The following is a 57671-nucleotide window of genomic DNA, read 5'->3' as shown; positions in this document are numbered from 1 at the left end:
CCCCTAAAACTTTTTATGACCCCCTTAAAACTTTTTTACGACCCCCTTAAAACTTTTTTAGCCCCCCCCTGGAACATTCCAAAACCCACCTGTGATTTACAGATTCATAGTTTTGAAATAAAAACTACCGCTAGGAAGCCCGGAAACCACTGATATATAACCGAAAAAGAAAAATCTCATTTATTTAATTGCCTTTCAAAATCAATTTTTTACATTCGTAAAGATTTTAGACCACACGGTCTGCAATGTGAAATGTATTAACCGACAACGAATGCTAATATATGGATATGTATTTTAATATAAATCATTTAAACAAAAAACATCAATTAACCTTAATAATGATATAGACGCAATTGGGCTATTGAATTGGATCTATACTAATGTTAGCATCAATTTTATGAAACGACAACTAATAATCAACATAGGACTAATTTTTACAATGACAAGTTGTGCTGTGTTCAATGCTGATTTACGATATAAGCCGAACTCAACAAATGAATATTATTATCCATTGTTAAGTGCAGAATTTACAAAAAGACGAAATGACTGTATTGAGAAAAAGGAATTTCCGTGTAATTTTCCTGAACCAAATGACACTTTAAATGAATTTGTAAACCAATGGTATTCAAAACATTTAAAAAGTATGAAAGAACCAATACTTTACAAATTACAGAATGACAACAAAAAAATAATCAGGTTTACACATTTAGGAACTTGGTCAAATCCTTTTTCATACAGAATAGAAAATAGTAATGGACAAATTACTTTGACTTACAGTAAAACAAAAGGACTTGGTGGTTATGACGCTGGACGGAGAATTAAACACGAACAGAAAATTATAAAATCAGAAACTTGGGAGAACATAATGGCGAAAATAGATAGTGTAAATTTTTGGAATATTGAAACTCACGACCCAAATATGATACTTGATGGAGAAGAATGGATTTTAGAGGTATTGATAAATGGAAAGTATCATTTTGTTACACGGAATAGTCCAGAAAATTACGGTGGAAAGGAATATGCCGAATTGTGTAAACTTGTAACGAATGCTGACAAACAATAAAAAAATGGTGCTAACAGCCGTTTTGCAAAAGCGGGGGTTTCGTGCTTCTATGACAGTGAAGTGCTAAATTCAAGCTTTGTGCATCTAATGAAGTTTAGTGCTAAAAATCCCCGCCTTCGCAAAGCGGCAAAACGTTATAATCAAACCGACGGCGACACGTTAAAATAGAAGCCATGAAAACAATAGATTACAATTCTATTTCTGAAGCCATTACCGAATTATCAAAGATTGGACAAATAGAAATTGTTACCAAGCTTGAAAATATTTTGGAGAATAATGAAGTGGAAAAGCCAAAGTTACATAACAGAAAGGAAGATAAAACAACAAGTTATTACAGAGTAAATTTAGCAGAAGAAGAGTTAGAAGTAATCACAAATCTTTTTTTTGATTTAGAAGTTGGAAGTTTAACCGCAGAATATGAAGCTGGAAACTCAACAGAAAAATATGTAACGCTTTTAAATAATTGGTCAAATATTAGTGGAGAAACGGCCAGCTTATAACATTTAGCAAAGTAGAAGAAAGCCCTCGGTCCAAAGGTTCCCGCCTTCGTACGTGCGAATACCGGCCTTTGACAGGAGAAAAAGAATGTTACTCACCAATCATTAATTTCAATGATACTTCAAGGTTTAGTAAAATCAATTATTGGCCATTTTGGATTGTTTTAATATTTCTTTTGCGGTAAAAACTTTAAAATCTCTTACCAAATCAAATAAACCCCCTTTTCCGCCGTCAATTTATTAAACGATGCACTTTTGAGAATTCAACAAAAAAATATACTTTTCTCAGTGGTTACTTTTCTTAAAAAAGAGACAATCATTCCTCTCAATTACACCCACTAATTTCTGCTTTAAAAACAGTATTGGATAGTGTTTCAAAGCCATTTTCTAACAAAATACTTTTGCCTGCCTGAAATGTAGTGTTAGTTGGGTTAATAAGATTATTTGCTTTAATTTGTTCGGTAGCTTTTTCGGTTTGGGTAGCTACTGATGGAACATTTATCGTCAAATGGGTTGGGCAAGGTGTTTTTTCTACAAATTTCGATAACATACGAATATAGCTGGCCTGGGTGTAAATACCATTTTCGGTAAGCTCCCACGAATTTTGAGGATAACTGGTGTTCCAATCTTTATATGATTTTTGAGCAGGATTATTCTGTGGGGGGAAATGGTGCCACCATAACTTGCATCAGGTGCATAATTGGGGTTTGCTCCTCCGGGGACAATGCCGGGGGGTGGGCCATACAATGAGGTAAAAACATTATCATACGCTGTGCCATCACCAAACCAACCATGATAAAATTCGTTTACCGAAGAGTCGGCTCCACTGCTGTACATATTTGTCAAATACACTTTGCCGATAGGATTTACCCCATGAAAATAATGAACAAAACCTCGTGAGGCATTTTCATAATTGGTAGCGTTGGCAGCATTTAAGCCATATTGTAGCATGGCATAATACATCGAGCCTTTTCGGCCCTTGGTGGTGTTTGATCCCCATTGATAATCCTGAGTTTTTAAATAGGCCCGGTACGCATCGGTATTACCGGTAAAACTTGGTAAATTCTCATTAGTGTTTTGCATCGAACTTGTAAAAGCGTTTTTGATGGCATTCGAAACGCCTTCCGTTGCTCCGCTCGTAAAAGCATAATAAAGCAAGGCATCCTGGTAAGCGGCTTCAAAAGGATAGGCAAATGTCCACTGCAAAAGGTGCATATTGGCATAATTGGCATCAAAAGTAGTTTTATAAGTGCTATTTCCTGTCAATGCAAAAAGATACGCCGTTGCCGAGCACTTTAATGCCGTTTGGTACTCATAATTGCTTACTTCAGGGTTGGCACTCTGAAAACCCGCATTCGTAAAAACTATATTGGGATTGGCACTTGCCCATGCGTAGGCATTGATCGCAGCTGTTTCTAAACCCGCTCCATAAATAGCCAAAGCAGGTATGGCTTTGTAAATAATAGCGGCATGGGCAAAAACCGAAGCCGCCGTTAGTGTGGAAGAAGTAGAAGCAGCTCCATAACGATGCGGGGCAGTATCGGCACTGGGAGGCGATGCCGAATCAAAACCGGTGCCACTAACTTTACTCAAAACCGAGCCATCGCTATTTTGCATTTTCAGGAGCCAGTCTAATTCATATTTTATTTCATCCAAAATATCAGGAATCCCATTACCTGTTTCGGGAATCCCAAAATCATCTGTCCAGATACCGGGTTTTTCCTGGTAAGCAAAAAGCAAATCGTGCAGGGGCGAATAGGTAAAATTGGTGTATTTGTTATAATCGCCGGCATCATGCCATCCACCCGAAAGATTTTTTGAGGTAGCAGCATTGCCGGGGTCGCTTACCAACCGGCAATCTAAATCTTGATTGGCATGAAGATGACATGCTGCTTCATCATTCCATTTTCGTCCACCATAAGCTATGGCTTTGGGCATTCCGCAGCGTTGATAAAAAAATGCACGAGTAGCGTGTTTTAACACATTTCGATACACATCTTGCCGAATTTCAAAACTAAACGAACGCTTGTTTTGCGTAACGTCATAAATATAATAGTCGCCATCAGTAACCAATGCCGAAAAATCAAACCACCAAATTTTATCTCCCGATTGGTCATGTGTAGCTCCACTGTTCCAAACCGAAATTGTTCCGGAATAGACCATTGCATCATCAATAACTTTCCGCACCTCAAGCGTATTGGAAGGTGTAAAAGCATTATTTATTGCATTATAACCAATCACAGGATTACTGATAACACAAATTTTTTGTGCATTGGTCTGATAGCCAAATTGGTCAATCTTGAAATGTGTATCAATACTTGGTGAACCTCCACCTCCCGAAGTACCAACAGTAATCACCGAACTTGCTGCTGCACTTCCTGCACAATCAAAACACTTTACGGTGTAAGTAGTTGTTGCGGAGGGTGTTACAGTAATAGCAATAGCTCTTTCTCCTGTTGACCAAAGGGGTGTAGCATTGGCAGGACAACCACTTGCCGAAATATTTTGGCTTTGACCCTGGCTTATAGTTGCCGAAGTTGGCGATACCATTGGAGCTGTGAGCGTAGCTGCAGCAAACGTGCTTAGATTAAAATCTTTGAGAAAATTCCAGATTTCGCCGGGTGTATCAAAACCGCCACTGTTGCTGCTTGCCCAGCCATGCCCCCAGCCTTTGATGGCAGCCAACACAACCTTCTTATTGCTTGGGCAAAAAGTCAGGTAATCAACATTGGTATTGAAAGCAGAGGTGGTATAATCGTAAATGCCGCAATTCAAATTTGCATAACTTGCCTCAGGCCACACCCATGAAGGATGTGTGGCAGGCGGATAATTTGGAATCGGAAAAGCTACGGTGTTATCGGCTGTGCCATGCACATGAAAAATAGGTACTTTAATTGAACTTGTATTTCCAAAATAAGCGTTTTGGTAAGCAGTTTCGCCCCACAAACTTGCTGCCACAGGTGCTATGGCTGTAACTTTATTGCCAAGAGCGATAGCCAGGAAATAACAAAAAAATCCACCGCCAGAATGCCCGGTGGCATAAACACGGTTTTTGTTGATGGCATATCTATTGGCAAAAAAATCTATCAGGTCGCTTGTAAACTGAATATCGTCAGCAGCATTTGTTTCACCAGATGGGGCAAAACCCGCCACATTATCGGCATATTTGTTCCATTGTTTCGTTCCCCAAATGGTTGTTGCATCAGGATACACTACAATGAAATTCTGACTATTGGCCAAAGCATCAAAACCTGCATAATTTTGAAAACTTGCACCTGTACCCCCATCGCCATGATAGGCAATCAGAACAGGTAAATCACAGTCAGGATTATTGGCTGGTAAATGATAAGTAAATGTGCGGCTTACCCCTCCGGAAGTTATAGTACCAGTAAGGTTGATTTGGGCATTTAGCTTAATAATACTCAACGCAAATACAAGTAATTTGAGGAGTTTCATTTGATGCGTTTTTTATCAAGTAAAGATGCAATCTTACTTTAATTATTGCTACATCATTTTATTTAATGGATTATTAGCGTATTGACATTTTATTTTTAACCTGCTAAACGGGTAATAATGAGTTAACATTTACGAATAATACAAAAAGGTAACTAAGTAAACCTTTTTAACCCAGCTGTGCAAAGGCTCCAGCCTTAGTGCGTGTGAATACCGGTCTTTGACCAGAGAAAGTAATTCACCATTCATTAATTTCAATGATACTTCCAGGTTTAGTAAAATCAATAATTGGCACTGAAGAAACGGCAACATCGACGATTTCTTCATTTCTTGCGTAATTTGATGCACTGGAATATAAATACACTGATACGCTACAATGAGAAACCTTAAACTGATAATTTCCTTTTACTCCTGCTACGAAGCCCGGAAACCACTGATTGATAACCGAAAAAGAAAAATCACATTTATTTATTTGCCTTTCAAAATCAATTTTTTACATTCGTTATGATTTTAGACCACACGGTCTGCAATGTGAAATGTATTAACCGACAACGAATGATTACCAACAGATATATGTTTGAAAATAAAGTAATTAAACAAGAAATGTCGATTACAATTAATAGCGATATAGACGCAATTGGCGACGTAATTGGATCTATACTAATGTTATGTAGAATTTAAAGAGAATGTTTAAACCTTATCATTTACTATTCGTTTTCCTCCTCAATATTTCTTGTAGAGATAATTCGGATCGACATTACATGTTCGATGATTATGATTATGAAATAAGAACTTTATCGGACTTAAATATATTTGAATCTTCCGAATTCTATAAAAACGACATTTTAATTCGTCGGATTGAGGATGAAAGTTGTATGACTTACTATTACAACAAGGGCCAACTTATCGAAACCAAATGGGGACGAATTTGTCCAGGTTTTGTTAGAAACTTACTAATTCATGATTTAGAAGGTAATTATATAGCGGACTATATAACCCGAGATTCGGTTGTAAATTTGGACACAATTAAATATGAACAAACTAAATTTTACAACATTCACAATCAAATTATAAGAGAATTAATCCATGAGTTTAACGCAGAAGATGGTGAGAGAATTAGGTATTGGAGAGAATATACTTACAAGCAAAATAAGGTTGATAAGGAATTTACTTACATTAACAAAGTCCTTAATTGGAAAGGTCAATATTACTACGATTCCCGCGGAAATTTAATAAGAATAGAACGCTTTAGAAACGGACTTTATGAGAAAGAATTTTTCACTTATAACAATAAAAATAAACTTATAAAAGAAGAGATTAAAAGCACCGACAACCCGATTACATCAGATGTAACACATAGTGCTGGAAATAACTATAAAACGTACAAGTATGACTCCAAAGGATTCTTAATTGAAAAAGACTTCTTTAATCATAAAAATGAAATTTATCATATAGAAAAGTACCAAAGAATACCTTTGAGGATTAAATAAAAAACTCTACATAACACTAAAATTTACAAGATCTTTTGCATCCACACAAGGCCAAAGCACAGAAAAGCCCCGCCGTGCAAAGGTTCCAGCCTTCGAATGTGCGAATTCCAGTCTTTGACCGGAGAATGGGAATACCACTCACCATTCATTAATTTCAATGATACTTCCAGGTTTAGTAAAATCAATAATTAAAAGAAAGGAAATTACAAGAAACTAAACAGCACCACAAAAAAATGGCCTCCCTTTTTCAAAGAAGACCATTCTATATAGTTTTTAGTTTGTATCAATGAAAGAAGTCTTTCATTTTGTCGAATATGCTCTTATTGTCGCTTCCGGCTTTGGGCTGGAAGTTTGGCGACTCTCTTAGCTTTTCCAATATTGCCTTTTCTTCTGTACTAACTGTTTTGGGCGTATAAATGTTTACATATATCAGCTGATCGCCTGTGCCGTAACCGTTCAGGTCTTTTAAGCCTTTGCCTTTTAACCTCAAAACCTCTCCTGCCTGCGTTCCTGCCTTGATATGTATTTTAACTTTCCCAGTCACCACCGGAATCTCCACTTCACGGCCCAATACGGCATCTACAAAGTTGAGGGGCAGGTCATAAATCAGGTTGTTGCCGTCTCTCTTCAGTTGCGGATGCTCCTCTTCTTCAATCTGAATCAACAAATCACCGGCCACACCACCACGACTAGGCACGTTTCCTTTGCCCGACATCGAAAGCTGCATTCCTTCGGCAACACCGGCAGGTATTTTGATGGTAATCATGTCTTCCTCGAGCACCCGGCCTTCTCCAAAACAAACATCACAACGATCGAGTACTACTTTTCCTTCTCCGTTACACACATGACAGGTGTTGGTGGTTACCATTTGCCCTAACATGGTTTGTTGTACCCGTCTGATTTGGCCAGAGCCATTACAAGTACCGCAAGTTTGGAGTGAGTTTCCGTGTTTGGAGCCGTTACCGCTACAAGATTTACAGGAAACGTATCTTTTTACCTTGATTTTTTTCTCTACGCCATTGGCAATTTCTTCCAGGTTGAGCTTAAGTTTGATTCTGAGGTCAGAACCTTTCCTCACTGCCCTTCTGGAGCCACCGCTACTCCGGCCACCGCCGAAAAAGCTGCCGAATGGGCTGCCATCACCAAAAATATCACCAAACTGGCTAAAAATATCTTCCATGTTTACGCCACCGGCACCGCCAAAGCCTCCGCCACCCAGACCTTCATGTCCGAATCTGTCATACTTTGCCTTTTTGTCAGGGTCAGAAAGCACGCCATAGGCCTCGGCTATCTCCTTAAACTTGTCTTCTGCCTCTTTGTCACCGGGGTTTTTGTCAGGGTGATATTTGATGGCAAGTTTCCGGTAAGCTTTTTTCAGCTCCTCAGCCGTAACCGACTTTGACACTCCCAGTACTTCGTAATAATCTTTTTTAGCCATTAATATTTTGCTTTGGGCCGTCAGCTATAAGCTTTCAGCTATTTAATATTTTTGAACGGATAATCAGCTACCTACCACCACTTTGGCGTATCTGATTACCTTATCGTTGAGATAATAACCTTTTTCTACTTCATCAATCACCAGGCCTTTTTTGTCATCGCCGGCAGCAAACTGCGTGATACATTCATGCAGTTCCACATCAAAAGTCTGATCTTTTGATTCCATGACTTTGAGGCCTTTGGCTTGTAAGGTCTTTTGTAATTTATTAAAAATCAAATCAATACCTTCTTTGATCGCCTTGATATCCTCAGTGGTCTCCATTGATTTCTGAGCTCTTTCAAAATCATCCATGATAGGCAACAGCTCTTTCATGAGGCCTTCGGTGGCATGCATCACGGTTTCGATTTTTTCTTTTGCAGTTCTGCGTCTGAAATTGTCGAATTCAGAATATAACCTGATATACTTATCTTTTGCCTCAGCGATTTCAGATTCCAGTTTTTGGGACTCGCTCAACATTTCCTCAAACATCGGAGTGTCATTAGAAGGTTCTGTGGCTTCTATATTTTCATCATTTTTCACAATTTCCTCCTCTTTCTTTGCCTTTTTCATACAAAACAGATTAAAATTTCTTATCAGGTTTTCAATAATTATTCCATAAATGATTTTTCTGCCAAAGTGTCAGATATTGATATTATTTGACAATAAAAAAATTCATAATCCTATTGACTTAAAACTTTTTAACTTCAAAATTAAATCAAGTATGATTTTTGTATATTTTTATAATATTTATTGTCCAACTAAATTCTATTTATCCAATATTATGGCCTTAAAATACTGCCAGGAAAGTTTTTTTTCATTACAAAAAGTACCTTTCTTTAAATTTTCTTTGCGTCGCCTTTCCGGCTGGGACTTACTTTTTTTTGAAAAAAAGTAAGCAAAAAAACCTTCATAAAACAATGATCCTCTCTAAAAATTTGATTTTCAAATTCTTATTAAGATTAATGTTTGTATGAATCAAATTTTTAGAACGGACTGTTTTATGATTTAAAGGAACATTTTTTTTATTTATATTTGTCGGACATCAGAAATATTCTTAAAAGACTTTTTACCGCAATTTTATTTATTTTTTAATTTATTAAAACACAAAAAAAATGGAAAATTTTGATTACCAACTTGTTGCAAACGCCTCTGATACTGAGAGAGTTAATTTTTACAAAAAGACTTATCTCCATGTGGCGATGGCAATTTTAGCATTCATCTTAGTTGAGACTATTTTATTGATTTTTACCCCTCCAGCCGTTATTGAGTTCATGTTAGGCGGCCGACTTACCTGGCTGGCCATAATCGGGATTTTCTGGTTGGCATCAATGCTGGCCAATGGTTTCGTAATGTCAGAGAGCCGCAACGTTCAGTATGCCGGGCTGGGACTTTATGTTTTGATAGAAGCCCTCATATTTCTGCCTATGATGTACATTGTGGTGGGTCTTGCCGATTCAGCCGATGTATTGCTTCAGGCGGGTCTGTTTACCTTGTTTCTCTTTGCCGGACTCACCTATTTGGGTTTTACCAGTAGTACTGATTTCTCATTTATGAAGAGCATCCTTGTATTGGGAGGTTTTATTTCAATTGGTTTAATTGTTTGCGGGGCATTATTTGGCTTCGAATTGGGCCTTTGGTTCTCTCTGGCGATGGTTTTACTTGCCGGTGGGAGCATTTTATACAATACCCAAAATATGAAAGAAGTTTATCATACCGAACAATATGTAGGAGCGGCATTACAGCTTTTTGCCTCAATTATGTTGATGTACTGGTATATATTAAGAATCTTGTTACGCTCAAGGAGATAGATTTATTTGAAAATATTAGAAAGCAGGCTCAAAAGGTCTGCTTTTTTTGTCATAAGATAAAATTCATTCCTTTTATTTCTTAAAATATGCCCGGAGTGACTATCTTGAGGGGTTTTTCGTTTAAAACTATTATTAAAAAATTGATTGGAATAAAATATAAACTTTTAGTTGGGATCCTCATTTTCCTTACAATCAGCACTTCCGGACAATTGCCACCTTACCGGGTGAACCATTTCGGCACAAAGGAAGGCCTGTCTCAGGGTTCTATCTATGCCATTTTGAAAGACAGCCGCGGTTATATGTGGTTTGGTAGTCAGGATGGGCTCAATATTTTTGACGGGAAGAAAATCAGTATCTACAAACCGGACCCCGATCAAAAAAGAAGTGTTTCGGGTCTGAAAATCTCAGGTATCCTGGAAGATTCCAATGCAGATGTATGGGTAGGCCACGAAAACGGATTGAGCAGGTATGATTTTGAAAAAGATCAGTTTACCAATTTTTTCCCGGGAGAAGAAGTGCTGCCCATTGCCTTTAAGTTTGGGAAACTGTGGTTGATGTCGTCAAGAAAAGGATATATCAGTCTGGATGTCAACAATTTAAAATATTCCAGTTTTTACAAAAAAATAAAATATACACCCAACTTCACCAGCAATTTTAATTCCATAGAAATTATTTCTCCGACAGAATACTGGATCGCAGAAAACCACGGACTTGTACATTTCAAAAACGGAAAAAGTACCAACTATTTTTCGGAGAATAAAAACAATGTTTTCGGGAAACATCTGAATATTATTAAGATTAAACTATTTGATGAAAAGTTATATCTGGGAACTGCAGAAGGCTTAATAATATTTGACCCTAAACTACTTAAATACAAGAAGATAGACAAATTCAATGGGCAAATTTTTGGTTTGGTTCAAAGTCTGGATTTTGATTCAAAAGGTAAGCTTTGGATGGGAACCGAGTTTCTGGGTTTGGTAATTTATAATTCCAAAACCGGAAAAATGGATAATATCAAAAGAAACAGTGAATTTAAAGCTGGCATAAAAGATAATCTGGTTTCTCATCTGTACATCGATAACAATGACATCGTTTGGGCCAACAGCGATCCCTATGGTATTGATAAAATCGATATTTTACCGGGCAATTTTGCCAAAAAGTCGATCGATTTCCCTATCAATTTCCCTTCTGAGCTAAAAAACAACAGCATTAGGGCTGTATGTGAAGATGGAAATAATCTATGGCTGGCGACCTTAAACAGCGGGCTCTGGCTTCTCAACCGGAACGATCTAAGTTTTAAAAAATATTTTATCACTTCCAATTCTAAACTTCCCTCCAACCACCTTTCCCATTTATTAAAAACCCAGGATGGAAAGATATTTGTGGCCACGAGCAATGGTTTAGCTCAGATAGTCAATGAAACCGTAAAGGACATTCCTATAAAAAAATACTTCCAAAACAATGAGGATGCTTTTATCAGAAGTCTTGACTATACAGACAAAACCCTGATAATGAGTACTGAAAAAGGAATATTAAGATACAATACCCAAAACGGCCAGATCAGCTGGGATGAAAGTTTCAGAGAAGACAGGGTGATTTTTACTTATTCTGTTTCTCCAGCCGAAAGGTTGATTTCTACGATTGATAAGGGTTTATTTCTGCAAAAAAACAATTCTTCGTTTCATTTATTGAAAAATGTGATTCCTGTTTTTGTGAAACAAGATATCAGAAAAAACTTTTGGGTCGGCACCAGCAATGGGCTCTTTTACCTCAACAAATCGGGTAAAATCATCAAAAAATATGGACAAAAAGAGGGCATGCCCAATGAGTTTGTCTATTGCGGTGAGTTTTCAGATCCAAATAACCTTTGGCTGAGTACCAACCGGGGCATTTGCAAACTCAATATACAAGATGAAAAATTTGTGACCTTCAACCTCAACGACGGATTGCAGGATTATGAATACAATTCTTTTGCATCGTTGGCATCAAACGATGGCCGGCTGTATTTTGGAGGCGTAGATGGGCTGAATTATTTCTATCCGGGTCATATAATCTCTGAAGCACAGATTGAATATAACCAACTGACCAACAATGCCAAAGAGCTGATACCCATTCACTTTCAGGCGTTTTTGGATGGGGATAGACAATATAAAAGACCGGAAATAAACAACCCGGCTTTTGAATCAAAACTGAAAGAAGTAAGCGGTGCGATTCCCAATTTCCTCTATACCGATGCACAGGCATGGGTTAAGTTTAAAATCAAGAATAATTCCAATCAAACCTGGTTTCTGGAAGTAGAAAACACCCGCTTAAGTGAGCTGGAAGTCTGGATTTTTGAAAAAGATCAGGAGGTATTTTATGGCAAATCCGGTGACCAGTGGCCGTTTAAACGATATAAAATAAAAGACCCCAACCCTATTTTTGAGCTTAATCTTCTTGAAAATCAGCAATATGACGTTTACATAAGAGCGGCTACCACCCGTGACTTAAAAATACCCGTAAGAATCCTGAATGAAAGTGAAATTACGGCTCATATCAGCAACCGGAAACTGGTCTGGGGTATTTTCAGCGGTTTTATCATCCTTATTTCTTTTTACAATCTGTTTTTGTTTTTTACAATCCGGGATCGCACCTATCTTTATTACATGATTTATATTTTGAGTTTGGGTTTATTCCAATTCTCCATATATGGTCTTTCTTTTCAATATTTCTGGCAAAATCACCCCTTCAATGAATACGCCTTTCTGATGTTTTTGTACGTCTCTTATATTTTTATCACCTTATTTACCGAAAAATTCCTGGAGCTGGAAAAAGAAATAGAATTCTGGAAACCCATCAAGTATTTTATTCTTACATTTTCTATTATTTTATTGATAGTCACCCCTTTCTGGCATCCCAATCAGATCAACTATTTTGCGATTGCTCTGAGTATGATTTTTTCGTTTTTGTATTATTTGGTTTGCATAATTTACATAAAACGTAGAATTGCCATTATTTACTTTTATGCTTTTGCCGTGTTTTTTCTGACTACGGCATCTTTAATCATTGCCTTGCAAAATCTGGGTGTATTAAGCAGTTTGTATCAGGAATATGTGTTGATGATAGGCTCAATGTTTGAAATCGTATTGTTTTCATTGGCTTTGGGGTATAAGTTCCGCCGAAACCAATTGGAAAGAGAAAGACAGCAAAGGCTCCGGAATCAGATTTCAGGAAACCTTCATGATGACCTGGCGGCTTCATTGAGCAGTTTAACCATGTATAGTGAGTTGAGCAAAAGAAAGACAGGCTCAGAAGCTGAAATCAAAGAACGCCTGCAAACCATTGCCGATAAGGCAAGAGATATTCTGGGCAGAGTGCGGTTGGCGGTATATGAGCTCAATCCTAAAAACGATAATGAAGAAAACTGGCTGGAAAGGATTTTGGATTTTGGAAAAGAGATTTGTGAAGCCAGGAACATTGATTTTTTTGTAGAAATAGAAGATAACTTTAATCCGGATAATTTGCACTTTGAAAAACGCAGGGAGTTGATATATCTGTTTAAAGAGGCTCTAAACAATGCCGCGAAATATTCTGATGCAGAGCGGATTACGCTTAAAATGTGGCAGGAAAGAAACCGGAAAATTATAGAATTAAGCGACAATGGAAAAGGCTTTATTTTAGATGATCCGAGGGGTGGAAACGGACTGATCAACATGCGGGCGAGGGCCGAAAAAATAAACGCTGAATATAAAATCAGCAGTGCAATCAATATGGGAACCACGATAAAAATCAAAATTTAACCCACTTATATTAGTAGTATTATTGATAAAAAAAATCTGTTTATTTTGTCTTTTTAAAAACCAGGAATGATCAAAGTAAGTATTTACGAAGACCAAAAAGAAATCAGAGAGCTATTAGAGGAGACCATTTCAACCGAAACTGATATTCTTTTGGTGGGTTCACATTCCAACGCACGGGCGGTTTTGGAAAATACCCGGCGTGAAAAACCCGATGTGATACTTATGGATATTCAGATGCCGGGCCTCAATGGCATTGAGGCTACTCAGCTGGTAAAAGATAAATATCCCGAAGTCCAGATATGTATCCAAACCGTTTTTGAAGAAAATGAAAGAATCTTTGCAGCCCTTTGTGCCGGTGCAAATGGTTATATTCTAAAGGCTTCTTCTCCTGAAAAATACATTTCGGCCATATTTGATACCTACCAGGGTGGCTCGGTGATGAGCCCGGCAATCGCCCGAAAAGTAATTGGTATGTTTCAGATGCAAAATGCCGCAGTCAAAGAATTTGTAGAACTTACCGCCACCGAGAAAAAAGTATTGGATTTATTGGTCAAAGGCCTGAGCTATAAGTTAATAGCTGCCGAAATGGGTGTGAGCTTCCCTACGGTAAATTTCCATTTAAAAAATATCTACAAAAAACTTCATGTTAACTCTGCCAACGAGGCCATAAGAATGGCTTTGAATAATGGTTTGGTTTGAAAATCTCAAACAAATTGACTTTATTGGGGTTATGAATTAGATAATGTTTTTGTCATGACCGACCAGCAAGCCATAGATTTGTACCTGAACCATTACAAAATGCTCTGTCCTGAGATTGAGGTGGATATCCTCAATTATATCAAAGAAGACCTTCAGGTGGTTAGGCTCAAGCCTAAGGATTTTTATCTAAAATCGGGTGAAATGCAGCATTCGCTTGCTTTTTTGGTGCATGGTTTGGTGAGGGCTTATTATGAAGATTTGGAAGGAAATGAGAAAACAGCCTGGTTTTCGTATGAAAATGAATATGTGACAGATTATCCCAATTATATCAGCAGAAAACCTTCAAAATTCCAGTTTCAATGCATAGAATCCTGTATCATGGTCGAATTGCCCTATGAATCCATGCAGGATGGTTACAATAAATACAAAATCATAGAGCGGTATGGCAGATTAGTAACTGAGTATGCAGTTGTAGGTCTCCAATACCGTATTGACGGATTTCTGTTTAAAACTGCTGAAGAAAGATATCTTGATTTTATCACTCAAAATCCAAAGTTATTTAACCGGATTTCGCTCACCGACCTGGCCAGCTATCTCGGCGTAGAGCGACAGTCTTTGAGCAGAATCAGGAGCAGGCTTAGTAAATCAAAATTACCGTCAAACGGATAAAATAAAAAAATGTGACCTTATAACAGCCTGCACTGTCTGAACACAATCAAAATTCTCATTAAGAGAAAATTGAATTTTATAAATAAATGATTTTGAGAATTTTGAGTGTGTGAGTTTGCAGGCGGTCGGCCGCTGCCGTGCAGTTTTTTTTGGAGGTACGCCTCTCCGATTCGTTTTTTTCGACTGGGCTGGCATACCAGCGGTGCCACGGTTGGCAAAAATGAAGGCCCAGGCGGCAGCCGGCACAAAGAATGAAATTGGAGTGTTTTTCTATTTTAATAAAATACCATTTTTATAAAAAGAAAAAGCCTGTTTTCCATTTTAAAACTATTTAACAGCTTGACAGTAAATCCAAATGAAATTTTGTCACAAATGTGACATGTGTATTTTATGAACACTGTTCATTTTTGCAAAAACATTAATTAAAAACAATTATGAAAATTCTTATTATTACTATCTTAACATCGCTGGGTTTCATGGGAATGCCAGATAAACCTGAGCTTCAGCTGAGAATTCAGAACATCAAAAACGCCAAAGGGACAATCAGGATTGCGTTTTTTAAAAAAGGCAGCGATTTCCCTAATGGAAACGACATCAGCCTGGCGAAAGAAATCAAACCCACCAAAACTGGGGAACTTTTGCTTAACATCACCGATCTGCCACAGGGAGATTATGCAATTGCCGTTTACCATGACCTTAATGGCAATTTCAATCTGGACAAAAATGTCTTTGGCTATCCTACTGAGCCTTTTGGTTTCTCTAAAAACTTTAAACCGAGATTTTCCGCTCCTGATTTTAATGACTGCAAAATCAGCATTCACAATACAGGATTACAAACCTCGATTAAACTCATCGATTGATTATGAACGCTTCAGCAATATTCTCTTTCGGAAACTCCTTCGTAATTTTTGGCTGGATACTACTTATATTTCTTCCCAACTGGAAATATACCCAGGCCATAATTTTGAGCGGAATGATTGTGGTTTTGAGTGTTGTTTACTCCTATTTAATGTTGAAAGGCATCGGTGATTTCAGTGCGGATAGTTTCAGCACGCTTGCCAATGTAAAGGCACTATTTCAAAACGATGATGCGGTGGCTGGAGGATGGTTGCACTATCTTGCTTTCGACTTGTTTGTGGGAGCTTATATTGTCAGAAAAAGTAAGACATTGCAGATTTCCCGCTGGCTTTATACAATTCCACTTCCGTTTACCTTTATGTTTGGTCCTATGGGGTATTTGATATTTCTTATCATAAAAACCTTTAAGACCAAATCGCTGTTTTAAAGCCAATTAACTTATTTTTCAAATTAATCGGATTATAAATAACTTAGTCCGACTCAAAATCTTTTTGCTCATGAATTTTATAAATGAAATATATAACCGAAATAAATTATTGGCCCATTGCGGCACAGCCTTTTTGGTATTGACACTAATATTAGGCATTTATGCACCCTTTAACGACGTTGAGGTTTTAGGAATCAATTCCATGATAAAACCCATTAAATTTTCGCTCAGCATCTGGATTTACGCCTGGAGTTTTGCGTATATTTTAGAATATTTCGAAGACAAAAAGGCCGTCAGAAGATTCTCTGTTTTAGCGACAATTGTCATGATTTTCGAACAAGCGGTCATTAACATTCAGGCCTTCAGAGGAAAGTTGTCACACTTTAACCAAACCGAGATCTTAGGCGGAATCCTTTACGCTTTGATGGGAATTATGATTGCCTGGCTCACGGTCTCTACTCTATTGATTACACTTAAATTTATCAGACAAAAGTCTTTTTCGATCAGCTCTGATAAAGTACTTTCTATTCAATTAGGCCTGATCATTTTTATCATTTTCAGTTTTTGGGGTGGATATATGAGTGCGGTAAATACGCATACCGTAGGTGCTGAATTAGGTGCCAAAGGAATGCCTTTTTTAAACTGGAGTAATGTATTCGGTGATTTGCGGATTGCACATTTCTTTGGGGTGCATGCATTGCAGGTCGTTCCGATATTTGGCTTCTTTATGTCGTCTTTCAAAACTTCAGAATCAAAAAAGCGAACTTATGTATGGATTTTTGCTTTGATTTATTTTGCTTTTGTGTCATTCACAATGATTCAGGCATTGATGGGGAGGGCATTTGTTTCGTAAAATGAATGATTGATTTTTTGGTTGATTGAATATGGTTAAGATTTTTGTAAACTATTTTTTATTTCCGCTTTAGTGAAATATTAAGATTTATTTCCAAAAACATGAAATAAAAAATTACTGTCAAACTGGAATAATAAATAAAAAATGTAACCTTATAACAGCCTGCACTGTCTGAACACAATCAAAATTCTCATTAAGAGAAAATTGAATTTTCTAAATAAATGATTTTGAGAATTTTGAGTGTGTGAGTTTGCAGGTGGTGCGGCATTCCGATGCAGTTTTTTTTGGAGGTACGCCTCTCCGATTCGTTTTTTTTCGAAAAAAAATGAAGGCCCAGGCGGCAGCCGACACAAAGAATGTAATGGGGTGTTTTTCTATTTTTTTACGAAATACTATTTTTAAGTAGATTAATAGCCTATTTTTCCTTTTAAAAATATTTAACCGTTTGACAATAATAAAAAATCAATATTTTGGGGTCAATTTTCTAATTTGCACGAAACCGAAAAGATTATCAAAACTGATACCTTATTTATTACAGTTTCAATTTTATTCGAGAATCATTAATTTATTTTATAAATAACTCCATTGGGATTTAGCACTAAACTTCAATATTTCCTTGTCAAACGGCTTGGGATTTCCAACAAGGAGGTCCAGCAATTTCTGATGGATAAAAAAGTAAAAATCAATGGAAATGTGGTTTCCTCAAATCCTGAAGTGGAGCCGGAAGATGAAATAGTGGTGGATGGAAAGATAGTCCAGGCAGCCAAAACCTTCAAATATTTGGCTTACTACAAACCTCGCGGTGTAGAAACCACTCTGAATTCGGAAATTCCTGATAATCTGATCAATATATTGCCTTTTCCGGATGTATTTCCGGTTGGAAGGCTGGACAAAGCCTCGGAAGGCCTGCTCATTTTGACGGACGACGGCCGGTATTATGATAAGATTCTGAGAAAAGAAAACAAAACCGAAAAAGAATATCTGGTTAGAGTCGATAAATCCATCACTGAGGAGTTCATTGAAAACATGTCCTCGGGAATAAAAATAATGGGAAAAATGACGCTTCCTTGTGAAGTTATGTGGGTTTCGGATATGGAATTCAGGATTGTTCTGATCCAGGGACTAAACCGGCAGATCAGAAGAATGTGCTATAAATTGGGTTATGAGGTTCTTTTTTTGCAAAGAATAAGAATTGGTAATGTTTTTCTTGATAAATTGGAACCGGGAATGTGGCAGGAAATATCAAAAACCGACCTGAATTAAATCAAAATTTAAGTCATGAACAAAACGGAAATCATTCAGAACCTCGAAGTTAAGCATCAGGCTTTTATTAGCTATATCAATGGACTTTCTGAGGAAGAATTTGAATATGCTTTTCAGGACAAATGGTCGGCCGGGCAACAGCTCGAACATATCATCAAGAGTGTAAAGCCTTTGAATCAGGGTTTTATGTTGCCCAATTTTATGCTAAAAATGATTTTTGGCACTACAAACCGTCCCAGTCGTACTTATGACGAAGTCTTTACCAAATACCATCAAAAGCTGGAAGCAGGAGGAAGAGCAACTTCAAGATTTATTCCCAAAGAAGTGCCATTCTCTGCAAAAAAGAAGCTGATTTTGACTTTGGAAAAGCAAATAAAAAAACTTGGTAAACAAGTAAATGGATTTTCTGAGAATGACCTGGATTATCTGATTGCCCCTCACCCATTGCTTGGGAAATTGACGCTCAGGGAATTACTTTACTTCACCATTTTTCATGTGGAGCATCACCAATTGCTGATTGAAAAATACTTAAAAGAGAGAATTTAATTTTCGCCCAATAAAATAGAAATCGATTTTAGTTTTTCGGTTTTATCAGCTATTAATTTCAGGATACTAACCATTGGTATAAATAAAATCATGCCAGCTGCACCCCAAAAAATCCCACCCAAAACAATGGCAATAAAAATACTCAAGGTATTAATTTTAAGTCGGTTACCGACAATAAATGGAAACAAAATGTAAGCTTCCAACACTTGTACTATTGCAAAAACTATAATCACATAAATAGCATACCAGGCAGAATCATAAGTAACCCAGGCTACGCTGATGGGCAAAAGAGAAGCCACCATAATACCCACATAAGGAATAAAAGTGAGGACAGAAGCCAGAAAACCAAATAAAATTGGATGAGGAATTCCAATGATAGCCAGACCAGCACTATTAAGAATCCCCACCGCCAGATACACCAGAGCCATGCCTTTTACAAAATCATAATAAGACTTAACCGTATTTACCAACACTTGCCTTACCGCTTCACGCCTTTCAGCAGGAAATAAAGTATAGAGTGTTTGTGTCAATAATTTATGATAAGCCAATATTAAGGTTGCAAATACCGGCACCATAATAAGGGTAAAAATACCTTCTGAAAAGGATGAGGCCATACTTTGTAAAAATGCCAGAGCCTTACCTCCAGACTGATCCAGAAGATTTTGCAGGAAAATCTTTTGTGAATCAGCACTATAATCAAAGTTTTGAGCCACAAAAAGACTCAAATTGTCAATCGCCTCCAAAAGTTTTACTCTCAGACTGGTCCATTCATTGGTAAATTCCAGGATTTGGTTGATCATCAAAAAAAAGACAAAAACCAAAAATAAAAATATCAAAATTACTGGCAGACCATAAGCCAAAAATCCCGGAAATCTTTTGGAAATCAGCCAATTGGAAATTGGAAACAAAACAAAGCTTATCAGCATTCCAAATGCCAGTGGAATAAACAGACTACGGCCAAAATAAAGAATGAAAGAAATCAACACCACATATTGCAGGATTTCCAATGGCCTGATGTTTTTTGTTGAGACTGACATAATTCATTTTGTTTTTGAATGTTTAATTTAGGCAAATTCTACCTCAAAAGCAAAAAAAACGCCCATTGATTGATGGGCGGTAAATCTAGATATAGGTCAATATTTAATTATTCTCCACATAATTTTTGAAATTATCGAGAATACCTTGCCAGCCTGATTGCTGTAGTTCACGGGAGTTCATATTTTCAGGATCAAAAACTTCGGTGAGAATAACCTGATCACCATCTTGCTTGAAAATAACCTCGGCTTCTCTCCCATCTTCCATCACAAAACAAACCAACTCTTGCTCAATGACTTTGTTGAAAGTTCCAATAAAATCAAATCCTGCACTGCCATCACGGGCTTCCATACGATGCAGGAATTTCCCTCCTTCCCTCATGTCGATTTCAGAATGTGGTGTATGCCAGCTTGGGTGTCCTGTATTCCAGATGATATTATGTTCCGGGCTCTTGTAATAATCCCAAATCTTAGCCAAAGGGGCATTAATATTTACGCTTACTGTGATTTTTGACGATTCCATCTCTTAAAGTTTTAAAATTTTCTGTAAAGATAATTTTAAAAATGAAAAATAAACAGGCGAAATCCGCCAAAAACTGTGGGTTTCTGTGTCAGAATTTACCGTTAAATAAAACCCTACTAACATTAGTAGTACCACACCATTTTAATCAAACCTAGCTTTGTTGCAATTAAAAAATAAGGTATGAGAAAATTATTCATTTTATTTTTACTGACACAAACTTACATTGTTAATGCACAGGTAGAATCACGGACAGATTCTATGATTATCAAATCAAAACTCCGGATCAAAAACCACAACGAAGCACCCGGAAAGGTATTAACCTCTGATTTGGATGGTAATGCCACCTGGCAAGACATTCCGGTTTCACCATCAGGTAATTGGCAAGTAGTAGGCACCAACTCTACAAGAGGCGGATTTAACAATAATATCTCCGATGGCACAAGCAACACCGTCTTAATTGGTGAGAGTAATAATCAAACAGGCGGTCAATACAATTATGGCATGGGTTGGGGTCTTGAGCTCAATGGTTTTGCCAATACGGTTGTTGGAGCTTTTAATTCGCCTCCTGTTTCTCCTGTTACTTCATGGAATTCAACTGACCCACTTTTTACTATTGGCAACGGGCAATCGGCTGGCTCACGTTCCAATGCACTTTTAGTACAAAAAAATGGTGTCGTTAATATTGGGGTAACACCTAATTCATCTTTAGTTTATAGATTAAAAGTGGGAGGCGGAATAAGCTCTACTGCCACGGTACAGGCACTGAATCTAAGAGCTACCAACTTATCAGGAACCGGTACAAGAGATGTATGCACCGATGACAGCGGCAACCTCATAGAATGTCCATCTACTACCAGTTTGGGAAGCTTCAATGTATCGGCTATGGGGTTTCAGCCTCAAACTAATTCAGCTATAACTGCTGCCAATTTTCAGCGGGATATCGTAAATAATTTTGTGTCGTTTACCAACGGCACCAAGCTGACCGAGGCCTACATGTTCGCACCGGTTGAGCTACCCGATGGCTTCATCATCAAACAGATGGCGTTTCACTACAAACAGTCTGCCGGAGGCACCATGACGGTGCGTTTCAAAAAAGTACAAAAGCTAGATACCGGTTCGGGTACCTCTACTATAGTCTCAGTTAGCTCCACACCAGGAACCGACGTATTGGAAAGCTATAATGACCCAGCGTCTCCCGAAGTAATTGACAACAAGGAGTTTTACTATTATCTGTATCTTGAAGCCGGCACCAACTGGCTTGGAAATGACATGGCCCTGAGAGGCGTGATGTTTTATTCTGAAAAACAAAAATAAAAACAATCGCAAGCATGAAAACAATAAGAAAAAAACTTGAAAAAAACTTCACAAAAACCATGTGCCCTTTTACAGAGGTTCATGTGGGGTCCAGAATGGAGATTAGCCCAACCGATATTGTGATGATCAAAGCAGACATAAGTTACTCCTATTTGTATCTGAAAACTGGCCGTAGAATCATAGTTAGCACCAACATACAAACGCTGGAAGAGCGTTTTCTACCTTTCAAAAATATGGTAAGGATTCATCGTTCAACAATGATTAACACACAGTTTCTGAAATATGTAGATGGAACCAACGCCTTTCTGGTCAACGACATGCAATGTGTGATATCGAGAAGAAAGAGAAACGATTTGTTTCAGGCCATTCAAATAATTAATTCGTAAGCTATCATTTTTTTTTAAAATATTAACAATCAAATATTTAAACTCATGAAAAAGACATTTTTTACTCTTATCGCTTTGCTGGTTTGTATTAGCTCATTTGCAACAATTCGCAGGGTAAACAATAATCCTGGTGTAATAGCCACTGGGTTGGTTTATAGTAGTTTTTCGGATGCCCACCTTGCGGCTTCGAGTACAGTAGTGGACACTATTTATTTAGAGCCATCAGATATCAGTTATGGTGGCATAAACATCAATAAAAAAATAGTTTTAATAGGTTCGGGATATTTTTTGGATAAAAACCCGATAACTCCTTTTGATAAAAGAAGTACAAAAGTAAGCGGAATAAGCATAGTTGGTACTAATTCACCAACTACTACAAATCCCACAGGAACTGTTTTGTATGGCCTTACTGTGCAGTCTGATAATGGCCTTTATGGTAACATAACTTTTGGTACAAGTGTAACCACTTTCGGTATTACTTCTGATATTTCAGTTATTGGTTGTTTGTTTAATACTATTATCCGAAACACCTATGGTGGAGGCAATAATCTAATAAAAAGGTGTTTTATAATTGGGGATATTAACAATTTAGCTTCCAATACTGTAATAAGCAATTGCATTATTTTGGGCAGCTTTACTGGCGGTTCAACCAATAATTTAGTGAAAAATTGTATAATTTTTGGTGGAATTACACCCAATTCGGCTGTAACTTATAACAATATTATTTTTCAAGGACCTACTGCTACTTTGAGTTTTCCTAACGAATCCAATGTATTCAATAATGTGTGTGTAGGGTGCACAAGTACGCCTAGTTTTAATAATTTCTTTACTACAGCAACCAATACCATCTTCCAAGTAGCCGAACCTAGAATTTTGGATGACCTATGGGATGAAAGGTTTAAACTAGCAGTTGCTTCTCCTGCTAAAACCAAAGGCGTTAATGGCGTAGATTGTGGCGTATTTGCTGGCCCGGATCCATATGTTTTATCAGGAATACCACCTTTTCCGATGATTAGTGCATTTACCCAGGGACCTACTTCGGGCGGAAATATTCCAATTACGATAAGCATCAAACGCAATTAATAGCATGAAAAGGCTATTATTTTGGCTATGCTTTCTGGTACTTCCCGGCTCATTAGTCTTTGGTCAGAATATTGATAAACTGGAATATTTTCTTGATTCAGACCCAGGTATAGGTAACGGCATCAACCTTCCTTTTTCACCGGGTTTGCAAAAAGAGTTGAACAATTTTAGTTTCAATATTCCTCAAGCCGGATTTAACGCAGCTACGTTTTTATATATCAGGGCAAGATTCGATAATGGAAATTGGGGGATTGTTTTTCAAAAGAAAATTGTTCCAACGCCTGTACTTACACCGGCAATTGTGAAAGCTGAATATTTCATCAATACTGATCCGGGATTTGGGAATGGGGTAAATATTCCTATTACAGCCGGGCAATTGGACTTGAGCAATGTAAGTTTTACCATACCGGCTGCTAGTTTGACCTCCGGTACCGATTTTCTTTTTGTCAGAACCAAAAACGAAAAAGGACAATGGTCTGAAGTCATGATGAAACAATTGGAAAATGTGCCCCCTGTTGTCTTACCTTCAATCGTTAAAGCTGAATATTTCATCAATACAGACCCGGGATTTGGCAATGGATTAAATATTCCGATCACGGCCGGTCTCGTTGATTTATCAAATATCAATTTTACCATTCCATCTGGCAGTTTGACCCCAGGCACCGATTTCCTTTTTGTTAGGACCAAAAATGAAAAAGGTCTTTGGTCGGACGTTTTGATGAAACAATTGGAAAATGTCACTTCCAACCCAGTACCTGCTATTGTAAAAGCGGAATATTTTATCAATACCGACCCGGGATTTGGGAATGGTGTAAATATTCCGGTTACGGCAGGTCTCGTTGAATTATCAAATATCAATTTTACCATTCCATCAGGCAGTTTGACAGCAGGCACCGATTTCCTTTTTGTTAGAACCAAAAATGAAAAAGGTCAATGGTCGGAAGTTTTGATGAAACAATTGGAAAATATCACTTCGAACCCGGTACCTGCCATTGTAAAAGCAGAATATTTTATCAATACCGACCCGGGATTTGGGAATGCTGTAAATATTCCAATTACGGCTGGTCTCACAGATTTATCAAATATCAATTTTACCATTCCGTCAGGCAGTTTGACAGCTGGCACCGATTTTCTTTTTGTCAGAACCAAAAACGAAAAAGGGCAGTGGTCTGAAGTGATGATGAAACAATTGGAAAATGTGCCAGTTGTTGACGCACCTTCTATTGTTAAAGCCGAATATTTTATCAATTCCGATCCGGGAATTGGAAATGGGGTTAGCATCCCGGTCACTGGGGGTCAAATAAATCTTACAAATGTAAATTTTACAATTCCATCGGCCAGTTTGACCTCAGGAACTGATTTCCTTTATGTCAGGACCCAAAACGAAAAAGGACAATGGTCTGAAGTCATGATGAAACAGCTTGAAAATGTACCCCTTCTTGTCTCTTCGTCAATTGTAAAAGCCGAGTATTTTATCAATTCCGACCCGGGATTTGGCAATGGGGTAAATATTCCGGTTACGGCTGGTCTTGTTGATTTAGCGAATGTGAATTTTACCATTCCATCAGGCAGTTTGACAGCAGGAACCGATTTCCTTTATGTAAGAACCCAAAACGAAAAAGGACAATGGTCAGAGGTGTTGATGAAACAATTGGAAAATGTTCCTCCTGCTGTATCTCCTGCTATCGTAAAAGCCGAATATTTCATCAATACTGATCCCGGATTTGGAAATGGCGTGAATATCCCAATCACTGCCGGGCAGGTAGATTTGAGCAATGTTAGTTTTACGATTCCTTCTGCAAGTTTGACTGCAGGCACCGATTTCCTTTTTGTCAGAACCAAAAATGAAAAAGGACAATGGTCTGAGGTGCTGATGAAACAATTGGAAAATGTACCAACATTGGCGGCACCTGCTATAGTTAAAACGGAATATTTTATCAATAGCGACCCGGGATTTGGAAACGGCGTAAGCATTCCGATCACTGCTGGTCAGCTAAATCTAACGAATGTGAATTTCACAATTCCAGCCGCTAGTTTGACCCCAGCCACCGATTTTCTTTTTGTTAGAACCCAAAACGAAAAAGGACAATGGTCAGAAGTGATCATGCGACAATTGGAAAATTCACCTGCTGTTGCCACCCCCGCCATCGTAAAAGCGGAATATTTCATCGATACCGACCCTGGATTTGGGAATGGGGAGAATATCCCAATAACCGCCGGACTCACCAGTTTGAATAATACGAATATTAATGTAACGGTGTCCAGTCTCCCTGACGGATTTTACAATTTATTTATCAGGTCAAAAGACGAAAGGAATCGATGGAGTGAGCCCCTGGTGCATCAAATTTATGTAAATGAAAAACACATGGAAGTTATACCCTCCCCTGATTCATTATGTATAAATGCTCCGGTCACCATAAATTATATCTCTGATTTTGAATTTTCCAGCTCTGAAACCGTGGATATATTCCTTAGTAATTCTGCCGGTTTATTCAATACCAATATTCTTCTCGGGACCACTTCTGTGCTTTCAGGAAGTTTTGGAGGCTTATTGCAGGTAAATATTCCCGCCAATCTGGACCAAATTTCTGGGTATAGGATTTTGGCTCAGAGTACAAACAGACCAGGAGTAAGTTCAAAGCCGTTGGTATTAAAAACTTGTGCCGTTGTGCCTTGTAATCAAATCATTACACTGAACAGTCCTTCAGATGATATCACAAGTGGTATCGTTTCAAAATCAACCAGCCTGACTATTACCGCCAATAATAAATTGACCGGATCCGGTCAGCTTACACTAAAAGCAGGACAAAGTATAACTATCGATGGTAACAACGATGTATTTATAGCGGATACCGGCACGGTCTTCAAAGCCGAAATCGGAGGATGCGTAAACCCATAAACTCATAGAAATGAAACAAAAACTATTATTACCGGCATTTTTACTGCTATGTATTTCAGGATTTTCACAAAGTATTTTGTTAGAACCCACCGGTACCGGCCAGGGCATATATAGCAAAAGGAGTTCCCTCTACAATTTTACTGTCCCCACGCCATTGGTCTTGCCTGATTCAGGAGCAGGAACACGACTCATGTGGATTCCCGATCGTAGTGCATTCAGAGTGGGCTCAGTATCAGGCACTCAATGGAACAATGCCAATATTGGCCATTACAGTTTTGCGATAGGTTTAGATTTAAAAGTTACAGGTCTGGCATCGGGAGCAGTAGGAATGCAAAATGAAGCCTCAGGAGCTCAAAGTTTTGCCGGTGGATTTAGCAATTATGCCACCGGGAATCAGTCTTTAAGTTTCGGAATCCTCAACAATACTTCAGGATCTGCTTCTATTGCATTAGGTCGCTCCAACCTCATTTCTGCTCAGGGTACCAATTCAGTAGCTATTGGTCAGGGTAATAACGCCCAATTTTCCAATAACTATCTGATTGGAAAGGATAACAAAGGTAAAAACATCTTAGAGTTTGCCTTTGGCTACGAAAATGACGTAAGTGCTGACCGATCTTTCTCAATTGGATACTTTAACAATAACTCAGGTGTATCATCGTACAATTTCGGAGAAGCCAATACCTCCAAAACTGAAAGAGCAATGAACATTGGCTTTGACAATCAATCTGCAGGAATCAGAGCCCTGGCAATAGGATATTCAAATCTGCCAACCGGAGATTATAACGTTGCTTTGGGAAGCGGTAACAAAGGAGCCGGTTCACAGGGGATAGCAATAGGAACTGTCAATAAAAGCAATGGAAATAATAGCCTGAGTGGCGGATTGGGCTTGGTCAACAACGTGTTCGGTGCAACAATGCTGGGCACATACAACGATTCCCTGACTACCGACCTGATCGGAGGAGCACTTTCGGCCACGGCCCATGATAATAATGACCCCTTGCTTATCATCGGCAACGGAACCGGCAACAATGCCCGCTCCAATGCCCTCACGATGTATAAAAACGGAAAACTAGGCCTGGGCACCGATCTACCCACCCAATTACTCGACGTGGATGGCTCTGCAAGATTTAGGAGCGTGGCCACCGACAACGCCAACGCTACCTTTCTTACCATCGAAACCGACGGAACCATCAAAAAAACAAACCCCGCAGCTTCTGATATGCGTTTAAAGCAAAACATTGCTCCGCTTGACAATCCTATTGAAAAAATCATGGCGATGCAGGGTGTAAGTTATGAGTTTAAGGAAAATCCCGACCAGAAAAGAATGGGCTTTATCGCCCAGGAAGTAGAAAAGGTATATCCCGAAGCCGTGCTAGAGCTGGATTCAGGCATGAAAGGTGTACGATATGATGATTTGATTCCAGTTTTGTTGGAAGCCATCAAATCTCAGCAAAAGCAGATTGAAGCTCTGGAGCAAAAACTTACCGAAATCAACAGATTATTGAAAAGATAGAAACAACATTTACCACAAGCCCGGAAGACCTCTTTCGGGCTTTGGTTTTGAAAAAAGCACTAAATTTGAAACGTCGCAATGTTTTGCGATGGCATCCAGAGGCTGAAATCAATTGGTTTAATAATCCTGAGTAATGAAATTATTATGAGTAAAATCTATTTTTGCTTATAATTGCTTTAAATTCAATAACATGCTTTAGTTGTTAATTAATGACCTGCATGTTGCTAATTATTATGGAATTAGTAAGGGAAATATTGAGATTATTTTTACTTTTTGAGGATTGGAATACGTAATCATTTAGTCTTTACATTGAGAAATTGACAAAGAGCATTAATGCTTAAAATTGAAAAAAACTACAATTGAAATAAAAACAAATAGCTATGAAATCATTGATTATCTTCCTAATATCCATCCAATTTGCTTTAGCTCAAACCAAAACCGATTGCAACACCATTTATATTTGTATTGACTCCATCTCTTATGAGCAGCTATTTTCAAATGCTTATGTACGTGATACGCTGTTTTTTTGTCAGGAAAGCACCACTAAAACGCTTGAAGAAGAATATACCGGAAAATATGCCATCGGCAAAGCCGCAAATTTGGAGTTTTTTAAGCCCAACAACATTGATAAAATAGGAAACCGCCTCCATGATTTTGGCATAGAATTTAAAACCCGGAGTTTGGGATTGCTAAATAATTTGATAACTACAGTCCAAAATAAAGGAATTGCCTTTGACACCAATACAACCCATTTAAATGAAGAAGATGCCAAAATCGTCTGGTACAAAACCCTAAATCTGGCATCCACCAAAACCAATTACGAAATCAGTATCCTGGAATACCAAAAAGAATTCTTACAATATTTGGGATTTGCAGGTGACGAACTCAGCCAGGAAATGAGCTATGAGGAATTCAACACCAAACTCTCAAATGGGAAAAAATACCCACGTCAATTCAATAAAATAAAATCGGTAACGGTGACATTGGATAAATCGAAATTGGCAGAATACAGAGCTTTCTGTGAGTTGAATGGTTTACGTCAAAAAAATAAATATTCCTATGCCAACGACGATTTAGAGATGAATTTTGAACTCAACAAAAAACAAAATCAAGCCAGAATTAAAAAAATAAGCATTGATCTCATTGAAGCACAGCGTAATCGAATAATGGAGGTCTCTGACAAAATAAATATTAAGGTAAGTGGAAAGATTTGCGATATACTATTTCTTTGATTTTTAGCCCTTCGGTCTGTTCCGCCGGGACATCCCAAAGCTACCTAAGAAAAAATTAACCCCAATTGCCGAAAAAACTACCAGAAAACCCCATTTTATTATAAAATTCAATAACAAAGCTTAAAAAAACAGAACCAAAGACCTACATGTAGCTGATTATTATGTCATTAGAAAAGGAAATTATGATTTACGTTTCCTTTTTGAGAATTGAAAATCCTATCTATCAAGCTTCCAGATTGGGATAATAATGGTGAGTGGTAATTTTTAGAATTAAAATACCATTAAATCTAAGATCGCCTTTTGCAGCTTAACAAGGTTCGATTTATTTTGTCCTACAAAAAATATAGATTTAAAATAAATGTAAAAATTTATCTCACTAAATCGGAACTATTTATAAAAACTAAACTTAAGAATTCAAATCCGGATTATTACTGAAGTTTTTTACATAAATAGGATTTTACTATAAACTAAATATAAATAGGTACTTTTTTAATTATGAATATTGAACAAACACATTTTAAGAAGATCTCTGATGACCGAAGATTTATTATTGATTGTTATATAGAAATGCTCTCAAGAATTAACGAAAATCAAGTAATTGATTTAGTTAATTATTCAATAAATAATGTAAAAACAGATATTGAAGAACTACCCAACGGTAAAACGATTCAAGCTCTAAGTATATATTTTCAACTCATAACATTGGTCGAAGAAAATGCTGCTATGCAGTACAGAAGAAAACTCGAAGACCAGGAAAAAATTGTAACAATTCGTGGGTCTTGGGCCGAAACATTAAATATATGGAAAAAAGCAAACCTATCTGAAGAGGAAATGCTCAATGCAATTTCTAAAACCCATATTATACCGGTTCTAACTGCACATCCCACTGAGGCTAAAAGAATAACTGTTTTGGAAATTCATCGAGAGTTATTTTTACTATTAGTTCAAAAAGAGAATTCCTCATTAAGTAAAATTGAGCAAAATGTAATCAGGGAGAATATCCTCCATCTATTGGAAAGATGGTGGAGAACCGGAGAGATTTACATGGAAAAACCGGAAATAAGTGACGAAAGAGCTAATGTATTGCATTACCTCAAAAAGGTCTTTCCCAATGTACTAAAAAATACCGACGACCAATTGAAAAGTTCATGGGTAGCATTGGGTCTTAACCCACTTAAAATAAAAAATCCGGATTTATTTCCAAAAATTGAATTTGGAAGTTGGGTGGGTGGCGACAGAGATGGACATCCATTTGTTTCTGCTCTTATCACTAAAGAAACTCTTCTGATTCACAGAAAAACTGCGTTAAATCTTGTAAGAGATGAATTGGAAAATTTGGCAAAAAAAATATCTGTCTCTGCTATTACCAACCCTATTCCTTTTGAACTATCAGAGGCAATAGAAAACAAAGAAAAGCTTTTGGGTGAGTCAGGCAAACGGGCCATTAACCGAAACCGCTATGAACCATGGAGGCAATTTGTAAATCTAATGATTTGCCAATTAGATAATACTATTTCGGAAAATTACACAGATTCAAAATCACACTATAAATCTAGTAAAGCTTTAGAAATAGATTTAAAAGTATTAAGAGGAGTTTTAATACAAAATGGTTTAAATAGCATTGCAGAAAGTCTGTTATTTCCTGTTGAAAGAATAGTAAAAAGCTTTGGATTTCACCTGGCGAAATTAGATATAAGACAGAATAGTGCTTTTCATGATAAAGCAATATCTCAAATTTTAAAATGCAATGGTGAGAAAGATTATGATTTTGAAACATGGGAAGAAACAAAACGGATAAAATATCTAAGCCAAATATTAGAAAAAAATGAACTTATTACTGATGTAACGATTTCCTATGGGTTGGAGGCAGATGCTATTTTAGATTGTTATAAAGTTATTCGCCAACATATAAATCAGTATGGAGTTGACGGTATAGGCTCTTTTATTGTTAGTATGACCAGGGATTTTAGTGATTTATTGGTTGTTTACTTATTTATGCGTGAAACCCAGTTATTAAATACCAGCATTAAAGTAGTTCCACTTTTAGAAACCATTGAGGATCTGCACCATGGCCCTCAAATTTTAGATGCATTTTTTAAACATCCAATTACACAATCCCGTAGAAAATACACTGGGTTTGCTCAAGAGATTATGTTAGGTTACAGTGACAGCAATAAAGATGGTGGCACAATAGCAAGTAAGTGGAATCTATACCAGGCCGAAATAGCTTTGACTAAAGTTGGCAAAGATAATAACACAGAAATTTACTTTTTCCATGGCACAGGTGGTACCATTAGTAGAGGTGGTGGAAAATACCATCGTTTTGTAGAAAGTATGCCTGAAAGCACTATAAATGGCACTTTGAAAATTACTGTTCAAGGCGAATCTGTTGCACAACTATTTGGAAATCCAAAAACTGCAACCTACAACTTAAGTGCATTGTCATCGGGTATAGCCAGGCATTTAATTGAGAGCCAAACAAAAATAGAAAAGACTCAATATCCCATTGAAGCAATGGAGTTTATTGCAGAAAAGTCATATGAACATTATAAAAACCTAATTGAAACCCCAGGCTTGATAAACTTTTACAGCAAAACGACATGTATAGATGTATTGGAAAAGAGTAAAATCGGATCAAGGCCAGCCAGGAGAACAGGTACCAGAACACTAAAAGACCTTAGGGCTATTCCATGGGTATTTAGTTGGAATTTATCAAGATTTGCTTTAACAGGATGGTTTGGGCTTGGTGAAGCCCTGAAAAAATTGAAAATCGAAAAACCTCATGAATTCGAAAATTTAATAAAAGGAATAAATAGCTGGAACTTCATTAAGTTTTTGATGATTCAAACAGAGACCAATCTTATCTTATCTAACTTAGAAATAATGAACTTATATGCTTCGCTTGATGAGGATGAGAATGAAAAGAAATTGTTTATGTCTATGTTATTAGCTGATTACCAAAATGGTTTACAGTATATTGAAGAGCTATTTAATGATTCTTCAACAAACAGAAGATTGGGGCAGTATGATAATTTAAAATGGCGGAATGAAAAACTTTTTGTTTTACACAAGTTACATGTTAAATATTTAAAAATATGGCGAAGTATGGATGATGAAAATAATTTAGAAAAAGACAAATTGCTAAATAAGTTATTAAGTATTATAAATGCATTGTCTAGTGGTTTGAAAAATACAGGTTGATTTATCATTCCAGTAATGCTCTTCAAAATGTTCCGCTGGTCAAAGGATCATAAGCGTGCGAACTTTGAGAGAAAAAACTCAGTTGATGCTAGTATCCATCAGCACTACGGGATATTCCCCTGGGATATCCCGTAGCTAGATAAAACTGGATTTGTAATCCTAATTCCCGAAATAACGGCGAGTAACCCCATTTTTGCTAAAATTCAACAACATTCATTACACAGCTTTGACATTGAGAAAATGCCAAAGAGCTCCCATCCTCACTCCTGCTCACAAAGACGTGCATACAATTCTTTGAGATATTCCAGATTGTGTATCTGATATTTCCTGATTTTGGAGGCACCCAAATAGGCTGCAAATAGCCCAAACGGTGCTCCTACCATCAGGCCAATTAATGATTCTTCGGTTTTAAAAACCTCCACAAAGGGTTTATTTTCAAAATACACATGTATCGACAGAATCGTCAGCACATACAGAAAAGAAATTAAGACCAAATACAGCTTACTGTATCTGCCGGTCAACCATTTTGACAAAAGACTTATTCTTGATTCCAACCAGTTTTTTAAGGGTTGATGGAAGGCGTTGTTTTGGATTTTATACCACGACCACAAACCTGATATCAAGGAAACAAGCGTTACAATACCCAGGGTAGCATTGTTCAATACATATATCAAATCATTGCGGCGATGGACCGCCGTAACGGCCAAAAATATCAAAAGGCCAATACAGACAAATATGCTTATACTCATGATAATCAAAAACTTATTCATGGTCTCTCTTGATTTTTTATTCAGCAATACATCCAGTTCAACTTTCGATTTCTGGTTGATTTCAGTATCGATGGTATTCCATATTTTTCGCAATTCATTATTTTCCATGATTTTACCGCTTTAAGTTTTGTTTCAATAATTCTTTCACTCTATTAATTCTGACCCCGACATTCGACCTCGTGATGCCGATGATTTCCGCTATTTCGTCATAACTTTTTTCTTCCAGATACAGCAGCATGATTGATTTGTCCACTTCATCAAGATCATAAATGGCATTTAACAACGATTGCAAAGATTCATTCCGCATCATGTCGTCCATAACCGTAGATTGCTCAGGCAAGTCGGGGATGGTTTCCCGATATTCGATTCGGGATGCCTTTTTAAGTCTTGATATGGAGGTGTTTATTGACACTGCATAAATCCACGAGCCAATGCTATTTTGGTTTTTGAGACCCGGATATGACTTCCAAAGCTGAAAGATGATTTCCTGAAGATTATCTTCCCGGTCGGTTCTATTTTTAAAATAAATAAAATTGACTTTGTGCAATATCCCCTGATAATTGGAAAGTATTTCGAGAAATTCATCTTTAGAAGATTTCATTTTTGATGCATTTCCTATAAAGTAAGTTTCAGACCGTATTTATTACAAAAAAATAGAAAAATATTTTAAGCCGCCTATCATTTGACATTAATAATTGCAAAAAACACAAAACCCAATTGCAATCAAAAGCCGTATTAAACAGGCCCATTACTATTGTTTTCCATCGTTTTTTGGAGAAATACCGAAGATTGCCAAAAACCCGGCTAATTTTGACCTTCCTGGAAATAATATTTATCAGGCAATTAAAAGCTTTTTCTTAAATTCAACTCTTCGACATGTTCCACATGGACATGTCGAAGCTAGATAAAACAGAATTAAAATCCTAAATCCCAAAATTTTCATGAGCAAATCCCTTTATGCTCAAAATGCAATAACATGGCTTATGAATACTGAATAAAATACCACCCTAAACTGTTTATTTTGGTTTTAGGATAAGAAAGATGGAAATTACCTTTCCTTTTTGAGGATTGGAAATCCTCTGAATCTAGCTTCGACATTAAAAAAATGTCGAAGAGCTAAGTTATATAATTTTAATTAATGCATTATTTCCAGTAAGAATTTTATTGGTATTTTTGGAAAAAATTATAATCCAAAAAATATAAACCGTCTGAAATATTCAGAATATTAAAATAAAAATTTACATAAAAATGGAAAAATTCTTTCGGTTCACAGACGAAAAATCTGACAAATATTGGGAAGCAGCATGTAATGATTTAAACTTAACTATATTTTTTGGAAAAATTCATTCTGCTGGTAGAGTTGAGGAAAAAACATTTGAAACTAAGGAAAAATGTATTCAGGAATATGAAAAGCTTATAAAATCAAAGCTTAAAAAAGGCTATGTTGAGACTATTGAATCAAATCGTCCTATTCACAATTCATCCACTTTAAATCTAATTCGTGATTTTGAGGAAAACAACGATATTAAAGTAAGTCCAATATCTAAGAAATTGATGAATGAAGATTTCTATTGGAGTTGTGTGGAAGAGACAAGCCCTTTTGGAAGTGATGAAGGAAGTGATACTTTCTCATTTTTGCGTGAGGCATTTCAAGATAACCCAAGAACTAAACCTATTGACTTTTTAAATAGTCAGTTTTTGAGCAATCCCGATTTTTACCCATTACGAGATTTAAATTGCCTCGATTCTGATTTTTTAAAGAAAAATTTTGATGATTCCGATCTTTTGATAATACAAGACAATGCCATTTGGGCCGTAGCATTTGGACAATTGGTAATCAGAGGACATATTGACGAGGAAGTTATTTCTCTTGCAAAGATTTCACTGAAACGTCAATTATTAGATGTTTTCAAGCCATTTTTTGAACAAAAAAGAGAAAGTCAAATCCAGAAAATGCTTCATGTTTTGGAACAATTACCTTAGCTTAATTTTGAGTATTATCTTTTCACTTGGCTTAGTTTTATGAATAAATTGTTGCCTGTTTCAGTTTTAGAATGTTGATTGGACTAACATCAGCTTCCATTTCGACATTTTAACAGAATATCTATCAGCAACTAGTATTACGAAATCTTAGAATCTTTTTTAAAAACAATTCATCCCTCCCACCCCAAAACCTGTCGAAAATCATTGGAGAAAAACAGGAAAAACTTGCTTTATTCAAATTTATTCTGTGATTTTTGCAAATTACTAACCAATTGAACTCAGGTCCTTGCGTCATTACAGATTTATGCTCAGGAAAATAATCAATGCATTTCTTTCGATTATTGCCTATACTTTCATCTATTCCTTTACGGCCATCGTCGTGTTGATTACGATTGTGCTCATTACGCTCGATCAAAAAAGCATCCTGAACGCCCTGCTAAAGCTTTGGTCAAAAGTCATTTTCCTGATTTTGGGAAAAAACATCAAAATAACAGGAGCAGAGCATATTCACAGAGGCGACAAATACATCCTGATCGCCAACCATACCAGCATTTTCGACATTCCGGCTATCATGTCGTATTTCCCTGACATCGCCTGGTTTGGCAAAGAATATCTGCTCAGGATTCCGCTGTTTGGCCGTGCCCTCAAAATGCTCGGGTTCATACCCGTGCGTACCTCAGGCCTGCGAAACGCCAAAGATATCCTCAATCAGGTGAGCGGACAGACAGCAGGCAAATCCATCGCCATCTTTCCCGAAGGCACACGCACGGTGGATGGTGCTTTGTTGCCGTTTTACAAGGGATTTATCAGAGTTATGCAGGCTTCCAAAATGGACATCATACCGGTGACACTTAACGGTTTTTTTGAGCTAAAACCCAAAACCACCTGGATCATAGACTTCGGTGCGGAGCCCGAGATCGTGATTCATGAACGGATAAAATACAAGACATTAATAAATAAACCAGACGAAGAGATCATCGACCTAACCCGCCGGTGCATCGCTTCGGGATTAAACCAAACCTATAAACCCCTATGAACTCAAACCCTGAAACTGCAGCCAGGTGGGGCTTTGTCCTCAACCCTACCGCGGGAAATTATTTCGCAGAAAAGTATCTGGAAAAACTGAAGGCCGTCATCAAAACCAAAAACCTGGATGCCGAAGTCAGACTCACCCAATACAAAGGCCACGGCACAAAGCTGGCCGAGGAGTTTTACAATGAAAAGTTTAACCGCATTGTGGCTGTCGGAGGCGATGGCACCATCAATGAGGTGGCCAGTTTTCTGATAGACAAACCCGGCGTAAAAATGGGCATTGTGTCGGCAGGTACCGGCAACGACACCATACAGTTGCTGGGCTTTCCCAACCGCTTCGAGGATAAAGACTGGGACATTTTCCTGGAAGGCAATACGGTAAAGATTGATACGGGTATCTGCAATGGCAAGGCTTTCCTCAATGGCATGGGCCTGGGATTTGATGCCCACGTAGCTGCACAAAATTATACCGAAGACGGCTCCGTAAAACGCAAAGGTGGCGACAAATATCTCTATCACATCCTCAAGACGCTATTGACTTATAAAGAGCATACTTTCAAAATCCTGAATGGCCGGGAGCACTCTGAATCAGAGTATTTTATGTCAACGATTGCAAACGGCCGGCGATTTGCAGCCAAATATTTCATCACCCCCGAGGCCATCTCCGACGACGGACTGCTGGACGTTTGTCTGGTTAAGAAAATCGGCCTCTTGAGCAGGATTCGGCTGTTTATGCAGGTGCCTTCGGGCTCACACCTTTCCGACAAGAATGTGGAATATTTCAAAACCGATAGCCTGAATATCCATTTTGACCAAAAGGTGCCTTTCCATCTTGATGGGGAGTTGTTTTTTGATAAAGATTTGTCGGTGTCGTTAAAACCCAAATCCCTGGAGATCATTTATAATCCCTATGGAAAGCATTATTTAACCCAAAAAACACAAAAGATTTTATGATGAGAGGTTTAAATGCAATAAAATCAACGAGTTGGAAGGAAAATTTAGGGAAGAAAATAGTGAACTATTTTCGACTTAAATTTTTCTGAAACAAGTTTATTTTGAAGCATTTAAGCATTGGAATCAAAATCGTATTGAGATTTTTGGGTTTAGGTGTTTAAATTTTTAGATTTCGGAACAATTAAACAGCAATAGTTTTTATGGCTTCTCACCCTTACGTAGCCTTTTTTGACCTTGACCGCACACTCATTCCGGCCGACAGCAGCACGCTTTTGATCAAAGATGCTTACCGAAGGGGCATTATCAAAAAGAAGAAACTGATGATTGGCTATATGTTTGGGGTACTCTATAAACTGCGGCTGGTAAAAACCCTGACCATCATTACCCGTCTGGCAACCTGGCTCGATGGCCTGAGTGAGAAAATGGTAAGGGACATGGCAACCGACATTTTTCAAACGCAGCTAAAAGGAGTTATACTGCCCATTGCCCGTGAGGAAATCGAACTACACCGCTCAAAGGGTGCTTATCTGGTGCTGGCATCCTCGTCGATGAACTATTTCTGTGAGTTGTTTGCTGCCGAACTGAATCTGGATCATATCATTTGTAGCCGAATGGAGGTCGAAAACGGGATTTTGACGGGCAATCCCAGCGGGGATTTATGTTTTGAGAAATATAAGATGATTCCTATGGTGGATTTTTGCAAAAACAATAATTTTAAGGTCGAAGAAGCCTGTTTCTATTCCGATTCCATCGATGACCTGCCCGCTTTGTCGGCAATCGGTAAGCCCATCTGTATCAATCCTGACAAACACCTTAAAAAAATCGCCCTTTCGAATGCATGGGAGATCAGAGAGTGGCGGTGATTTTTTTTTGATGAGTGTTGGCACTCTTGTGAAACTAACGGTTTGCGGCTGCGATAGCTGAAAGCAACACTGATTTTTGCAGATTATTTTAGTTTAGAGTCTTCCTATTGGAGTTTCTGAAAGTCATAAAATTCCAATTAATCAGGCAGCGTTCCAGGCCGAGGTTCTGAAAATAAGTGATTAAGCTTACGGAATCTCCATCGAAGACTCTACTTGGACAAAAAGGCATTTATAAAAAAACAGCATTCATTTAAATAAAGATAAAAATAATCTTTATTTTCGCATTAGAAAATTTTACAAAAATGATCAATTCTGCAGCATAATTCTTGCATTTCTTGCAAAGTTTATAGTTTTCTCCAATTTTAGAATGGAGAAAAAAAAAAATTATTTTATTTATTATTATTACAATCAAGCCATTTTCAATGGTATGTAGAGATTGTATTAACTCAAAATATTACTTTATGAAAAATATAGTGTATTATGTTGCTTGTTCACTTGATGGATTTATTACTGGAAAAAACGAGGATGTTAGTCAGTTTATATACCAGAGCAAAGGTGTAGATAAATACTTGGAAGATCTGAAAAAATATAAAACTGTTATTATGGGTAGAAAAACCTATGAATTTGGATACCGATTTGGAATAAAAGAAGGCCAACCCTCTTATGACAATATGGAGCATTTTATTTTTTCAGACAACTTGTTTTTTAAAGAGAAGGCCCCTAATGTCCATATTCGAAAATTAGAAGTTGATGCTATTGAAAAGCTTAAAAAAGAATCTAAAACAGATATTTACCTTTGCGGAGGGGGAATGTTGGCAGGGTGGTTGTTTGAAAATGAAAAAATTGACATTTTGAAAGTAAAACTCAATCCAATAATTTTGGGAAAAGGAGTTAGGCTTTTTGGAGATTCAAAAAAAGAAATCAAATTGAAATTAATGAACACAGAGGTTTATGATGATGGCCTTCAAATTATGACTTTTAAAATAAAATATTGAAAAATAATAATTCCGGTAAGTTTGAAAATGAAAGAATGTTATTTCTTTTAATTTCCGTTCAGAGTCTCTCGTTTGGGGACTCTGAACGTCACGGAAATGACAAATAATTCCGCAGAGTCCCATTCAGAAACTCTACTTTGACAAAAAAGTTAATTCGTGGTACATCTGAATAATCAGTGTTACATTCCAGGCTTAAAGAATATAAAAAAATCCTTCCAAATCAGTATCCAGCACGATTTTTTCCCTCTAATCCGAATTATCAAAGTAGGATTAGGCGGACAAATAAATCTGAATGTTAGTCTTTAGAAAAGCCCGAGGTTAAAAAGCAGAACAGAAAGAGTTTCTAAAGCAGATGAGTTGGAAAATCTTTGTACAAAGTTGATAGTGAATCTGCTTTAATTCTGTTTCAGATCAGTCAAGTAGCAAATAACTAATTCCCAATAAGAATCCTCAGCATTTATTCCACCTCTTCATATCTGAGTTTCCAGCCTTTGTAATTGACAGAGCCATTGGTCACAAACCAAATCAGTGCTTTATGGGTCCAGGTGGTGATTTGAGGTGGAAGGTTCTGACCGCTGAATATGGCCAAAATCGGGGACTCGGTACCATAGTCACTGAAAATATAAATCTGGTCAATTTTGGCCTCAGTATCTATTTCTTCAAATGTAATCTTTATACGTTTGTCTTTACTCACTTCTAATTCCCATTTGCAGTTGGAGTTATTGGCATAGTTTTCCTCCCCGCTCCCATCAACGATTGTTCCCCTTTTATCAGTCAGATGAAGCGTTTCGGTACAATACAAATAGCTGGAGTCAATGGCCTGGGCTTCGAAATAAAAGTAGGTTTTTGATTTCAGATTTTTATCTGTAGAAACCATAAAAGAATCTGCCTTAAACAAGAATGGTAAATTGAGTTGCGACAAAGCTAAAATGGTGTCAGATTTAAGGTTATTATCCCACTTCTCTACTACAACATTTATGTTTTTCTGAGTTTGTGGCTGGCTGTTGATGAGCTTATATTCAGGGTATTTGGCATGAGCAATTACCATCTTTTTGTTTTTTGAAATCCCTAAATAGCCTTTGGGAGTATGAAATACATTGCTAGATTCCTGAGCTTCCAGATTGCCAATGAGTTTTTTTACATTTAATACCCCTGCTCCCAGTTTCCCTTTGTAGAGAGGATTGTAGGTTTCCAATGGATCACAGACGTTTTTCAAAATCCTGTCACATTCCTGTGGAGTGAGGTTGGGAAATGCAGAATATACTGCTGCCACAATGCCACCTAAAAATGCCGCCGAAGCCGAAGTGCCGGATAAGGAGCTACCGGGTGCGTTGGGAATTGTACTCAAAGTAACAATGGAATCGCCGGGTACTGAAATATCCAAAAACCGGCCATAATTGGAAACAGTTTGCTTTTGAAGCTTGGAATTAAGAGCAGAAGTATTAATTACCCAGGAATAAGCCCCGGGAAACTGCTCTTTTTCTGAAACAAAATTCCCTGCAGAGGCAACAATGATAATTCCGGCTTTTTGTGCGGCTCTAAGTACTTCCTCTTTTTCTTTATCAAAAACACCCCCACTCCAACAACAAACAATTATATCGGCTTTTTGTTCTATGGCGTACTTAATGGCCTCATAGCCATCGGTAATGTAATTGTTATTGCGAGTATCAGATGAGGATTTTAAGGGTAAAATTCTTATTACATCTTTAGGGTTTAGTAATAGCTTATTCAGCCCTTCTATTATTATTCCGGCCACTTTTGTGCCGTGACCAAATTTCCTCAAATCTCCCGTAGGTGGGTTCACATTGAGGTCATTGTCTGAAAAATCCCAGCCCAGATAATCATCCACTTTACCGTTTTGGTCATCATCAATCTGATTGTCGGGCAGGTCTTTAGGGTTGGTTTTAAAATAGCTTTTCAAAGATGCATTATCGGTCAGGAAAGCATCATCAATTATGGCAATTGTGATTTCTCTTTTCCCTGTAAGCCGCTTAAAATCACTTTGTACACCCACCTGATCCCATGCCCACTGGTTAGGGGTTGAATTTTGGCCGAAAGCAATACTTGCCAATGAAAGGAAAAAGACAAAAAATGAAGGCTTTCTCAAATTAATATTTATCATAAATAATCGAGGTCTCTGTACCTCCTTGTTGCCCCAAAACGTACGATGAAAGACCAGAACCCTGCCCTTTATGAATTGGTACCCTGCCCCTTAAATCGGGTAATCCAAAAGTGTTTTGTCCATCACCACCATAAGTAGTTCCTATCAAAGCAAAAAGGGCATCATTTTCATAAATATTTAACAACTGCCCGTTACAATATGCCCATCCATTGGGTTCAAAATTAAATCCAAATATGGCAATATCCCCAATAAAAGGTTGAGAGCCATTTTGAGAAGGAAAAACTCCAAATAATGATATGCAGTAATTTAATGCCAGATAAGGCTGCAAATTATCAAGTGCTGTAGGTGGTTTTGGATTGGTATTGACCCAATTTACATTATCCCAGGTAATAAGCTGTCCATAGCTGGTGCCGGCATTAAGTTTTACAGCATTGGATTGAATTACAAGGGGCAAATTCGCTGCAAGATCAGGAATAACCACACCCAAATACGACCAAGCCCCACCGGTCCAGTAATAAAACCCTTTGGTTTGCAAAGCTCCAATATTGTAAATCAGCATACCTTCCTGAGGAGCATTTACCGGAGTCGATACTGCCAGATTGCCGGAGAGGCTGATTTTGGGCACTAAAATTCCTCCGTTGCTTGTCTTTGCTTCAACAGAGGGCTTGTTGTTTCCGGGTGTAATTACAGTATATTGGGCATTTAAAATACCAGTCCAAAATAACAGGAGAAAAGCAAGATATTTATTGATTTTCATTTTTTTCAGATTGAAGTTATTCAATATTTATCATTCACAAAATTGCTTTCAGTTCCACCCGTTTGCCCCAGACCATAAATAGATAATCCAGGACCCTGACCAAAGTGAATAGGAACACGGCTTTGCAGATTGGGAAGAGCAAAGTTTGTCTGACCATTTCCTCCATAGGTTGTACCAAGCAATGCAAATAAAGCCTGGTATGTATTAATTGGCAATAATTGCCCGTTACATAAGGCCCAATATCTGGGAGCAAAATTGAAAGCAAATATTCCAATTTCCCCAATAAAGGGATCAATTCCATTTCTTGAAGGAAATACACCTGACAGGGCAATACAATAATTTAAAGCAAGATAAGGTTGTATATTTGATACAGAAGCCGGACTTTTGGGAGAGGTATTCACCCAATTATTTCCATCCCATGTTAACAATTGCCCAGCCTCAGTACCTGCATTTATTTTAACAGAATTGGATACAATAGTTAAAGGTGCTGTGGCAGATAAACTTGAGATTGCTATTCCAAGAGATGACCAGGCACTTCCTGTCCAGAAATAAAAACCATGTACATGGTTAGGGCCATTATTGTAAACCAAAGTCCCTTCGGCAGGAGCAGTAAGCGGACTCGCCGAAGCCAGATTTGCCGACAAACTAACCTTAGGTACAAGTACTCCACTGTTGGTAGAAACTGCCGTAATACTGGGTTGATTATTGCCGGGAGTGATTAAGGTGGATTGACCGCTGGAAATGTTCCAGGAAATCATCAAAATCAATATACCCCAAAAGTTTTTAATTATAATTTTCATAGCCTCTTAAGATTGTTGCCTTAAAATTCGGTAAAATAATTTGTATTTCATGTTAAGCTAAACGAAAAGTAAATATTTCTGTATGATTTGATCAAAACCGGCAAAAGTTGGAATTCAGTAAAATCATTTTTTTTTGTCGCTACTCACATGTATTTACAATTAATTCCATACTCAAAAAAAGATATTTGAGATAATATCTTCAATATATAATTTTTCGTAAGTTTGAGTAATTTAATATTACAACCCTCTCATTTCTAGCCGGATAATAATAGCTTATGAAAAAATATAATATAAACTGGAAACAGGTTCTTGTCTTCTATCTGGTTGCGGTTGGGGTTTCTGCTATTTTTCGATTAAATCTATTTGGGCTGGAAACAAATATTACCTGGCCTTTGGGCTTGAATATTTATCTCTTCATTTTAAAAGGAATTGGTCCCATTACGGGTTTTATGGTCATCAGGTATTTGTTAAATAATAAAGTTGAAACCGGGATAAATACTTTCTGGGGTACCGATAAAACACGTAGTTTAGTTTCAATTGCAGTGATCCCTGTAATGATGACCATACTGGGAGTGAGCAATTCAAAAGGCTTAAACATTCATTATTATGGACTTATTTATTCAACCATGTATGTGATTTATGCTATGTTTGAAGAATATGGCTGGAGGGGTTATCTGCAAAACGCCTTGCTTCCATTGCCGGAATTGGCGAGGATTCTACTTATCGCGGTATTATGGTTTGTTTGGCATTTAAACTTTATTACCTCAGACATGATTTTCAGCCAACATCTCTGGCATTTTGCATTTCTTGTATTGGGTTCATGGGGTCTTATTAAAATAACCGAAAAAACCCATTCTTTGCTTTTTGCTACTGCTGTACATTTAAGTTTTAACCTTTTGACCGATGTAAACGGAGAATTTCAAAAAAGGATGATTGTGATTGCCGTGGCAGTAATAGTCTGGTTTATGGCCTGGTCAAAAACCGGAAAAAGGAAAGAACCTGAAGGCGTGTAGTTTCATAAAAATTTAAAGTATTTTTTGGGATTCACTTAAATCCATCCATATGGGGAGTGTAAACTAAACTGTGTCAAAGCCTTCAATCATTTTGCTGGTACACTTTATCACAAAACCATCCAAGATCTTTTCTTTTTCCCCCATTAAAAAAATCATTATGTAAAAAATGAACACTACGTAGGGAAAATTGAACTAAAAGACGTGGAATTTGAAGTCAGATTCATCAATTTTGAAATCAAATTCGTGAAATTCAATGTTAAATTCATCGATTTCGAAATCAAATTCGTGAAATTCGATGTTAAATTCGTCGATTTCGAAATCAAATTCGTGAAATTCAATGTTAAATTCATCGATTTCGAAATCAAATTCGTGAAATTCAATATCAAATTCGGCGATTTCGATATCAAATTCGTGAAATTCAATGTTAAATTCGTCGAATTCGATGTTAATTTAGAGCAATTACCCTTTTGTTTAGGTTAATTTTGAACAAATTAAAGATTCTGGTTTTCACAAAATAGCAATGCTAACAAGCCAAAAACCGAATTTTTCTATTGATTCAGAATTCTCATCCTTTTATTTATATTTGTAAACATTTATTCCGGATTTAGAATTTTAACCCTCAAACCATAACATGTCAGATATCAAAGATTACTCAAAGTTGACCCTGGTAGAACTTTTGACAGAACAGAAAAAAATCAAGAAACAGCAATTGTTCACGGCAATATTGATCGGAATTTTAATCGGGATAATCCTTTATGGTCTTGCCACCAGAGGTTTTGGATGGGTTTATGTCGGGGTTTCGGTTTTTATGATTTTTATAATAAACAACGGCTCTAAAAAGCTCAAAGAGCACCTGGGGAAAATCCAATCGGAGATCGAGAAAAAGGCAGAATAAATTCCTACCATTCAATGCTGGCTCTATTTTAAATGGATGCATTACAAAAAATAATCATTGCCTTTGAATTACATGATGTAGCAGGTATCAAAGAGGGATTCAGAAATGGCGTGAATCCTAATATGATTCATAAAGGAAACCACAGTTGGGCTCTTCGACATGTTCAGGTTATTTAAGGAACAATAAGTTTGCGAATATTGCTGGTGAACATTAAACTGAGGTTACTTTTCCTATTTAGGATTTGAAATCCTCTTTAAAAGCTTATTAATTGGGGATATGTCAAAGTGCCGTTATTCTTTTTAAAAAAAACCGGGGCAATAAAACTTACCATAAGTTTCTGATACTGAAGATTTATTGAGGAATTTTTTGGTTTGTTTTCAGGGATTTAATAAATTCGTAAAAGAAACGGACACACGGTCTGCAAATTGAAAAAGATTAACCGACAACAAATGATTATACACGGATATGTTATTGATATTTAACAATTTAATAAGTTTTAAGTATTTCGGGGAAAATGGAAATAGACGCAATTGTGAAGAAGAGTTGCGTAAATACAATTGTTAGGTGCAACCATAGACAACGACAATGAGACAACTTCTATACATAATATTTGCATTGACTTTTATAGGTTGTGTTGACAACAAGCAACAAACCGACAATATCAATTTGGCGGACACAATTAAGGCTGACAAAGAACCTTTAAATGAAAGCAAGACAGTTGAAGCAGTGCAAAGTGAGTATAGGATTTTGCCAATTGACGAAAGCGGAAGCGACCCTTCCTTGGTTGTATTTATAACCAATTTGAAGAAAATTGTTTCGCGGAAAGACACCTCAGGTTTATTTAAATCATTGGACACAGCAATTATTGTAAGTCACGGTGGTGGTATTTACGGAATAGATGAGTTTTCTAAAAATTGGAAACTTGACAAGCCCGACAAATCAGAGTTATGGACAATTCTCAACCAAATATTAAGTATGGGCGGGACTTGGGAAAATGACGAAGACAAATATTTTTGTATTCCTTACACCCAATCAAACAAAGCGTTTAGCAAATATAAATACGACTTTGACTGGTATTTTACAGCCGTTTGTATTTCACCTAATGTGACAGTTTATCAAGAACCCAAAACAACTTCCTCAAAACTTGCTATCTTAAGTTATGACATAGTAGAAATGGACCCTGAGTTTATGAAAGCAGACTTTACAAAAATTCATACCATTGACAAAAAAGTTCAAGGTTATGTAAAGACAACAGACCTAATTTATTCGGCAGACCAACATTTAGTAATTAAAAAGATTGACGACAAATGGAAAATAACAGCGTTTGCACCATTCGACTGACAGAAATAGCAGCACCTAACAAATAAGGCTTCGTTCGGCATGCAATGCCCAGAATGAAAGCCAATGTTGAACTTAATCTTCGGTAGTTTTACCTATGGGGTTTTCGTCTGCTGCTTTATGAGTTTCTCGAGCAGTTTCCCGCTGATTTTTGAAGTTTTGTGTGTGTATTTGATGTTTCTATTACCTTTTCTAGCTAATTCTTAACTTCTAGAACATACCTTCCCCTACCCACGCTCATGCTAGAACTGGTTGGATTAACTTATACCACAGGTCCTTATAAAACTCTGGTGGCCCTCGCTGATCAAAGCTCAGTATCGTTCGCAAACTACCCGTTTTGCAACATTTACAGGGTCTTACTCTTTGAGTTTTCCCTTTGGCTTCGGTTTGCTTTTTGTCCAAGTTTTTGCTGCAATTCTGGTAGTCTGGATCGCTTCCAAGTACTGCTTAATATGCCATAGTGACGTATGCGTACAAAGCCTCTGGGCAAGATATGCTGGCTAAATCTTCTGGTAAATTCCTCAAGACTAAGCGTCATTTTCCTTTACCTGAGCACCAGTTTTGTAGTCTTTATAAGTAAAAGTAACAGTCTTGCCATCCACACTTTTGATGCGGTGATTGCTAATTGCCACCTTGTGCGTGTATCTGCCCAGATATTCCACTACCAATTTCGGGCTACCAAACGGACGCTTGGCATACACCACCCACGATTTTTTATAGAGTTCGTTAAGCAGTGTTTGGGGTACTTTTTCTTTTAGTCTGTGTCTGAGTTCAGACAGATATTTTGCCCTGAATACCACACTCATGGCTTTTACAGGAAACAGGAATTTACCTTTCAATCGTGCTTTTCGCCAGCGTCCTTTGGCATCAACCCCACCACCCGGCACTATGCAATGCAGGTGCGGATGAAGACTCAGATTCTGTCCCCACGTGTAACACCGCTATCATTCCGGCCTGTGCATTAAGATGTTTTTCGTCCTTCGCAAAAACTGCCACTGTCTGCCATGTTGCCGCAAAAAGGGCGTCATACAACACTCTGGGCTCATGCATAACCAAAGAATTTAGCTCACTGGGCAAAGTGAAAACAACATGAAAATAAGGCACTGGCAATAACTCGGCTTCTCTTGCCTGTATCCATTCTTCTCGCTTTTCACCTTGGCATTTAGGGCAGTGGCGGTTCCTACACGAGTTGTAACTGATGCTGATATTGCCACAGCTATCACAAGCATCAATATGACCACCCAAGGCTGCTGTACGGCAACGCTTTATGGCTGATAGGGTGCGTAACTGCCAAGTATTTAAACCAATATGCTCAATATTTTCGCCCAGTTGATTGAGTACATCAGCTACACTTCGACTTCGCTCAGTGCAGGCTTCTACCTTTTGGGTTGACATGCAGCAAACAGTGTGTCCAATGGACTAAAAGGCTTTACTCTGCCACTTTGGGCTACATGCAGATAAATCATTGTGGTCTCTATGCTTTCGTGACCCAGCAATCCTTTCAGGGTTACGATATCAGTACCATCTTCGAGCAAATGAGTAGCATAGGTATGTCTGAGCGTGTGTACGTTTACGTGTTTGCTTATGTCTGCTTTTTTTGGCTGCTTGAGCCACTGCCCATTGAACCCCTTTTTGTGAATATCTGGAGTCAAAATCTCCCCTTTTCGATTCTCAAGTGGCTGACCATTAAATAGCCAATCTTCAGGTTTTTCAGCTGAGATGTATTTCTTCAAGCCTCTGATCAGATGCTCGCTCAATGGCACATATCTGTCTTTCTTTCCTTTGCCTTGGTAAACATGAAGCATTTTCGGTCAAAATCTAAGTCTCTGAGCCGAACATTACGAGACTCAAAACACCGCAAACCGCAGCCGTAAAGTAGCCCTATCAGTATCTTATGTTTCAGTAAATCAGGTGCTTGTAGCAGTCTCCACATTTCTTCTTTGCTCAGCACTACAGGCAACTTCTTGTCTTTCTTTATGCTCGGCAAGCCCATGTCTATCGGCTTGATGCCTTCAATTTTGAAGAGCAGCCTCAGCCCGTAAATTGTAAATTTAAAATAGCTTTCAGAGGGTGTGTTATGTTCTTGTTGTACCAGATTTAGATAGTCTGTCAGTTGGTCTTCGTCAAGTTCGGTTGGTAAGCATTTAAAATGAAGGGACAATTTAGCTAAGTGCCTGATATAATTGAGATAAGTACTCCGACTTAGACCAAGTATCGAAAGTTTTTTCTCAAACTTTTGGTTCAACTCTCTGAATCCCTTAATTTCATTGTCTGCTTGAGCTATAAGGGTATTTTGCCTTAGCTCTTCGGGCTTTTTTTTAGTGGCATAATTACAAAATTTAATTGGTTTAAAGCTTGTATATCAATCAATACCATGCCAAAAACTACCGAAGGTTTAGTTCAACACGGGTTTGGCAAAAGTGGCGGTTCAGTGCTACGCAGACACATTTGTGGTTAATCAAAGTTTGGTTCTCCGCATCAACATTTGTGGTGAAAATCGCCACCTTCGCCAAGCCCGGGTACGTTAGCTGCAAGCAAAGCGGACACTTAACAGACAATAAAAATTATGTGGACTGAAATAAAAGACCAATCAGACATTGACAAACTTTTAGAAAGCTACGGCTACTTCCACGACAGCTGTTTGCGTGACATTTATATCTCGACAAGAGAATTTATTGACGAGAAACTTGCTATGCACTTTGACAATAAACTTACGGCATCATTATTATTTCAACGACAATTTGGGCCGACAACAGTATTAGAATTGAAATTTGAGGACATTGAACAATTCAATTTTAAGCCATTTGACGAAACGACAAACGCAGTTATTTATGACGCAACTTTAATAACAACAAACGGACTTTTTTATTGGGCAGACTTTGCAGACTGGAAAATCGGTGACAATGACTCAATATGGATAAGCGGAAAAAAGTTGTTTTGGCGACTACGACCAGAACTTATTGGGAATATTAAAAGACTGAACGATGAGTAAATTGCCAGCACCTAACAGCCGTTTTGCAAAAGCGAGGATTTCGTGCTTCTATGACAGTGAAGTGCTAAATTCAAGCTTTGTGCTTCTAATGAAGTTTAGTGCTGAAAATCCCCGCCTTCGCAAAGCGGTTGAATCGCTTAATTTAAAGTAATTACACTAAATTAGCTTTGTAACGTGGGATAATGAATTGTTCCAAAGTCCCCCAACAAAACATATGCTTAACGTTATGTGCTACCAAAATGTTTCATCCAAAATATTCAATGCAAAAAAGTAGACTCATTATTTTCATTACGCTTTTCGTTTCTGGTTGTGGCTATAAAGGTAACGAGAACTCTACTTATCCTAACAATAAAAATATATCAAATTCTGAGGAATACCAAAAGATTCCGCGACCTATTTTTTCCCAACAACTATAAAACAGAGAACCAAATAATAAATATTAAAATTGATTCTTTTAAACTTGAATGGTTTTCAAAATCTCTATTTTTTGCCCATGAACCAATTTTGTTTAACAATTTTCAAGGACATGAAATATACAGATTTTTATGGCTTCGTTCGTTTCACAACCCAATGGTATATACACTAAACAAAAACGGAGAAAATGTTTGGTTATCAATTAAAGAACTAGACAGTCAACCTGAACTTTCAAGCACTGTTCAAATTAAATTTATTCCACCAGTCCCAAAAACAAGAGAAGAGCAATTAAAAGCATCAAATATTGATAGAATAGTAAAACTAGACAACTCCATTTCATATAAGAAACCAAATCCAAAAATCATTTTCAAGCGAACTGTCAAACTTTCATTAAAAGAATGGAATGAATTTGAGACAATTATTAATAAAAATAAATTCTGGAAAACTGTTTCAACATTAGAAAACAATGGTTTTGATGGTGCAGAATGGACACTTGAGGGGCATCTTAGTAATAAATATTGGTTTGTTAATCGTTGGAGTCCAGATGATGGACTTAGGAAAGCTGGTATATATTTGATAGAAAAAAGTGGACGTAAAGAGGAAATTTATTAACCTAAAATAAAAATTGGCTGCACATAAAAAGGGTTTTGTGCAATGCTGGCAGAAGTGCTAGTTTGAACTTTCGGAATTCTTTTTTACATTCGTAAAAAAGTCAGCTTTCGGAATGCTTTGCCAACACTGCACAAAGCCCCCCGGACGTTAGCACACATTTAAAATGACAAGACTATTTACCATATTGACAATTTTAACTTTCACATCGTGTGGACAATCATCGGAAATAACTAATAAGACATGTATTTCTGGTGACACAAAAAACTTAAAGCTCAAACCCTTTGAATTGACAGTTCACGATGAAGATTATTCAATGGCTTACGCTCTTCAATATGTATTAACAGACAAAGACCTTAAGATTATCTTCAAAGGAGAACTTGAAGGCGAAAAGGACTCAACACTATTCAAAACGACCTTGCAACCAAGTGAGATTTTGAGCAAATTATCAAATATCAATATTGACAGTTTGAATGAACATTATTCCAACCCTTGCATAAAGGACGGTTCGCAAGTGACAGTTAAACTAAATAAAGACAATAAAACTAAGACTGTCCATCTTAGCAATTATTACCAAGCGGACATTGGACTTGCGATCGAACTGATTAATAGTTTGACACCGAAGAAATATAAAATATGGTACGACAAAATAATTTTAATTAAAGATCAAGAAAATTGCAAATGAAAATAAACGTGTGCTAAAACGGGTTTTGCTTCAGGCGGGGTGATGTACACACTTTTGGCATTGAGCTTCTATTCAAGTTCAGTGCTGGTGGACAGTTTTGTGCTTCGAAATCGCCAACTTCTTGTAGCTGCCAACCGTTATTCGGGATTTTAAAAGACGACATGCAAAACATCGGAAAATATTTTGACAGACAAATTTATTGGTTGAACTACGACAAGTTCTCCGACCAACTTCCTGACAGAGATTGGGTGTGTCTTGCTGTTGCTAATCATCTACCCGACCTCTACAAATTTGACAATTTCGTGCGGACAGCCATAGCAAAAGGCATTTTGGAATTTAAAGGACATGGAAAGTTTGGCGAAAAACTTCACGACCAGTTTGACCAAACAATGGTTGTTATGGAGACAATGGAAGACCATAGCGAAATTGGGGTTATGACCACTTGGCATAATGACGAAACGCTTGCCGACACATTTTGGCAATGCTTCTTTGCTACCTGTTTACCTGATAAGGCAGACTTTGACAACATAAAAATAATTTGCACCGACTTGGACGGAGTAAATAGAACCGAAGAATTGAAAAGCTACATTAAAGAATTTGAGTTAGGTTGGTTACCTTCGGACAATGTTAAACATGAAGTGGGGCAAGACAAGGAAGGCTTGACAACTTTGTGTTATTGACGAGAGTGATGAGTGCAGAAAGTTATTTAAACCTGACAGTAAATTAATTCATGAATTTTATGCTAATAGTCATTTTGAAGCAATGACAATTTATTACAAGTTCATGGACTGGGGAACATACACGTCTGAATTTGAAATTGACAAACAACCGTATGACAAGAAAAACGCCGTATAACAGCACATACAAGAAATTGGCGGTTCAGTGGTTAGAAGCTTTGTGCTTCCTATCAAGTTTAGTGCTGGCAGACAGTTTAGTGCTTCGAAATCTCCAACTTCTTATAGCTGCCAACCGTTAGCAGGCATCATAAAACTGTACATGCATGAAATATAAAATAATATTTATTGGATTACTTGCAATGATTATAATATTGGATTCCTGTGAAACTAAACAGCAGATTCCAACTAGAGAGCAGATTACTGAAATAATAATAGAAACTATAAAACAAGATTCGCTTGACATCAATTTGCCAACTTGCTTGAACTTAGTTAATCGTTACAATTATCAACTTGAATATGACAAGGAACTTGGATTTCTTCCTCCTCCACCAAGAAATGAAAAAGGAGTCCCTTTTGCATTTAAATTATACAATTCAACTAATGATAATTTTCAGGGATTTAATCAGAAGGATTCTTTATTTATTGTAAAACAAGTGGATGTCAACAAGGATTTAACATTAGATTTAAAATTAATACCTAATGATTTTAAAATTAAAAATGTGTCAGTTGTTAAAAATAATGAACTTAGATTGTATAAATTCTTGATTCCATTATTCAATAGAAATAATGATTTTGCAACTGTAGAATATGATTATCAGTGTGCAGATTGTGGATTTGGAAAATTGTATTCTTTAGGAAGATTGGTGGTAAGTGGACTAAAATAAAATCTTTTGGAACATGGATAAGATAAAAAAATTACGCCTCCCAACAACTATAGCTTCTTTCATCACAACGTAATGCGTTCAAGCCTTTAGAATGAAGGCAATCATGCCGCGTAGGATTGAACTAATCCGGGCCACGCTGACTGCCGACTCGGCGTCCCAATAGTTTTTATCTATGGGGTTTTCGTCTGCAAGCCTCTCCGATGGAATTTTAAACCTCAAACATTCCTAAACCAATTGAATTGATTCTTCATTGAAACAAAATCACACTCCAAAAGCCCCTGCTTTTGGCTATTTTTCTTATAAATCATTCCTGAATTAACTGTTCAAGGTTTACCCCACACTAATTGTCATTATCTCCTCCGACAAAATCACGAAAACTCCTATAATATTGCAGATAAAATAATTACGAATGAGCCTACCCGAACAGATCAAAGCCTATATTGAATCGCTCCCCGAAGCCAAAAGCGTCGAAATGCAGGAATTACATAACAGGATATCGGAGATAATGCCGGACTGCAAGCAATGGTTTCTGGATGGGAAAGACGAGTCAGGCAAAGTGGTTTCCAATCCCAATGTGGGCTATGGGAGTCAAATCATGAAATACGCCGACGGTAAGACCAAAGAGTTCTACCAGATTGGAATCAGTGCCAATACCAGCGGAATCTCTGTCTATATCATGGGTTTGGCCGACAAAAATTACCTACCCCAGACTTATGGAAAAGAAATCGGGAAGGCCACCGTGACAGGGTATTGTATCAAATTCAAAAAACTCAAAGACATCAATCCTGAAGTATTGGATGCGGCAATTCTGTCAGGGTGGAGCAAACCAATGCATAAAAAGCTCTGGATTCCCCGCTTTAGTGAAAGACGTTAGGATAACTATTTGGATTTAAGTATTTATCCGACCAAACAAATTGTAGTTTATCAAATTATTAGAGGTGCTATGGTTTCATATTTTAACAGATCAACTTGATACTGTATTTCAAAATTATTTGCTTTCTTTACAAAAATCAACCATTAACATGAAAAAGTAACCGGAATCGGGGTATTTTCTTCAAAAGCAAAGACCCTAAAGCAATCACAGAATGGTACGCCAAAAACCTGGGCCTCCAAACCAATCCTTATGGAGCAAACTTTGAATGGTATGAAGATGCTGAAGGCAAGAAGAAAGCCGAAACCCAATGGGCTCCATTTGGCGACGACACCAAGTATTTTGAGCCCTCAACCAGGGAATTCATGATTAACTATCGCGTCGAAAACCTGGAAGCTCTGGTCGAAGAACTCAAAGCCAATGATGTGAAGCTGGTCGATGAAATCCAAACTTTCGATTATGGCAAATTCATCCATATCCTCGACCCCGATGGCAACAAAATCGAGCTGTGGGAACCGGTGGGATAAGTTCATTTGATTTCTTAAAATTTCATCACTTATTTAATATGTTCAAAGCTTATATTTAACAATAAGGTTTGATATACGGTAAATAAAATTAAATAATTCTTTGAAATTTAAAATTGTATAAATATTATTCTGACGTTGCCTACCAGCTGTAACCAGGTGTCCACAGACATCTAAAGAATTTTCATTTGATTTATTTAATATCATTTTATTTGGCAATTCTATTTTTTAACATCCTTCAAAAAAATAAGAAAAATAATGTTCCTTAAAATCATAAAACAGTCCGTTCTAAAAATTTGATTCAAGTAAATATTAAATCTTATAAGACATTTAAAATCAAATTTTTAGAGAGGATCATTACGGTCCGCCGCTGCGGTTTTATGAATGTTTTTTTGCTTACTTTTTTTCAAAAAGTAAGTCCCCGCCGAAAGGCGACGCAAAGAAAATTAATAGGGTAATTTATGGTAATGGGAAAACCATAATAAAAAGTAATTTTAGGCCTTATTTTCATAAAAGATTAAATTTTGTACGATGAAAGTTATTATTTAACAAATACTTCTCACATCAAATCAATTACCAATATAATTCACATTTATCCTATTTAAGAACCTTGGAATTGTTAAAATATATTTCAATAATACTTCCCTTCTAAATTGTCGCAATCCCCTACCCTGAAAGCTGAAAGGCAGTTTTAATTTTGCCTGATAATAAAATCAATATGAGAAAGCTAAAATTACAGATGCATATTTCGTTGGATGGCTTTGTGGCAGGGCCAAATGGCGAGGAAGATTGGTTTGTCAGAGGGGCCGACCCCACTTCATTTGAATTGGTAAACGAACTGGCCGATACCTCAGATACACTGCTGATTGGCAGAATAATGGCTGAGAAATTTATTCCCCATTTTGAAGAAATGGGTCCGGAACACCCATATATGCTTTTTGCACAAAAAATGGTAAACCTCCGGAAAATCCTTTTCAGCAATACATTAAAAGAACCATTTGGAAAAAATGTCAGTCTGGCCACCGAAGACCTGAACACCACTGTGACAAACCTAAAAAACCGGGCCGGCAAAGATATTTTGGTGTATGGAGGTGCCCAAATGGTGTCCTCACTCATCGCCGGGGGGCATATTGATGAGTTTTACCTTTTCGTCAATCCGATATTAATCAATAAAGGCATGCGGATTTTTGATTTGCTTAATCATCGCCAAAACTAAAGCTAATCAGCACAAAAGCCTATATTGGCGGCACCACCTGCTGCATTATGAATTGGAAAAGTGAAAAAGGCTTAAAAGGTTTTCTCTTATAGCCGGGACAAACAAATATTTAAATCTATCTATTTGGGCGATTTAGATGCTGGTTTTGGGTTCTTTAAGCTCATTTCTTTAAAAAATAGAAGGTAAAACTGGTCAGCATGCCCCCGTTCTTTTCTGGCTGCCACCTACGATTTTGTGCTCCCAATACCCTCCAAAAACTTTTTACGACCCCCTTAAAACGTTTTTAGACCCCCTAAAACTTTTTACCCCCCCTAAAACTTTTTATGACCTCCCAAAAACTTTTTAGACCCCCTAAAACTTTTTAGACCCCCCTAAAACTTTTTACGACCCCCTAAAACTTTTTATGACCCCCTTAAAACTTTCCAGGACCCCTTAAAACTTTCTACGACCCCATTTTACATTAAAATATACCCTAATACCATGAATAAACCCTCTTAAAACATCTGACAGCACCCTCAAAACTTCTAATTCTACTAACCGGAAATCGTAATAGCCACTCCTGATTCAATTGAGGATGATTTTTATTAAAATTATTCCTAAAGTTTTAATATTAAGGAAGATGTGTTAATTTCACTATTCCATTTAAAAACACAATACTACATGAAAGGTGTAAACAAAGTAATATTGGTTGGTAATCTGGGCGATGAGCCGGAAATCAAAACCTGGATAACAACGTAAAGGTGGCCAAATTTAGCCTTGCCACAAACGAAACCTACAAAGACCCCCACCGGCCATAGCCATACCCAAACCGAGTGGCACAACATAGTGCTATGGCGTGGACTGGCCGAGCTGGCCGAAAATATCTGCACAAAGGCAGCATGATTTACCTCGAAGGGAAAATAAAACCCGAAACTATGAAGACAAACAAGGCGAAAAACGCTATGTGACAGAGATAATTGGTGAAAATGTAGTGATGCTGGATAAACCTAACCAATAAAACATGAAACTATCCAGAATACTACACCGAAACGAATCGCGAATAAAATTGGAGTTTGCTTTTGACCCATCTATGACCGCCACACTCCGACAGCATATAGATGTAAAATGGAGTAAAACCCACAAAGCCTGGCATGCTCCCTACAAAAGCAGTATTGGATAAGATTCTGGAGATTTTTCCTGATGCCGTGTATGACAAAAAACATGCAGAGACCAAAATTCAAAACCAAATCAGGAAAACCAATTAAATACCACAGTTGTAAATTCACAAGCAATAAAATTGGTGGTATTACCCAAAATCATCCATATTATTTTACCAAAAAACGAAAACGATATTGCGTTTATCAGAGCGATTCAATACAGCAGATGGAACAAAAACCAGAAATGCTGGCTGGTACCCAATTTTGGCCAAAACCTTGAAAATCTCAAGAATTATTTTGGTGAAAGAGTAGGAAGCATCGAAGAAATTCATACCGAATCTATAACCATAAACCAAAAACACTATGATCGGGCAAAAATGAACTTTTAGTTGTCAGAACAGCCAACAATCGTTTAGAAATATCTGTAGATTACCACAAAGAAGTTATTCAAAAGCTCAAGCAATTTCCTTATCTAAAATACAACCCAAAAAACAAAATCTGGAGTATTCCTTACCATGAAAATATATTACTGACCTGAAATACTTAGCAGAATTCCAAAATCAAAAGTTTAATTACAAAATAGAACCGACTGATAAACTACAACCCACAAAGAGCATTATACCAAAAACAAACCATGCCTGGAAGAGTACCTTCAAAAATTAATGGAACTGAGGTACTCTGAAAGCACTTACAAAACATACCGATTGGCCTTTGAAGAATTTGTAAACTTTTATTCTGAACTATGCCTCGAAAACATAACTCAGGAACAAATAACTGAATATCTAAGATATCTTGTAAATGACCGAAAAATATCGATATCTATGCAAAACACTACCATTAACGCCATAAAGTTTTACTACGAAAAAGTATTGGGAGGAAAACGAACTTTTTATCATTTAGACAGACCACGTACCGAAAAGACCTTGCCTGAGGTAATGAGTGAGCAACAAGTGGCCGATCTTCTAAATTCTATAGATAACCTCAAGCATAAGGCCATTCTTGATGACGATTTATTCGGCCGGACTAAGAATAAGTGAAGCTATAAATCTGCGAATCTCAGATATTGACTCCAAACGAATGCAAATAAGGATAGAACAGGCCAAGGGAAAGAAAGATAGATATACACTCCTTTCGGTAAAAACAATGGGGGTCTTAAAAAAGTATTTTTTGGAGTATAAGCCTCAAAGTATGGTTGTTTGAAGGGCAAAATGGAGGTCGATATTCAGATAAAAGCATACAATTGATTTTTCATAAGGCCAAAGATGCTGCAAAAATCACTAAGAGAGTAACTGTACATACACTTAGGCATAGCTTTGGAACCCACCTACTAGAAAATGGAACTGATCTTAGATATATTCAGGCGTTACTTGGACATAGCAGTTCAAAAACGACAGAAATTTATACTCATATAACCACAAAAGGCTTTGATCAAATCGTAAGCCCATTGGATAAACTAAAAGTGAAATAAAAAATTTGGAACATAGAACTTTGAATAATATATTTGATAACAAAAAATAAAATTCAAATCACAAAAAATCTCATGAAAATATTACCGAAACTCAGCGAAACTCACAACAAGCTCATTATTAAAGTATTAATTAGAAAATCAATAAATATTTAATAACGATATTACCGAAACTATGAAAATGAGTTTCGGTAATATGCTCGTTAGCAGAAATTTTACCGAGACACCTCATAACAAAAGAACCGACAGAAAAATGGCAGAAACAGTAAACATAATTGGAGCAGGAATTGGCGGACTAACAACTGCCTTGACACTCAAACAAAAAGGACTTAATGTAAACATTTTTGAAAGTTCGGTAGAAATAAAACCTGTTGGAGCAGGAATAATTTTGGCAAACAACGCAATGCAAGTGTTTCAAAAATTAGGCATTCAAAACCAAATTGAAAAAGCAGGAAACAAAATTTCCTATATGAAAATTACAGACACACAACTCAATACTATTTCCGTAGCTGACTTAACCCAATATGAAAAAAAATATGGAGTTCATAATATTGCCATTCACAGAGGAGAATTTACAAAAAATACTTGCCAACGAAATTGGCTACGACA

General features: G+C 37.2%; 54 protein-coding genes and 4 pseudogenes. 44 read left to right on the top strand and 14 right to left on the bottom strand.

The genetic code is table 11. The features are described from left to right. Nucleotides 1–397: 397 nt before the first annotated feature. Both IPP61_15995 and IPP61_15990 read left to right on the top strand, forming a co-directional pair. Nucleotides 398–1063, top strand: a complete 666-nt coding sequence (locus tag IPP61_15995) for a hypothetical protein (GenBank protein ID MBL0326653.1) — start codon at nucleotides 398–400, stop codon at nucleotides 1061–1063. A 173-nt stretch (nucleotides 1064–1236) separates the two neighbouring features. After that, nucleotides 1237–1563, top strand: coding sequence for a hypothetical protein (locus tag IPP61_15990; protein ID MBL0326652.1), 327 nt, complete (start codon nucleotides 1237–1239; stop codon nucleotides 1561–1563). Nucleotides 1564–1885: 322 nt separating this feature from the next. Here the strand turns inward: IPP61_15990 and IPP61_15985 are convergent, their stop codons facing one another. From IPP61_15985 to IPP61_15975, 3 genes are all read right to left on the bottom strand, one after another. Then, the gene (locus IPP61_15985) at nucleotides 1886–2110 is read right to left on the bottom strand and encodes a hypothetical protein (protein ID MBL0326651.1); all 225 of its coding nucleotides are present in this window, start codon (nucleotides 2108–2110) and stop codon (nucleotides 1886–1888) included. Further along, entirely contained in the window at nucleotides 2092–5016 is a 2925-nt protein-coding gene (locus IPP61_15980) for a glycoside hydrolase family 9 protein (GenBank protein MBL0326650.1), read from the bottom strand. Before IPP61_15980 ends, IPP61_15985 begins: the two co-directional genes overlap by 19 nt. A 129-nt stretch (nucleotides 5017–5145) precedes the next feature. Further along, nucleotides 5146–5340 carry a hypothetical protein gene (locus IPP61_15975; protein MBL0326649.1) on the bottom strand — a complete coding sequence of 65 codons (195 nt, stop codon included), beginning with the start codon at nucleotides 5338–5340 and terminating at the stop codon, nucleotides 5146–5148. A gap of 434 nt (nucleotides 5341–5774) precedes the next feature. Between IPP61_15975 and IPP61_15970 the strand changes: the two genes are divergently transcribed. Then, nucleotides 5775–6503, top strand: coding sequence for a hypothetical protein (locus tag IPP61_15970; GenBank protein MBL0326648.1), 729 nt, complete (start codon nucleotides 5775–5777; stop codon nucleotides 6501–6503). 283 nt (nucleotides 6504–6786) lie between these two features. Here the strand turns inward: IPP61_15970 and dnaJ are convergent, their stop codons facing one another. Continuing rightward, complete coding sequence (gene dnaJ, locus IPP61_15965; protein MBL0326647.1) at nucleotides 6787–7941, bottom strand: molecular chaperone DnaJ; 1155 nt, start codon at nucleotides 7939–7941, stop codon at nucleotides 6787–6789. A gap of 63 nt (nucleotides 7942–8004) precedes the next feature. After that, entirely contained in the window at nucleotides 8005–8550 is a 546-nt protein-coding gene (locus IPP61_15960) for a nucleotide exchange factor GrpE (protein MBL0326646.1), read from the bottom strand. A gap of 542 nt (nucleotides 8551–9092) precedes the next feature. Between IPP61_15960 and IPP61_15955 the strand changes: the two genes are divergently transcribed. From IPP61_15955 to IPP61_15915, 9 genes are all read left to right on the top strand, one after another. Further along, nucleotides 9093–9788: a US12 family protein gene (locus IPP61_15955; GenBank protein ID MBL0326645.1), complete on the top strand. Its 696-nt coding sequence runs from the start codon at nucleotides 9093–9095 to the stop codon at nucleotides 9786–9788. 140 nt (nucleotides 9789–9928) lie between these two features. Then, the gene (locus tag IPP61_15950; GenBank protein ID MBL0326644.1) at nucleotides 9929–13567 is read left to right on the top strand and encodes a hypothetical protein; all 3639 of its coding nucleotides are present in this window, start codon (nucleotides 9929–9931) and stop codon (nucleotides 13565–13567) included. A gap of 66 nt (nucleotides 13568–13633) precedes the next feature. Further along, nucleotides 13634–14266: a response regulator transcription factor gene (locus tag IPP61_15945; GenBank protein MBL0326643.1), complete on the top strand. Its 633-nt coding sequence runs from the start codon at nucleotides 13634–13636 to the stop codon at nucleotides 14264–14266. Nucleotides 14267–14320: 54 nt separating this feature from the next. Continuing rightward, nucleotides 14321–14935: a Crp/Fnr family transcriptional regulator gene (locus IPP61_15940; GenBank protein MBL0326642.1), complete on the top strand. Its 615-nt coding sequence runs from the start codon at nucleotides 14321–14323 to the stop codon at nucleotides 14933–14935. Nucleotides 14936–15369: 434 nt separating this feature from the next. Beyond that, the gene (locus IPP61_15935; GenBank protein ID MBL0326641.1) at nucleotides 15370–15795 is read left to right on the top strand and encodes a DUF2141 domain-containing protein; all 426 of its coding nucleotides are present in this window, start codon (nucleotides 15370–15372) and stop codon (nucleotides 15793–15795) included. Between the two features lie 2 nt (nucleotides 15796–15797). Next, entirely contained in the window at nucleotides 15798–16220 is a 423-nt protein-coding gene (locus IPP61_15930) for a DUF4281 domain-containing protein (protein ID MBL0326640.1), read from the top strand. Nucleotides 16221–16290: 70 nt separating this feature from the next. Beyond that, on the top strand, nucleotides 16291–17073 hold the full coding sequence (locus IPP61_15925; protein ID MBL0326639.1) for a hypothetical protein: 783 nt from the start codon (nucleotides 16291–16293) through the stop codon (nucleotides 17071–17073). A gap of 585 nt (nucleotides 17074–17658) precedes the next feature. Continuing rightward, nucleotides 17659–18336, top strand: coding sequence for a pseudouridine synthase (locus IPP61_15920; protein ID MBL0326638.1), 678 nt, complete (start codon nucleotides 17659–17661; stop codon nucleotides 18334–18336). Nucleotides 18337–18351: 15 nt separating this feature from the next. Further along, nucleotides 18352–18882, top strand: a complete 531-nt coding sequence (locus tag IPP61_15915) for a DinB family protein (protein ID MBL0326637.1) — start codon at nucleotides 18352–18354, stop codon at nucleotides 18880–18882. On the opposite strand, the gene IPP61_15910 is transcribed toward IPP61_15915, so the two are convergent. Beyond that, nucleotides 18879–19919 carry an AI-2E family transporter gene (locus tag IPP61_15910; protein MBL0326636.1) on the bottom strand — a complete coding sequence of 347 codons (1041 nt, stop codon included), beginning with the start codon at nucleotides 19917–19919 and terminating at the stop codon, nucleotides 18879–18881. The two genes, IPP61_15915 and IPP61_15910, sit on opposite strands and share 4 nt — an antisense overlap. Before the next feature lie 103 nt (nucleotides 19920–20022). After that, nucleotides 20023–20439: an SRPBCC domain-containing protein gene (locus IPP61_15905; protein MBL0326635.1), complete on the bottom strand. Its 417-nt coding sequence runs from the start codon at nucleotides 20437–20439 to the stop codon at nucleotides 20023–20025. 180 nt (nucleotides 20440–20619) lie between these two features. Here IPP61_15905 and IPP61_15900 point away from each other — a divergent pair, with 180 nt between their 5' ends. The 7 genes from IPP61_15900 (at nucleotide 20620) to IPP61_15870 (ending at nucleotide 32067) form a co-directional block, all read left to right on the top strand. After that, nucleotides 20620–21753, top strand: coding sequence for a hypothetical protein (locus IPP61_15900; GenBank protein ID MBL0326634.1), 1134 nt, complete (start codon nucleotides 20620–20622; stop codon nucleotides 21751–21753). A 14-nt stretch (nucleotides 21754–21767) separates the two neighbouring features. After that, the gene (locus IPP61_15895) at nucleotides 21768–22139 is read left to right on the top strand and encodes a LytTR family transcriptional regulator (GenBank protein MBL0326633.1); all 372 of its coding nucleotides are present in this window, start codon (nucleotides 21768–21770) and stop codon (nucleotides 22137–22139) included. A gap of 45 nt (nucleotides 22140–22184) precedes the next feature. Next, complete coding sequence (locus IPP61_15890) at nucleotides 22185–23222, top strand: hypothetical protein (GenBank protein ID MBL0326632.1); 1038 nt, start codon at nucleotides 22185–22187, stop codon at nucleotides 23220–23222. Between the two features lie 4 nt (nucleotides 23223–23226). Further along, complete coding sequence (locus tag IPP61_15885; GenBank protein MBL0326631.1) at nucleotides 23227–26121, top strand: hypothetical protein; 2895 nt, start codon at nucleotides 23227–23229, stop codon at nucleotides 26119–26121. 10 nt (nucleotides 26122–26131) lie between these two features. Beyond that, nucleotides 26132–27634, top strand: a complete 1503-nt coding sequence (locus IPP61_15880) for a tail fiber domain-containing protein (GenBank protein ID MBL0326630.1) — start codon at nucleotides 26132–26134, stop codon at nucleotides 27632–27634. Between the two features lie 380 nt (nucleotides 27635–28014). Continuing rightward, a complete protein-coding gene (locus tag IPP61_15875) occupies nucleotides 28015–28866 on the top strand; it encodes a hypothetical protein (GenBank protein MBL0326629.1) in 852 nt (283 codons plus the stop codon). Between the two features lie 495 nt (nucleotides 28867–29361). Beyond that, nucleotides 29362–32067 (top strand): phosphoenolpyruvate carboxylase, encoded by a 2706-nt coding sequence (locus tag IPP61_15870; protein ID MBL0326628.1) that lies wholly within the window; start codon nucleotides 29362–29364, stop codon nucleotides 32065–32067. A 260-nt stretch (nucleotides 32068–32327) separates the two neighbouring features. Here IPP61_15870 and IPP61_15865 read toward each other — a convergent pair whose 3' ends face one another. Together IPP61_15865 and IPP61_15860 are read right to left on the bottom strand one after the other, a co-directional pair. Next, nucleotides 32328–32945, bottom strand: a complete 618-nt coding sequence (locus tag IPP61_15865) for a hypothetical protein (protein ID MBL0326627.1) — start codon at nucleotides 32943–32945, stop codon at nucleotides 32328–32330. Between the two features lie 4 nt (nucleotides 32946–32949). Then, on the bottom strand, nucleotides 32950–33438 hold the full coding sequence (locus tag IPP61_15860; protein MBL0326626.1) for an RNA polymerase sigma factor: 489 nt from the start codon (nucleotides 33436–33438) through the stop codon (nucleotides 32950–32952). A 647-nt stretch (nucleotides 33439–34085) separates the two neighbouring features. Between IPP61_15860 and IPP61_15855 the strand changes: the two genes are divergently transcribed. The 5 genes from IPP61_15855 to IPP61_15835 all read left to right on the top strand — a co-directional run bounded on the left by IPP61_15855 (nucleotide 34086) and on the right by IPP61_15835 (nucleotide 38664). Continuing rightward, complete coding sequence (locus IPP61_15855) at nucleotides 34086–34820, top strand: WGR domain-containing protein (protein ID MBL0326625.1); 735 nt, start codon at nucleotides 34086–34088, stop codon at nucleotides 34818–34820. Nucleotides 34821–35124: 304 nt separating this feature from the next. Beyond that, nucleotides 35125–35856: a 1-acyl-sn-glycerol-3-phosphate acyltransferase gene (locus IPP61_15850; GenBank protein MBL0326624.1), complete on the top strand. Its 732-nt coding sequence runs from the start codon at nucleotides 35125–35127 to the stop codon at nucleotides 35854–35856. Beyond that, the gene (locus tag IPP61_15845; protein ID MBL0326623.1) at nucleotides 35853–36806 is read left to right on the top strand and encodes a diacylglycerol kinase family lipid kinase; all 954 of its coding nucleotides are present in this window, start codon (nucleotides 35853–35855) and stop codon (nucleotides 36804–36806) included. Before IPP61_15850 ends, IPP61_15845 begins: the two co-directional genes overlap by 4 nt. 200 nt (nucleotides 36807–37006) lie before the next feature. Further along, entirely contained in the window at nucleotides 37007–37669 is a 663-nt protein-coding gene (locus tag IPP61_15840; protein MBL0326622.1) for an HAD-IB family hydrolase, read from the top strand. A 461-nt stretch (nucleotides 37670–38130) separates the two neighbouring features. Further along, nucleotides 38131–38664 carry a dihydrofolate reductase family protein gene (locus tag IPP61_15835; GenBank protein ID MBL0326621.1) on the top strand — a complete coding sequence of 178 codons (534 nt, stop codon included), beginning with the start codon at nucleotides 38131–38133 and terminating at the stop codon, nucleotides 38662–38664. 457 nt (nucleotides 38665–39121) lie between these two features. Here the strand turns inward: IPP61_15835 and IPP61_15830 are convergent, their stop codons facing one another. The 3 genes from IPP61_15830 to IPP61_15820 all read right to left on the bottom strand — a co-directional run bounded on the left by IPP61_15830 (nucleotide 39122) and on the right by IPP61_15820 (nucleotide 42301). Then, on the bottom strand, nucleotides 39122–40786 hold the full coding sequence (locus IPP61_15830; protein ID MBL0326620.1) for a S8 family serine peptidase: 1665 nt from the start codon (nucleotides 40784–40786) through the stop codon (nucleotides 39122–39124). Beyond that, nucleotides 40773–41345: a tail fiber protein gene (locus IPP61_15825; protein ID MBL0326619.1), complete on the bottom strand. Its 573-nt coding sequence runs from the start codon at nucleotides 41343–41345 to the stop codon at nucleotides 40773–40775. Before IPP61_15825 ends, IPP61_15830 begins: the two co-directional genes overlap by 14 nt. A 218-nt stretch (nucleotides 41346–41563) precedes the next feature. Next, complete coding sequence (locus tag IPP61_15820) at nucleotides 41564–42301, bottom strand: tail fiber protein (GenBank protein ID MBL0326618.1); 738 nt, start codon at nucleotides 42299–42301, stop codon at nucleotides 41564–41566. A 317-nt stretch (nucleotides 42302–42618) separates the two neighbouring features. Here IPP61_15820 and IPP61_15815 point away from each other — a divergent pair, with 317 nt between their 5' ends. The 4 genes from IPP61_15815 (at nucleotide 42619) to IPP61_15800 (ending at nucleotide 45592) form a co-directional block, all read left to right on the top strand. Then, a complete protein-coding gene (locus IPP61_15815) occupies nucleotides 42619–43356 on the top strand; it encodes a CPBP family intramembrane metalloprotease (protein MBL0326617.1) in 738 nt (245 codons plus the stop codon). Between the two features lie 631 nt (nucleotides 43357–43987). Further along, nucleotides 43988–44251, top strand: coding sequence for a hypothetical protein (locus IPP61_15810; GenBank protein ID MBL0326616.1), 264 nt, complete (start codon nucleotides 43988–43990; stop codon nucleotides 44249–44251). A 32-nt stretch (nucleotides 44252–44283) separates the two neighbouring features. Further along, nucleotides 44284–44427, top strand: coding sequence for a hypothetical protein (locus IPP61_15805; protein MBL0326615.1), 144 nt, complete (start codon nucleotides 44284–44286; stop codon nucleotides 44425–44427). A gap of 409 nt (nucleotides 44428–44836) precedes the next feature. After that, complete coding sequence (locus IPP61_15800) at nucleotides 44837–45592, top strand: hypothetical protein (protein MBL0326614.1); 756 nt, start codon at nucleotides 44837–44839, stop codon at nucleotides 45590–45592. Nucleotides 45593–45826: 234 nt separating this feature from the next. On the opposite strand, the pseudogene IPP61_15795 reads toward IPP61_15800, so the two are convergent. Both IPP61_15795 and IPP61_15790 read right to left on the bottom strand, forming a co-directional pair. Beyond that, a pseudogene (locus IPP61_15795) lies at nucleotides 45827–46984 on the bottom strand (IS91 family transposase). Further along, nucleotides 46966–47834, bottom strand: a pseudogene (locus IPP61_15790) (tyrosine-type recombinase/integrase). Before IPP61_15790 ends, IPP61_15795 begins: the two co-directional pseudogenes overlap by 19 nt. Before the next feature lie 110 nt (nucleotides 47835–47944). Here IPP61_15790 and IPP61_15785 point away from each other — a divergent pair. The 16 genes and pseudogenes from IPP61_15785 to IPP61_15710 all read left to right on the top strand — a co-directional run bounded on the left by IPP61_15785 (nucleotide 47945) and on the right by IPP61_15710 (nucleotide 57671). Continuing rightward, nucleotides 47945–48166: a hypothetical protein gene (locus tag IPP61_15785; protein ID MBL0326613.1), complete on the top strand. Its 222-nt coding sequence runs from the start codon at nucleotides 47945–47947 to the stop codon at nucleotides 48164–48166. Continuing rightward, nucleotides 48156–48581 carry a hypothetical protein gene (locus IPP61_15780; GenBank protein MBL0326612.1) on the top strand — a complete coding sequence of 142 codons (426 nt, stop codon included), beginning with the start codon at nucleotides 48156–48158 and terminating at the stop codon, nucleotides 48579–48581. The genes IPP61_15785 and IPP61_15780 overlap by 11 nt, the downstream gene beginning before the upstream one ends. A 570-nt stretch (nucleotides 48582–49151) precedes the next feature. Beyond that, entirely contained in the window at nucleotides 49152–49607 is a 456-nt protein-coding gene (locus tag IPP61_15775; GenBank protein ID MBL0326611.1) for a hypothetical protein, read from the top strand. Between the two features lie 163 nt (nucleotides 49608–49770). Continuing rightward, nucleotides 49771–50289, top strand: coding sequence for a hypothetical protein (locus IPP61_15770; protein ID MBL0326610.1), 519 nt, complete (start codon nucleotides 49771–49773; stop codon nucleotides 50287–50289). Nucleotides 50290–50450: 161 nt separating this feature from the next. Next, nucleotides 50451–50969 carry a hypothetical protein gene (locus tag IPP61_15765; GenBank protein ID MBL0326609.1) on the top strand — a complete coding sequence of 173 codons (519 nt, stop codon included), beginning with the start codon at nucleotides 50451–50453 and terminating at the stop codon, nucleotides 50967–50969. A gap of 320 nt (nucleotides 50970–51289) precedes the next feature. Next, nucleotides 51290–51850: a hypothetical protein gene (locus IPP61_15760; protein MBL0326608.1), complete on the top strand. Its 561-nt coding sequence runs from the start codon at nucleotides 51290–51292 to the stop codon at nucleotides 51848–51850. Between the two features lie 409 nt (nucleotides 51851–52259). Beyond that, the gene (locus tag IPP61_15755) at nucleotides 52260–52724 is read left to right on the top strand and encodes a DUF1801 domain-containing protein (GenBank protein ID MBL0326607.1); all 465 of its coding nucleotides are present in this window, start codon (nucleotides 52260–52262) and stop codon (nucleotides 52722–52724) included. 173 nt (nucleotides 52725–52897) lie between these two features. Beyond that, entirely contained in the window at nucleotides 52898–53248 is a 351-nt protein-coding gene (locus IPP61_15750; protein ID MBL0326606.1) for a VOC family protein, read from the top strand. Between the two features lie 715 nt (nucleotides 53249–53963). Then, a complete protein-coding gene (locus IPP61_15745) occupies nucleotides 53964–54461 on the top strand; it encodes a dihydrofolate reductase family protein (protein MBL0326605.1) in 498 nt (165 codons plus the stop codon). Nucleotides 54462–55121: 660 nt separating this feature from the next. After that, a pseudogene (gene ssb / locus IPP61_15740) lies at nucleotides 55122–55458 on the top strand (single-stranded DNA-binding protein). A 3-nt stretch (nucleotides 55459–55461) separates the two neighbouring features. Beyond that, entirely contained in the window at nucleotides 55462–55620 is a 159-nt protein-coding gene (locus IPP61_15735) for a hypothetical protein (GenBank protein ID MBL0326604.1), read from the top strand. Nucleotides 55621–55737: 117 nt separating this feature from the next. Further along, on the top strand, nucleotides 55738–55986 hold the full coding sequence (locus tag IPP61_15730) for a hypothetical protein (GenBank protein ID MBL0326603.1): 249 nt from the start codon (nucleotides 55738–55740) through the stop codon (nucleotides 55984–55986). Between the two features lie 273 nt (nucleotides 55987–56259). Further along, nucleotides 56260–56634, top strand: coding sequence for a site-specific integrase (locus IPP61_15725; protein MBL0326602.1), 375 nt, complete (start codon nucleotides 56260–56262; stop codon nucleotides 56632–56634). Then, entirely contained in the window at nucleotides 56600–56797 is a 198-nt protein-coding gene (locus IPP61_15720) for a tyrosine-type recombinase/integrase (GenBank protein ID MBL0326601.1), read from the top strand. The genes IPP61_15725 and IPP61_15720 overlap by 35 nt, the downstream gene beginning before the upstream one ends. After that, complete coding sequence (locus tag IPP61_15715) at nucleotides 56760–57065, top strand: tyrosine-type recombinase/integrase (protein ID MBL0326600.1); 306 nt, start codon at nucleotides 56760–56762, stop codon at nucleotides 57063–57065. The genes IPP61_15720 and IPP61_15715 overlap by 38 nt, the downstream gene beginning before the upstream one ends. Nucleotides 57066–57315: 250 nt before the next feature. Next, nucleotides 57316–57671: pseudogene (locus IPP61_15710) on the top strand (FAD-dependent monooxygenase).

The sequence above is a fragment of the Cytophagaceae bacterium genome (assembly GCA_016722655.1).
Classification (GTDB): Bacteria; Bacteroidota; Bacteroidia; order Cytophagales; family Spirosomataceae; genus Leadbetterella.
This window is presented reverse-complemented; position numbering and strand designations above follow the sequence as displayed.

Coding starts and splice junctions, on each gene's coding strand:
- IPP61_15765 (MBL0326609.1), top strand. CDS start 50,451: ATGCAAAACATCGGAAAATATTTTGACAGACAAATTTATTGGTTGAAC.
- IPP61_15880 (MBL0326630.1), top strand. CDS start 26,132: ATGAAACAAAAACTATTATTACCGGCATTTTTACTGCTATGTATTTCA.
- IPP61_15980 (MBL0326650.1), bottom strand. CDS start 5,016: ATGAAACTCCTCAAATTACTTGTATTTGCGTTGAGTATTATTAAGCTA.
- IPP61_15835 (MBL0326621.1), top strand. CDS start 38,131: ATGAAAAATATAGTGTATTATGTTGCTTGTTCACTTGATGGATTTATT.
- IPP61_15960 (MBL0326646.1), bottom strand. CDS start 8,550: ATGAAAAAGGCAAAGAAAGAGGAGGAAATTGTGAAAAATGATGAAAAT.
- IPP61_15775 (MBL0326611.1), top strand. CDS start 49,152: ATGGTATATACACTAAACAAAAACGGAGAAAATGTTTGGTTATCAATT.
- IPP61_15760 (MBL0326608.1), top strand. CDS start 51,290: ATGAAATATAAAATAATATTTATTGGATTACTTGCAATGATTATAATA.
- IPP61_15735 (MBL0326604.1), top strand. CDS start 55,462: ATGAAACTATCCAGAATACTACACCGAAACGAATCGCGAATAAAATTG.
- IPP61_15820 (MBL0326618.1), bottom strand. CDS start 42,301: ATGATTTCCTGGAACATTTCCAGCGGTCAATCCACCTTAATCACTCCC.
- IPP61_15865 (MBL0326627.1), bottom strand. CDS start 32,945: ATGGAAAATAATGAATTGCGAAAAATATGGAATACCATCGATACTGAA.
- IPP61_15910 (MBL0326636.1), bottom strand. CDS start 19,919: ATGTCAGTCTCAACAAAAAACATCAGGCCATTGGAAATCCTGCAATAT.
- IPP61_15875 (MBL0326629.1), top strand. CDS start 28,015: ATGAAATCATTGATTATCTTCCTAATATCCATCCAATTTGCTTTAGCT.
- IPP61_15975 (MBL0326649.1), bottom strand. CDS start 5,340: ATGAAGAAATCGTCGATGTTGCCGTTTCTTCAGTGCCAATTATTGATT.
- IPP61_15925 (MBL0326639.1), top strand. CDS start 16,291: ATGAATTTTATAAATGAAATATATAACCGAAATAAATTATTGGCCCAT.
- IPP61_15800 (MBL0326614.1), top strand. CDS start 44,837: ATGAGACAACTTCTATACATAATATTTGCATTGACTTTTATAGGTTGT.
- IPP61_15845 (MBL0326623.1), top strand. CDS start 35,853: ATGAACTCAAACCCTGAAACTGCAGCCAGGTGGGGCTTTGTCCTCAAC.
- IPP61_15860 (MBL0326626.1), bottom strand. CDS start 33,438: ATGAAATCTTCTAAAGATGAATTTCTCGAAATACTTTCCAATTATCAG.
- IPP61_15725 (MBL0326602.1), top strand. CDS start 56,260: ATGGAACTGAGGTACTCTGAAAGCACTTACAAAACATACCGATTGGCC.
- IPP61_15970 (MBL0326648.1), top strand. CDS start 5,775: ATGTTCGATGATTATGATTATGAAATAAGAACTTTATCGGACTTAAAT.
- dnaJ (MBL0326647.1), bottom strand. CDS start 7,941: ATGGCTAAAAAAGATTATTACGAAGTACTGGGAGTGTCAAAGTCGGTT.
- IPP61_15745 (MBL0326605.1), top strand. CDS start 53,964: ATGAGAAAGCTAAAATTACAGATGCATATTTCGTTGGATGGCTTTGTG.
- IPP61_15995 (MBL0326653.1), top strand. CDS start 398: ATGAAACGACAACTAATAATCAACATAGGACTAATTTTTACAATGACA.
- IPP61_15825 (MBL0326619.1), bottom strand. CDS start 41,345: ATGCTGATTTACAATATTGGAGCTTTGCAAACCAAAGGGTTTTATTAC.
- IPP61_15855 (MBL0326625.1), top strand. CDS start 34,086: ATGGAAAAATTCTTTCGGTTCACAGACGAAAAATCTGACAAATATTGG.
- IPP61_15830 (MBL0326620.1), bottom strand. CDS start 40,786: ATGATAAATATTAATTTGAGAAAGCCTTCATTTTTTGTCTTTTTCCTT.
- IPP61_15780 (MBL0326612.1), top strand. CDS start 48,156: ATGTGGACTGAAATAAAAGACCAATCAGACATTGACAAACTTTTAGAA.
- IPP61_15985 (MBL0326651.1), bottom strand. CDS start 2,110: ATGTTATCGAAATTTGTAGAAAAAACACCTTGCCCAACCCATTTGACG.
- IPP61_15990 (MBL0326652.1), top strand. CDS start 1,237: ATGAAAACAATAGATTACAATTCTATTTCTGAAGCCATTACCGAATTA.
- IPP61_15955 (MBL0326645.1), top strand. CDS start 9,093: ATGGAAAATTTTGATTACCAACTTGTTGCAAACGCCTCTGATACTGAG.
- IPP61_15935 (MBL0326641.1), top strand. CDS start 15,370: ATGAAAATTCTTATTATTACTATCTTAACATCGCTGGGTTTCATGGGA.
- IPP61_15890 (MBL0326632.1), top strand. CDS start 22,185: ATGAAAAAGACATTTTTTACTCTTATCGCTTTGCTGGTTTGTATTAGC.
- IPP61_15770 (MBL0326610.1), top strand. CDS start 49,771: ATGACAAGACTATTTACCATATTGACAATTTTAACTTTCACATCGTGT.
- IPP61_15755 (MBL0326607.1), top strand. CDS start 52,260: ATGAGCCTACCCGAACAGATCAAAGCCTATATTGAATCGCTCCCCGAA.
- IPP61_15885 (MBL0326631.1), top strand. CDS start 23,227: ATGAAAAGGCTATTATTTTGGCTATGCTTTCTGGTACTTCCCGGCTCA.
- IPP61_15850 (MBL0326624.1), top strand. CDS start 35,125: ATGCTCAGGAAAATAATCAATGCATTTCTTTCGATTATTGCCTATACT.
- IPP61_15810 (MBL0326616.1), top strand. CDS start 43,988: ATGTCAGATATCAAAGATTACTCAAAGTTGACCCTGGTAGAACTTTTG.
- IPP61_15805 (MBL0326615.1), top strand. CDS start 44,284: ATGGATGCATTACAAAAAATAATCATTGCCTTTGAATTACATGATGTA.
- IPP61_15720 (MBL0326601.1), top strand. CDS start 56,600: ATGACGATTTATTCGGCCGGACTAAGAATAAGTGAAGCTATAAATCTG.
- IPP61_15815 (MBL0326617.1), top strand. CDS start 42,619: ATGAAAAAATATAATATAAACTGGAAACAGGTTCTTGTCTTCTATCTG.
- IPP61_15940 (MBL0326642.1), top strand. CDS start 14,321: ATGACCGACCAGCAAGCCATAGATTTGTACCTGAACCATTACAAAATG.
- IPP61_15840 (MBL0326622.1), top strand. CDS start 37,007: ATGGCTTCTCACCCTTACGTAGCCTTTTTTGACCTTGACCGCACACTC.
- IPP61_15870 (MBL0326628.1), top strand. CDS start 29,362: ATGAATATTGAACAAACACATTTTAAGAAGATCTCTGATGACCGAAGA.
- IPP61_15945 (MBL0326643.1), top strand. CDS start 13,634: ATGATCAAAGTAAGTATTTACGAAGACCAAAAAGAAATCAGAGAGCTA.
- IPP61_15905 (MBL0326635.1), bottom strand. CDS start 20,439: ATGGAATCGTCAAAAATCACAGTAAGCGTAAATATTAATGCCCCTTTG.
- IPP61_15930 (MBL0326640.1), top strand. CDS start 15,798: ATGAACGCTTCAGCAATATTCTCTTTCGGAAACTCCTTCGTAATTTTT.
- IPP61_15915 (MBL0326637.1), top strand. CDS start 18,352: ATGAACAAAACGGAAATCATTCAGAACCTCGAAGTTAAGCATCAGGCT.
- IPP61_15895 (MBL0326633.1), top strand. CDS start 21,768: ATGAAAACAATAAGAAAAAAACTTGAAAAAAACTTCACAAAAACCATG.
- IPP61_15900 (MBL0326634.1), top strand. CDS start 20,620: ATGAGAAAATTATTCATTTTATTTTTACTGACACAAACTTACATTGTT.